The 57,671-nt window shown below is 41.8% G+C and carries 51 protein-coding genes and 3 tRNA genes (2 of these 54 cut by a window edge); 23 read left to right on the top strand and 31 right to left on the bottom strand.

Features of this window, described 5'->3' with window-relative positions; genetic code table 11:
- On the top strand, positions 1 to 336 hold the 3' portion of the coding sequence (locus tag G327_RS25920) for a hypothetical protein (protein ID WP_019613638.1). It extends 3,654 nt beyond the left edge of the window; the window shows 336 of its 3,990 coding nt (coding positions 3,655-3,990); its start codon lies beyond the left edge, outside the window; its stop codon occupies positions 334 to 336.
- 72 nt (positions 337 to 408) lie between these two features.
- Here G327_RS25920 and G327_RS0104840 read toward each other — a convergent pair whose 3' ends face one another.
- The gene (locus G327_RS0104840) at positions 409 to 1,734 is read right to left on the bottom strand and encodes a MipA/OmpV family protein (protein WP_019613637.1); all 1,326 of its coding nucleotides are present in this window, start codon (positions 1,732 to 1,734) and stop codon (positions 409 to 411) included.
- Positions 1,735 to 1,929: 195 nt separating this feature from the next.
- On the opposite strand from G327_RS0104840, the gene G327_RS0104835 reads away from it, so the two are divergent.
- From G327_RS0104835 to G327_RS0104810, 5 genes are all read left to right on the top strand, one after another.
- Positions 1,930 to 3,717, top strand: coding sequence for an assimilatory sulfite reductase (NADPH) flavoprotein subunit (locus tag G327_RS0104835; RefSeq protein ID WP_019613636.1), 1,788 nt, complete (start codon positions 1,930 to 1,932; stop codon positions 3,715 to 3,717).
- Positions 3,717 to 5,405: an assimilatory sulfite reductase (NADPH) hemoprotein subunit gene (gene cysI / locus G327_RS0104830; RefSeq protein ID WP_019613635.1), complete on the top strand. Its 1,689-nt coding sequence runs from the start codon at positions 3,717 to 3,719 to the stop codon at positions 5,403 to 5,405. The genes G327_RS0104835 and cysI overlap by 1 nt, the downstream gene beginning before the upstream one ends.
- Complete coding sequence (locus tag G327_RS0104825) at positions 5,398 to 6,162, top strand: phosphoadenylyl-sulfate reductase (RefSeq protein WP_019613634.1); 765 nt, start codon at positions 5,398 to 5,400, stop codon at positions 6,160 to 6,162. Before cysI ends, G327_RS0104825 begins: the two co-directional genes overlap by 8 nt.
- Positions 6,163 to 6,312: 150 nt before the next feature.
- Positions 6,313 to 6,930: a tetratricopeptide repeat protein gene (locus tag G327_RS0104820; protein ID WP_019613633.1), complete on the top strand. Its 618-nt coding sequence runs from the start codon at positions 6,313 to 6,315 to the stop codon at positions 6,928 to 6,930.
- Positions 6,931 to 7,701: 771 nt separating this feature from the next.
- The gene (locus G327_RS0104810) at positions 7,702 to 8,373 is read left to right on the top strand and encodes an oligogalacturonate-specific porin KdgM family protein (RefSeq protein ID WP_019613631.1); all 672 of its coding nucleotides are present in this window, start codon (positions 7,702 to 7,704) and stop codon (positions 8,371 to 8,373) included.
- Positions 8,374 to 8,875: 502 nt separating this feature from the next.
- Here the strand turns inward: G327_RS0104810 and tuf are convergent.
- The 21 genes from tuf to murB all read right to left on the bottom strand — a co-directional run bounded on the left by tuf (position 8,876) and on the right by murB (position 30,464).
- Positions 8,876 to 10,060 (bottom strand): elongation factor Tu, encoded by a 1,185-nt coding sequence (gene tuf, locus G327_RS0104805; protein ID WP_019613630.1) that lies wholly within the window; start codon positions 10,058 to 10,060, stop codon positions 8,876 to 8,878.
- 73 nt (positions 10,061 to 10,133) lie between these two features.
- Entirely contained in the window at positions 10,134 to 12,227 is a 2,094-nt protein-coding gene (fusA, locus tag G327_RS0104800; RefSeq protein WP_019613629.1) for an elongation factor G, read from the bottom strand.
- A gap of 74 nt (positions 12,228 to 12,301) precedes the next feature.
- On the bottom strand, positions 12,302 to 12,772 hold the full coding sequence (rpsG, locus tag G327_RS0104795; RefSeq protein ID WP_019613628.1) for a 30S ribosomal protein S7: 471 nt from the start codon (positions 12,770 to 12,772) through the stop codon (positions 12,302 to 12,304).
- An 84-nt stretch (positions 12,773 to 12,856) separates the two neighbouring features.
- Positions 12,857 to 13,231, bottom strand: coding sequence for a 30S ribosomal protein S12 (gene rpsL / locus G327_RS0104790; protein WP_019613627.1), 375 nt, complete (start codon positions 13,229 to 13,231; stop codon positions 12,857 to 12,859).
- Between the two features lie 177 nt (positions 13,232 to 13,408).
- On the bottom strand, positions 13,409 to 13,699 hold the full coding sequence (gene tusB, locus G327_RS0104785; RefSeq protein ID WP_019613626.1) for a sulfurtransferase complex subunit TusB: 291 nt from the start codon (positions 13,697 to 13,699) through the stop codon (positions 13,409 to 13,411).
- A 3-nt stretch (positions 13,700 to 13,702) separates the two neighbouring features.
- Positions 13,703 to 14,065, bottom strand: a complete 363-nt coding sequence (gene tusC, locus G327_RS0104780; RefSeq protein ID WP_019613625.1) for a sulfurtransferase complex subunit TusC — start codon at positions 14,063 to 14,065, stop codon at positions 13,703 to 13,705.
- Positions 14,066 to 14,074: 9 nt separating this feature from the next.
- A complete protein-coding gene (gene tusD / locus G327_RS0104775) occupies positions 14,075 to 14,476 on the bottom strand; it encodes a sulfurtransferase complex subunit TusD (protein ID WP_019613624.1) in 402 nt (133 codons plus the stop codon).
- Positions 14,477 to 14,622: 146 nt separating this feature from the next.
- Complete coding sequence (locus G327_RS0104770) at positions 14,623 to 15,012, bottom strand: RidA family protein (protein WP_019613623.1); 390 nt, start codon at positions 15,010 to 15,012, stop codon at positions 14,623 to 14,625.
- Between the two features lie 260 nt (positions 15,013 to 15,272).
- Entirely contained in the window at positions 15,273 to 19,493 is a 4,221-nt protein-coding gene (gene rpoC, locus G327_RS0104765; protein ID WP_019613622.1) for a DNA-directed RNA polymerase subunit beta', read from the bottom strand.
- Between the two features lie 73 nt (positions 19,494 to 19,566).
- Positions 19,567 to 23,604, bottom strand: coding sequence for a DNA-directed RNA polymerase subunit beta (rpoB, locus tag G327_RS0104760; RefSeq protein ID WP_019613621.1), 4,038 nt, complete (start codon positions 23,602 to 23,604; stop codon positions 19,567 to 19,569).
- A gap of 238 nt (positions 23,605 to 23,842) precedes the next feature.
- The gene (gene rplL, locus G327_RS0104755) at positions 23,843 to 24,208 is read right to left on the bottom strand and encodes a 50S ribosomal protein L7/L12 (protein WP_019613620.1); all 366 of its coding nucleotides are present in this window, start codon (positions 24,206 to 24,208) and stop codon (positions 23,843 to 23,845) included.
- A 41-nt stretch (positions 24,209 to 24,249) separates the two neighbouring features.
- Positions 24,250 to 24,753 carry a 50S ribosomal protein L10 gene (rplJ, locus tag G327_RS0104750; protein ID WP_019613619.1) on the bottom strand — a complete coding sequence of 168 codons (504 nt, stop codon included), beginning with the start codon at positions 24,751 to 24,753 and terminating at the stop codon, positions 24,250 to 24,252.
- A gap of 300 nt (positions 24,754 to 25,053) precedes the next feature.
- Positions 25,054 to 25,758, bottom strand: a complete 705-nt coding sequence (rplA, locus tag G327_RS0104745; RefSeq protein WP_019613618.1) for a 50S ribosomal protein L1 — start codon at positions 25,756 to 25,758, stop codon at positions 25,054 to 25,056.
- Between the two features lie 4 nt (positions 25,759 to 25,762).
- On the bottom strand, positions 25,763 to 26,191 hold the full coding sequence (rplK, locus tag G327_RS0104740) for a 50S ribosomal protein L11 (RefSeq protein WP_019613617.1): 429 nt from the start codon (positions 26,189 to 26,191) through the stop codon (positions 25,763 to 25,765).
- A 313-nt stretch (positions 26,192 to 26,504) separates the two neighbouring features.
- Entirely contained in the window at positions 26,505 to 27,053 is a 549-nt protein-coding gene (gene nusG, locus G327_RS0104735) for a transcription termination/antitermination protein NusG (protein ID WP_019613616.1), read from the bottom strand.
- A gap of 9 nt (positions 27,054 to 27,062) precedes the next feature.
- A complete protein-coding gene (gene secE, locus G327_RS0104730) occupies positions 27,063 to 27,443 on the bottom strand; it encodes a preprotein translocase subunit SecE (protein WP_019613615.1) in 381 nt (126 codons plus the stop codon).
- 418 nt (positions 27,444 to 27,861) lie between these two features.
- Positions 27,862 to 27,936 (bottom strand) — tRNA-Gly (locus G327_RS0104725).
- A 105-nt stretch (positions 27,937 to 28,041) separates the two neighbouring features.
- A tRNA-Tyr gene (locus tag G327_RS0104720) sits at positions 28,042 to 28,125 on the bottom strand.
- 10 nt (positions 28,126 to 28,135) lie between these two features.
- Positions 28,136 to 28,211 (bottom strand) — tRNA-Thr (locus G327_RS0104715).
- A 236-nt stretch (positions 28,212 to 28,447) separates the two neighbouring features.
- Positions 28,448 to 29,416, bottom strand: coding sequence for a bifunctional biotin--[acetyl-CoA-carboxylase] ligase/biotin operon repressor BirA (gene birA, locus G327_RS0104710; RefSeq protein ID WP_019613614.1), 969 nt, complete (start codon positions 29,414 to 29,416; stop codon positions 28,448 to 28,450).
- Positions 29,400 to 30,464, bottom strand: a complete 1,065-nt coding sequence (gene murB / locus G327_RS0104705) for a UDP-N-acetylmuramate dehydrogenase (protein WP_019613613.1) — start codon at positions 30,462 to 30,464, stop codon at positions 29,400 to 29,402. Before murB ends, birA begins: the two co-directional genes overlap by 17 nt.
- A gap of 76 nt (positions 30,465 to 30,540) precedes the next feature.
- Here murB and G327_RS0104700 point away from each other — a divergent pair, with 76 nt between their 5' ends.
- Positions 30,541 to 30,981 (top strand): GNAT family N-acetyltransferase, encoded by a 441-nt coding sequence (locus G327_RS0104700; protein WP_019613612.1) that lies wholly within the window; start codon positions 30,541 to 30,543, stop codon positions 30,979 to 30,981.
- Here G327_RS0104700 and msrB read toward each other — a convergent pair.
- Positions 30,951 to 31,397 carry a peptide-methionine (R)-S-oxide reductase MsrB gene (gene msrB / locus G327_RS0104695; RefSeq protein ID WP_019613611.1) on the bottom strand — a complete coding sequence of 149 codons (447 nt, stop codon included), beginning with the start codon at positions 31,395 to 31,397 and terminating at the stop codon, positions 30,951 to 30,953. The genes G327_RS0104700 and msrB overlap by 31 nt on opposite strands.
- A 322-nt stretch (positions 31,398 to 31,719) precedes the next feature.
- Between msrB and leuA the strand changes: the two genes are divergently transcribed.
- Together leuA and G327_RS0104685 are read left to right on the top strand one after the other, a co-directional pair.
- Entirely contained in the window at positions 31,720 to 33,279 is a 1,560-nt protein-coding gene (gene leuA, locus G327_RS0104690) for a 2-isopropylmalate synthase (protein ID WP_019613610.1), read from the top strand.
- Between the two features lie 52 nt (positions 33,280 to 33,331).
- Positions 33,332 to 33,961: an MBL fold metallo-hydrolase gene (locus G327_RS0104685; RefSeq protein ID WP_019613609.1), complete on the top strand. Its 630-nt coding sequence runs from the start codon at positions 33,332 to 33,334 to the stop codon at positions 33,959 to 33,961.
- 49 nt (positions 33,962 to 34,010) lie between these two features.
- Here the strand turns inward: G327_RS0104685 and G327_RS0104680 are convergent, their stop codons facing one another.
- On the bottom strand, positions 34,011 to 35,216 hold the full coding sequence (locus G327_RS0104680; RefSeq protein ID WP_019613608.1) for a DUF945 family protein: 1,206 nt from the start codon (positions 35,214 to 35,216) through the stop codon (positions 34,011 to 34,013).
- 224 nt (positions 35,217 to 35,440) lie between these two features.
- Here G327_RS0104680 and nhaA point away from each other — a divergent pair, with 224 nt between their 5' ends.
- Both nhaA and cobO read left to right on the top strand, forming a co-directional pair.
- Entirely contained in the window at positions 35,441 to 36,739 is a 1,299-nt protein-coding gene (gene nhaA / locus G327_RS0104675) for a Na+/H+ antiporter NhaA (RefSeq protein WP_019613607.1), read from the top strand.
- Positions 36,740 to 36,807: 68 nt separating this feature from the next.
- A complete protein-coding gene (gene cobO / locus G327_RS0104670) occupies positions 36,808 to 37,404 on the top strand; it encodes a cob(I)yrinic acid a,c-diamide adenosyltransferase (RefSeq protein WP_026339189.1) in 597 nt (198 codons plus the stop codon).
- Between the two features lie 62 nt (positions 37,405 to 37,466).
- Here the strand turns inward: cobO and prlC are convergent, their stop codons facing one another.
- The gene (prlC, locus tag G327_RS0104665; RefSeq protein ID WP_019613605.1) at positions 37,467 to 39,518 is read right to left on the bottom strand and encodes an oligopeptidase A; all 2,052 of its coding nucleotides are present in this window, start codon (positions 39,516 to 39,518) and stop codon (positions 37,467 to 37,469) included.
- A 203-nt stretch (positions 39,519 to 39,721) separates the two neighbouring features.
- On the opposite strand from prlC, the gene G327_RS0104660 reads away from it, so the two are divergent.
- Positions 39,722 to 41,704, top strand: a complete 1,983-nt coding sequence (locus G327_RS0104660) for an ATP-binding protein (protein ID WP_019613604.1) — start codon at positions 39,722 to 39,724, stop codon at positions 41,702 to 41,704.
- A gap of 65 nt (positions 41,705 to 41,769) precedes the next feature.
- Here the strand turns inward: G327_RS0104660 and yihA are convergent, their stop codons facing one another.
- Entirely contained in the window at positions 41,770 to 42,441 is a 672-nt protein-coding gene (gene yihA / locus G327_RS0104655; protein WP_019613603.1) for a ribosome biogenesis GTP-binding protein YihA/YsxC, read from the bottom strand.
- A gap of 129 nt (positions 42,442 to 42,570) precedes the next feature.
- Between yihA and G327_RS0104650 the strand changes: the two genes are divergently transcribed.
- From G327_RS0104650 to G327_RS0104630, 5 genes are all read left to right on the top strand, one after another.
- Positions 42,571 to 43,173 (top strand): c-type cytochrome, encoded by a 603-nt coding sequence (locus G327_RS0104650; RefSeq protein WP_019613602.1) that lies wholly within the window; start codon positions 42,571 to 42,573, stop codon positions 43,171 to 43,173.
- A 206-nt stretch (positions 43,174 to 43,379) separates the two neighbouring features.
- Entirely contained in the window at positions 43,380 to 43,937 is a 558-nt protein-coding gene (yihI, locus tag G327_RS0104645; RefSeq protein WP_019613601.1) for a Der GTPase-activating protein YihI, read from the top strand.
- A gap of 10 nt (positions 43,938 to 43,947) precedes the next feature.
- Entirely contained in the window at positions 43,948 to 44,427 is a 480-nt protein-coding gene (locus tag G327_RS0104640) for a DUF2489 domain-containing protein (protein WP_019613600.1), read from the top strand.
- 16 nt (positions 44,428 to 44,443) lie between these two features.
- Positions 44,444 to 45,811, top strand: coding sequence for an oxygen-independent coproporphyrinogen III oxidase (gene hemN / locus G327_RS0104635; RefSeq protein ID WP_019613599.1), 1,368 nt, complete (start codon positions 44,444 to 44,446; stop codon positions 45,809 to 45,811).
- Positions 45,812 to 46,924: an anhydro-N-acetylmuramic acid kinase gene (locus G327_RS0104630; RefSeq protein ID WP_019613598.1), complete on the top strand. Its 1,113-nt coding sequence runs from the start codon at positions 45,812 to 45,814 to the stop codon at positions 46,922 to 46,924.
- On the opposite strand, the gene G327_RS23970 is transcribed toward G327_RS0104630, so the two are convergent.
- A complete protein-coding gene (locus G327_RS23970) occupies positions 46,896 to 47,165 on the bottom strand; it encodes a DUF3624 domain-containing protein (protein ID WP_019613597.1) in 270 nt (89 codons plus the stop codon). The genes G327_RS0104630 and G327_RS23970 overlap by 29 nt on opposite strands.
- A 113-nt stretch (positions 47,166 to 47,278) precedes the next feature.
- Here G327_RS23970 and G327_RS0104620 point away from each other — a divergent pair, with 113 nt between their 5' ends.
- Positions 47,279 to 47,743 carry a DUF4124 domain-containing protein gene (locus G327_RS0104620; protein WP_019613596.1) on the top strand — a complete coding sequence of 155 codons (465 nt, stop codon included), beginning with the start codon at positions 47,279 to 47,281 and terminating at the stop codon, positions 47,741 to 47,743.
- On the opposite strand, the gene G327_RS0104615 is transcribed toward G327_RS0104620, so the two are convergent.
- Positions 47,729 to 48,814 carry a pyridoxal phosphate-dependent aminotransferase gene (locus G327_RS0104615; RefSeq protein ID WP_019613595.1) on the bottom strand — a complete coding sequence of 362 codons (1,086 nt, stop codon included), beginning with the start codon at positions 48,812 to 48,814 and terminating at the stop codon, positions 47,729 to 47,731. The genes G327_RS0104620 and G327_RS0104615 overlap by 15 nt on opposite strands.
- Before the next feature lie 3 nt (positions 48,815 to 48,817).
- The gene (cbiB, locus tag G327_RS0104610) at positions 48,818 to 49,762 is read right to left on the bottom strand and encodes an adenosylcobinamide-phosphate synthase CbiB (RefSeq protein ID WP_019613594.1); all 945 of its coding nucleotides are present in this window, start codon (positions 49,760 to 49,762) and stop codon (positions 48,818 to 48,820) included.
- Positions 49,763 to 50,001: 239 nt separating this feature from the next.
- On the opposite strand from cbiB, the gene nfo reads away from it, so the two are divergent.
- The 3 genes from nfo (at position 50,002) to G327_RS23965 (ending at position 53,591) form a co-directional block, all read left to right on the top strand.
- A complete protein-coding gene (nfo, locus tag G327_RS0104605) occupies positions 50,002 to 50,850 on the top strand; it encodes a deoxyribonuclease IV (protein WP_019613593.1) in 849 nt (282 codons plus the stop codon).
- Positions 50,851 to 51,016: 166 nt separating this feature from the next.
- Positions 51,017 to 53,173 carry a RelA/SpoT family protein gene (locus G327_RS0104600; protein ID WP_019613592.1) on the top strand — a complete coding sequence of 719 codons (2,157 nt, stop codon included), beginning with the start codon at positions 51,017 to 51,019 and terminating at the stop codon, positions 53,171 to 53,173.
- Positions 53,160 to 53,591, top strand: a complete 432-nt coding sequence (locus G327_RS23965) for an META domain-containing protein (RefSeq protein ID WP_019613591.1) — start codon at positions 53,160 to 53,162, stop codon at positions 53,589 to 53,591. Before G327_RS0104600 ends, G327_RS23965 begins: the two co-directional genes overlap by 14 nt.
- Positions 53,592 to 53,617: 26 nt before the next feature.
- On the opposite strand, the gene G327_RS0104590 is transcribed toward G327_RS23965, so the two are convergent.
- Complete coding sequence (locus tag G327_RS0104590) at positions 53,618 to 55,294, bottom strand: DUF2813 domain-containing protein (RefSeq protein WP_019613590.1); 1,677 nt, start codon at positions 55,292 to 55,294, stop codon at positions 53,618 to 53,620.
- Between the two features lie 331 nt (positions 55,295 to 55,625).
- On the opposite strand from G327_RS0104590, the gene G327_RS0104585 reads away from it, so the two are divergent.
- Positions 55,626 to 55,985, top strand: a complete 360-nt coding sequence (locus G327_RS0104585; protein WP_019613589.1) for a hypothetical protein — start codon at positions 55,626 to 55,628, stop codon at positions 55,983 to 55,985.
- A 445-nt stretch (positions 55,986 to 56,430) separates the two neighbouring features.
- On the top strand, positions 56,431 to 56,793 hold the full coding sequence (locus G327_RS0104580; protein ID WP_019613588.1) for a hypothetical protein: 363 nt from the start codon (positions 56,431 to 56,433) through the stop codon (positions 56,791 to 56,793).
- Between the two features lie 75 nt (positions 56,794 to 56,868).
- Here the strand turns inward: G327_RS0104580 and recQ are convergent, their stop codons facing one another.
- Positions 56,869 to 57,671, bottom strand: partial view of a DNA helicase RecQ gene (gene recQ / locus G327_RS0104575; RefSeq protein ID WP_019613587.1) — the 3' portion only. It continues 1,048 nt past the right edge of the window; only the last 803 of its 1,851 coding nucleotides appear in the window; the start codon falls outside the window, past its right edge; its stop codon occupies positions 56,869 to 56,871.

Here is a 57,671-nt window from a genome sequence, read left to right as displayed (position 1 = left end):
GACGTAGCAGTCGTTCAAGAGGTTACCTATAACAGTGACGGAAAATTAAGCGTTAAGGGGCTAAAAAATTCAACAAGTATGCCCGATAGTGTTGCCTATCATTATGTTGTCGATGATGCAGGTATTCTACGTATTCCCGAAGAACAGGATGAGGCAACTGAAGGTAACATCATCTGTGATAACAGCCATCCAGATTATCTTAAAACACATTTTATACTAAGCGATAATAATGGTGTGGAGCAGTTTGATAATGTGGATCTGTTCTTCTTTGATAAACAGACAGCATTAGATTATGCGAATGGATTAAACTCTTCTATTGCGCAGTGCACACAGTAAAACAAAAGATTTAAAATCTGAACTTTAAAGGCTGAACCGCTATGCGGCTCAGCCTTTCTATTTTTTTATAAGCTAAAAATGCCACTGTAGATAAACCGTATTATAATTACTGCCGCCTTTAATACGTCCAAATAATGAGCTTGTTTCGAAAATAGCCGAACGATGATGAATCGCGTAACCTAACCATAATTTATCCATCGCCGGTTCATTAAACAGATCACCAAGATTTACATCCAAAGAAAAGTCTAGATAATTGAGCAGCTGACTGCCGTTATACTCCTTATTTTCCATCTCTGTTTTTTCTATATAAGTCAGATCAGACACATAGGATAAACCTTCCGCAAAACCAAAACGCCAGCGCGTCGGCCAGGTAAAGGTATAATAAGCTTTTATCGCGACGACATATTCACTAATCGGATCCTGGACCTCAGATTCAAGATGAAAAGCGTAGCCGCCGGTCAGATACAGTTCAATGGGTAAAGAGAATAAAGTTTCACTTAATGGAAAACCATAAAAAAGAGAAGTCAGACGATTATTATATTCATCTTTTTCACTGTTAAAGCGAATAATCTCACCTATATTTGAAGGCGTTGCCCAGCCGAATGACCAGCGCAGATAATGATTGTCCGGCAATGTTAACGGCTGAGGATTGCTTTTATCATTAAAAAAACCAAAACCTAGAAACAGATCCGCCTGAGTTGGCGAAGCGATTAACGGATTATGATAAGTATTATGACCTAAGCGGGTCAGATTCGCTTCGCCCATTAAATACAAATTACTGACAACATGATAACGAAGCTGTGTTCCTACTTTTAGATCATAATCACTTCCTATATCTTCAAGGCCCAGGCCGTAATAGGTATTATTAAATTCAGTGCTTTTATAACGAAAAGTAGTGCCTAAATCGATATCCCAGGATCCCGCTTTTAGCGCATAACGTAAATGATTGTTAAGATAAGTTCGTCCGTCATTGTCCGACATCAGTTCAATCTGCAGAGGAAAATTGGGGGCAAATAAATATTCAAACTGCAGCCCGAAATCAATTTTTGTGCCCTGAAATTCATTCTGATACTGTGCCGGAAAATCAAAATAACGATACCGCCCGAGAACACTAAAGTTATAATCATCCTGTTGATAAAAACGTAGGCCGCCGTACTCCCCGCGTAGATAAAGATGCTCACCTTCATAGAAAAGTTTCGGTACAAAGTCAGTAACCACATCATCATCAGTAACAAAAGGGATATGCGCATTACGCAGGCCGACAGCAATTCCCCATTCGTGGACGGGCAGCTGGTCAGCAGAGTTCACCTTCTTTACAAACTCCTGGCCGCCGGTTGTTTGCTCTTGAGCGCTGGATAACGATGAAAAAATGAATAAGAGCAGAAATAAGCTCTTCATAAAAGATCCTTTGTAGTAATAGTTATGAACCAGGGGTCAAAGATAGCACAACACCAGAAATAACGTGTTACGGCTGCCTTCTGCACATCTGCTTAAATTCCATTTGGTTATAAAGAAGCTAATTTTATTATTATCTTGTGATTTTCACAGCGCGTAATATCTAAGCATCTTTATGAAATAATGGAAAATACCTTTATGGCACTAAATAATCTTACGGCTTTAACCTCGCCTTTATCAGAGCTGCAGTTATCGCAGCTGCAGCAGGCGATGGCTGATTTTACTCCGGTGCAAACTGCGTGGGTTAGCGGTTATTTAGCAGGGGTAAGTCAGGCGCCGGCGACCGCACAAACAAGCGCAGGGCAAAGCCTGACAATATTATACGGCACGCAGACGGGTAACTGTAAAGGTGTTGCTGAGCAGCTGAGCACTGCTGCGGATGCTAAAGGCATTGCACACCGTGTTGTTTCTATGGCTGATTACAAAGTTAAAAGCATTAAAGATGAAAGTCATCTTATTATCGTTGCAAGTACCAATGGCGAAGGTGAAGCACCTGATGATGCCATTGATCTACATGAGTTTTTAGCAACGAAAAAAGCACCAAAATTAGAATCGTTACAGTTTGCGGTATTAGGCTTAGGCGATTCAAGCTACGAGTTTTTCTGCCAGACAGGTAAAGACTTTGAGCAGCGGATCAGCGCACTAGGAGCAACGATTGCCTTTGAGCGTTTAGACGCTGATGTCGATTACGATCAAGTCACCGGCCCTTGGATTGAAAGCGCGTTAATTGAAATTGAAAAAACATTAGAGACAGGTGGCGTTACAAACGCACCAGCAGTTTCTGCAGCAGCAACTGTTTCTGCAAACAAATATGATAAGCATAACCCATTCTCTGCAAGCCTGCTGGTTAGCCAAAAAATAACCGGAGACCACTCTGCTAAAGATGTACGTCATATCGAAATCGATTTAGAAGGTTCAGAGCTAACCTACACAGCGGGTGATGCACTGGGCGTCTGGTTTAAAAATGATGATCTTCTGGTTGCTCAAATCATCACTAAATTAAACCTTGATGCAGACGCTGAAGTAACAGTTGATGATAAAAAACTAACGTTAACCGATGCCTTAATTGAATGTTATGAATTAACGGGCACACACCCTGCATTTATTGAAGGTTATGCAAAATTAACTAACAATGCTGAATTATTAAAACTCAGCGAAGATAAAAACGCACTACGTGACTTTGCTAATAACAATCAAATTGTTGATGTGATTAGTGAAGCCGGTAATGATGCTGTAACTGTTGAAAACTTCCTTACGTTACTGCGTCGAATCAGCCCGCGTTTATACTCTATTGCTTCTAGCCAGACAGAAGTTGAGGAAGAGGTTCACCTCACAATTGGCTCTGTTTTGTTCGAAAGTGACCAGGGTGAAAAACGATCGGGTGGTGCATCTGGTTTCTTAAACCACCGACTGGCAGAAGGCGCTGAGGTAAAAGTATTTATCGAAGATAACCACAATTTCCGCTTACCTGCTAACTCAGAAACACCAATCATCATGGTTGGTCCAGGTACAGGTATCGCCCCGTTCCGTTCATTTATGCAGGAGCGTGAAGCGGCTGATGCTGCAGGCAAGAACTGGTTGTTATTTGGCGATCAGACTTTCAATGAAGATTTCTTATACCAGACAGAGTGGCAGTCACACCTAAAATCAGGCCTGTTAACCAAACTCGACCTTGCATTCTCACGTGACCAGGCACAAAAAATCTACGTGCAGGATCGTTTGAAAGAGAATGCAAATGAGGTTTACCAGTGGTTAGAAGATGGTGCACATTTCTATGTCTGTGGTGACGCAAACCGCATGGCAAAAGATGTACACACGGCACTAATTGAAATTATCAGCGAACAGGGTAACAAAAGCCTTGAAGACGCTGAACAAAAATTGAATGAACTGCGTAAAGCAAAACGCTACCAAAGGGATGTTTACTAATGAGCCAGAAATTACACGATAACGAACGCATTAAAATTAAAAGTAATTTTCTTCGCGGTAAATTAGTTGAAGGTATTAACGACACGACGACAGGTTCGTTTCCGCCCGATGAAGTGCAGCTGGTTAAATTCCATGGTTTATACCAGCAGGATGACCGTGACCGCCGTGCAGAACGTAAGAAACAGAAATTAGAGCCGTTATACTCTTTTCTTTTACGAGCACGTTTGCCGGGTGGAGTAGTAACACCACAGCAATGGTTAGAGATTGACCGGGTGGCTGAAGAGTTAACTGACGCAGGCAGCATTCGTATAACCACACGTCAAACGTTCCAATACCACGGTATTTTTAAACGTAACTTAAAATCAGTGTTCCAAGAGCTGAAATTTAAAGCCGACATCGATGCTATCTTCACCGCCGGTGACGTTAACCGTAATACCATTTGTACTTCAAACCCAGAGCAGTCAGAGTTACATACAGAGGTGTATGAGTTATCTAAACAGATCAGTGAGCACTTTTTACCAAAAAGCAATGCTTATGCTGAAATCTGGTTAGACGGTGAAAAAGTATTAGATACCGAAGAAGAGCCGATTTACCAGAATATTTTCTTACCGCGTAAATTTAAAATTGCTGTGGCATTGCCGCCGTACAATGATGTGGACATTCATGCGAACGATCTTAACTTTATTGCCATCATTGAAGATGACAAGATCATCGGTTACAACGTAGTAGTTGGTGCAGGTCTTGGCATGACGCACGGTGATAAAACTACTTTTCCGCGTTTAGGTGACGATTTTGGTTTTATTCCAGCAGACAAAGTAATTGAAGTGGCTGAAGCAGTAGTAACAACGCAACGTGACTTAGGCGGCCGTGTTAGCCGCTCACATGCTCGTACTAAATACACCTTAGAGACTCACGGTATTGAAACCTTTAAAAACGAGGTTGAAAAACGTTCAGGCATCACATTCGCAGCACCAGGTGCTTACGAATTTACTGAACGCGGCGACCGTATCGGCTGGGTTAAAGGTATCGATAACAAATGGCACTTAACTGTATTCATTGAAAATGGTCGTATCTTAGACTTTGAGAACAAACCGTTAAAGTCAGGTTTAAACAAAATTGCTAAAGTACACACAGGTACTTTCCGTATGACCGCTAACCAGAATTTAGTGATTGCAGAAATCGAAGAGTCTCAAAAAGAGACTATCGAAAAAATGGCGCGTGAGTGTGGTTTGATCGATGATGGAACAACTGACCAGCGTAAATACTCAATGGCCTGTGTAGCATTACCAACCTGCCCGTTAGCGATGGCTGAAGCAGAGCGCTACCTGCCGGCTTTAACCGATGATGTTGAAAGCTTATTAACTAAACACGGCATTGCTAAAGATAAGATTATCTTGCGTATTACCGGCTGTCCAAACGGCTGCGGCCGCTCAATGCTGGCTGAAATTGGTTTAATCGGTAAAGCACCAGGTCGATATAATCTGTATTTAGGCGGTAACACTAACGGTACACGTCTGCCTAAGATGTATAAAGAAAATATCGATGAAGTTACGATTGTTGAAACATTAGACGAGTTAATCGGCCGCTGGGCACTCGAGCGTAATCAAGATGAATGTTTTGGTGATTTCGCAATCCGTGCAGGTATTGTCTCTGAAGTGGTTATCGCTTCTAAGGATTTTCATGACTAAACCATTAGATCTGGAGCATCTGCTCACCCTGGATAAAGCGCAGCGTACAGAAGCTTTAGCAGAAGTTAATGCCCTGCTCGAGAAGAAAACAGCTTATGAACGGGTAGTCTGGGCTGTTGATAATCTTGAAAGTGAATTCGTTTTATCTTCAAGTTTTGGTATTCAAGCAGCAGTATGCCTGCATCTGATTACTCAGGTAAAGGCAGATACGCCGATTATCTTAACGGATACCGGTTACCTGTTTCCTGAAACCTATCAGTTTATTGATGATTTAACGGGGCAGTTAAACTTAAATCTTAAGATATACAGCGCACAGCAAAGTGCCTCGTGGCAGGAAGCCCGTTATGGAAAACTATGGGAGCAGGGAGTTGAAGGTTTAACACAATATAACCTGATCAATAAAGTTGAACCAATGAAACGCGCATTAAAAGAACTCAATGCAAAAACCTGGTTCTCCGGACTGCGCCGCTCACAGGCATCCAGCCGCGGTCAACTGCCGGTGCTGAGTATTCAAAACGGCTGTTTTAAATTTTTACCCATTATCGACTGGAGTAATAAAGAAGTTCACTATTACCTGAAAGACAACGGCCTTGAATATCATCCGTTGTGGGAGCAGGGTTATGTTTCCGTCGGAGATGTACAGACATCACGCCCGCTCGAAGTCGGTATGAGCGAAGAAGATACGCGTTTCTTTGGATTGAAACGTGAATGCGGGCTGCATGAAGATGAAACAGAAGATCAGGGCAGCGGTATTTAAAACAGCTTAAGGTTGAACAATCACTTTCCCGGCAAAGCCTTCATTTTATGAAGGCTTTTTTATTTGTAGTGAAACTAAACAATAAACATTAAGAATTTAACGCAGCTGCCGATAAGGGTTAAAGGACTTAATTTAACAGGTAATAAGACCATGAATAAGAGTATTATTATTCTACTGTTTTCACTGCTGCTCAGCACCAGCGCCGCGGCTGCTAATTTTGAAGTAATTCAGCTGTATTCTCAAGATGAGCTAAACAAGCTGATCAATATTAACCAGCATCTGCAGCGGGTCAAAGCAGATGAATGTCAGTTAGTCGAAGATATTGAAGCGCATGCAGTAAAAATTAAAGAGCCGTCATACACCTATTTATGGGGAGACATGCTTGCCTGGGGAGTTTGTGTAGACCGTAATGCATCACTGGGTATGCATTACATCAGGCTGGCCGCAAAACAAGGCCTGCTGGCGGCTATCGAACAGCTTGGCCGTTATTATGACAAGGGTATTCTAGTCGAAGAAGATAAATATCGTGCCGTCATTTATTACCGCGAGGCGGCGCTGCAGGGTTTTTTAAAAGCACAGCTTAACTACGTACGTCTGTTAATTAACGGCTACGGAAGCCCGATTGATTATGAAGATGCCTACCGAGTACTGTTTGTTAACATCATTCCCGACCCGAAAGTTCATCAACAGGCCAAAGACCTTCTTGCTCGCCTGGCTGAGAAGATGCCTGAGCATGTGGTCAAACGAGCTAGAAAAGAAGTTATTTAACGGCTTTAGTCCGCGTAAAATCGCGGACTGCAGCATCACACCTACTGTCAAAAATTACGCATGCTGTTTACCATATTCGACTAGCCTCTATGGGAATGACGCTTCATATTAATCTCAATCGTTTTTGGGTTTTGCCCGCTAAAAATGAGACGCACCTCTTATTTTAGAGGATAACTCTAGCAGCCCATCCCTGTAGATATGAAACTGAAATCTAATCATTTATAAATATTTTCTATACAGTTCGGCAACCAGAACAGACATAAGATCAGCAAGTACTGCGCAGCATAATAATACATTCCCGCTTATTTCTTCATATCAAAAAATAATGTGAGTTGATCAACTGTTTTAGCCGTTATCGTCTTTTAAACGGGTATTTTAAGGCTTATCCTGCGTTCTTTCGGCCAGACGAGACAGAATTATCCAGATGTTTATTAAAAAAGCAGCCAGTATTAGTGCCCTTCCGCGGTGTGTTCAGCACATTATATCCAATATTTTCCGCACAAAACAAAACGCTTTGTATTTTACAAAAAGATGACTAAAGACATCGTATTTGCCTGAACCAGCAGATCATAATGATATTGATAACTTCACACAAAACTTTATACTCAGTGAAAATAAAGCGGTATGGAAAAAACCGCAGGATGCTTAATTAATACCTTTTTAAAAAGGCTTCATGGAATTGAAACATCAATTAACAGCACCTCGCTAACATGGAGTAAGTGAAATTTATTGACAGGAATTTCTAAACTTTATTAAACAAGGTATAAAACTATGAAAAAACTTCCACTAGCTATCGCATGCGCAACTCTTCTAGCAGCTCCTTTAACAGCTTTTGCAGCAGGCTCATCTTATGTAACTGGTAACGTACAGTTCCACAGCACAGAAATGCACGGCTCTAGCGCGACTTCAACTTTAGAAGCGGGCCATACTTTCTCAACGGGAACAACTATTCTTACCGAGTTTGACGGCATTCAGGTTGGTGATTTAAAAACTGACGCCAACGCACCGACTTACATCACCTTAGGCCTTGAACAGTCTTACAGTGTTAATGACAACCTATGGGTTGCAGCAGGTTACCACCACCTGATTGCTAACGGCGAAAATGTACAATACCGTCCATTAGTTAAAATTGGCTACAACTTCGATAACGGTCTTTCTATCTCTAACCGTACACGCTGGCACTTAGATGCAACTGACGCTGTAGGTGCATCAGACGATACACGTATGGATAACGCCATTGCTTACGCATTCTCAGACTCGCCAGTTACCGTAAAATACAACAATGTCTACATGCTTGATGCAGAGTCTATGGATCACGAGTTCCGTGCAACTTGGACTCGCTCAGGTGTTCAACCATACATTGAGTACCGCAGCCAGGGTAACAATGTAGATAATCAAGATGCAAATAATGCACTAGTACTAGGTGCTTCTTACGGCTTCTAAGCTCGTTTAACAGCATTTAATTAAAAACCCTGAATGAGAGTTCATTTAGGGTTTTTTTTCGCCTGCAGAAAGCTGCAGAGCACTTACATCCAGTATTGCTTCGTTCTCAACACATATACCTTTTTGAACGACTTACAGTTATATACTTTCCTACAGGCATAAAAAAGAGAGCCTAAGCGATCGATTTTAATATTGTTTAACTATAAAGAGTAATTATTACTCGATGATAGTAGAAACAACACCAGCACCTACCCTGTTTACAGGTATAGCGCCACCTTCACGAATAGTGAAACATAAACCTTCACTTTCCTGCAGGCATAAAAAAAGAGAGCCTAAGCGCTCTTTTTTAATATTGTTTAACTATAAAGAGTAATTATTACTCGATGATAGTAAAAACTAGCACCTACGTCTTTACAGGTGTAACGCCACCTTCACTTTTTGCAAAGCAAAAAAAAGAGCGCCTAAGCGCTCTTTCTTGCATTGTTCTTATCTACGAATAATCTTATTCGATGATAGTAGAAACAACACCAGCACCTACAGTACGGCCACCTTCACGGATAGCGAAACGTAGACCTTCATCCATTGCGATTGGAGCGATTAGCTCAACAACGAATTTAAGGTTATCACCAGGCATTACCATTTCAACACCTTCTGGAAGCTCTACAGCACCAGTGATGTCAGTTGTACGGAAGTAGAACTGTGGACGGTAACCTTTGAAGAAAGGAGTGTGACGACCGCCTTCATCTTTGCTTAGTACGTATACTTCAGACTCAAATTTAGTATGAGGAGTAATTGAACCAGGCTTAGCTAGAACTTGACCACGTTCAACGTCTTCACGCTTAGTACCACGTAGAAGAACACCAACGTTCTCACCAGCACGACCTTCGTCAAGAAGTTTACGGAACATTTCTACACCAGTACATGTAGTTTTAACAGTTTCTTTAAGACCGATGATTTCGATTTCTTCACCAACTTTAATGATACCGCGCTCAACACGACCAGTTACAACAGTACCACGACCTGAAATTGAGAATACATCTTCAATTGGAAGGATGAATGGCTTGTCGATATCACGCTCTGGAAGCGGGATGTATGAATCTAGTGCATCAGCAAGTTCAACGATTTTCTCTTCCCACTCAGCTTCACCTTCAAGCGCTTTAAGAGCAGAACCCTGGATAACTGGTAGGTCATCACCTGGGAAATCATATTCAGAAAGAAGTTCACGAACTTCCATTTCTACTAGCTCAAGAAGCTCTTCATCATCAACCATGTCACATTTGTTCATGAACACAACTAAGTGTGGAACACCAACTTGGCGAGAAAGCAGGATGTGCTCACGAGTTTGAGGCATAGGGCCGTCTGTTGCAGCAACAACTAGGATACCACCATCCATTTGTGCAGCACCAGTGATCATGTTTTTAACGTAATCGGCGTGTCCTGGGCAATCTACGTGTGCGTAGTGACGAGTTTCTGTATCGTACTCAATGTGTGAAGTATTGATTGTGATACCACGATCACGTTCTTCAGGAGCGTTATCGATTTGTGCGAAATCTTTAACTTCACCACCGTGTACTTTAGTAAGTACAGCAGAGATTGCAGCTGTTAGAGTAGTTTTACCATGATCGACGTGGCCGATAGTACCAACGTTTACATGTGGTTTATTACGTTCAAATTTTTCTTTAGACACAGTGTGTACCTTCTTTATCAGTTAATACCTCTCCACATGCCATCACATGGAAAGGTGTAGTTTAATTTATTTTTTATTTAGCTTCAATAATTGCATTAGCAATTTTTTTCGGAGCATCAGCATATTCAGAGAATTCCATTGAATATGACGCGCGACCCTGTGTTGCAGAACGTAATGCGGTTGCATAACCGAACATTTCTGCAAGCGGTACTTTAGCATGCACGATTTTAACGCCGCCTGGGCCGTCGTCCATACCTTCAATCATACCGCGGCGACGGTTAAGGTCGCCGACAACATCACCCATCCAGTCTTCTGGAGTTGTCACTTCAACTTTCATCATCGGTTCAAGAATTGTCGCATCAGCTTTTAATGCGCCGTCTCTAAAACCTAACATCGCTGCAATTTTAAACGCCATTTCATTTGAGTCAACTTCATGGAATGAACCATCGAATAAAGTTGCTCTCACATCAAGCATCGGGTATCCGGCAAGCACACCCTGGTTCATTTGTTCCTCACAGCCTTTGCTAATCGCCGGGAAATATTCTTTGGGAATACGTCCGTCGCTAATTTGATTAACAAATTCAAAACCAGCACCTGCTTCAAGCGGCTCTAGTTTCAAGTGGACATGGCCGTACTGGCTTGGTCCTTCGCCTTGACGAATAAACTTACCTTCAATCTCAACCGTTTTACGGATGGTCTCGCGGTATGCTACCTGTGGGTTACCCACGTTACAGTTCACACTAAACTCACGACGCATGCGATCAACGATAATATCCAGGTGAAGTTCACCCATACCGGAAAGCAGTATCTGCCCGGACTCTTCATTCGTTTCAACACGGAATGAAGGATCTTCAGCAGCAAGTTTATCTAACGCGATAACCAGTTTATCTTGGTCGGCCTTAGTTCTAGGCTCAACCGCGATCTGGATCACCGGTTCAGGAAACTCCATGCGTTCAAGAATCACTTTATGATCAGGAGAACAAAGCGTATCACCCGTAGTAACATCTTTAAGGCCAATTGCAGCAGCGATATCGCCGGCGCGCACCTCTTTGATCTCTTTACGGTCATTGGCGTGCATCTGAACGATGCGGCCAAAACGTTCTTTCTTCATTTTCACTGAGTTATATACATGATCCCCTGAATTGACCACTCCTGAGTACACCCGCATAAATGTCAACGTACCAACAAACGGGTCCGTTGCAATTTTAAATGCAAGCGCTGCAAAGGGGGCGTCATCAGTAGCCGGACATTCAATCTCTTCTTCTTTTTCATTGATGCCTTTAATAGCAGCAACTTCAGTAGGAGAAGGAAGGAAGTCAATTACCGCATCCAGCACTGCCTGAACACCTTTATTTTTAAAGGCGCTGCCGCAGGTCGCTAATACGATTTCATTGTTTAACGTACGAATACGCAAACCAGCTTTGATTTCTTCTTCTGAAAGCTCACCTTCTTCAAGGTATTTTTCCATCAGTTCATCGTTTGCTTCAGCTGCTGTATCTACAAGTTCTTCGTGAAGTTCTTCAGCACGTTCCTGTAGGTCAGCCGGAATGTCGTAATATTCAAACGTCATCCCTTGATCTGTATCGTTCCAGTTGATCGCCTTCATTTTTATCAGGTCGATCACCCCTTTAAACTCTTCTTCTGCACCAATATTCAAATGAATCGGAACACAAGTCGCGCCTAAACGAGTATGGATCTGGTCAATCACAGCTTCAAAATCAGCACCTGTACGATCCATCTTATTAACAAAGACCAAACGCGGAACGTGGTACTTGTTAGCTTGACGCCATACAGTTTCTGATTGCGGTTCAACACCAGATGCGCCACAAAATACAACAACCGCACCATCTAATACACGCAGTGAACGTTCAACTTCAATAGTGAAGTCTACGTGTCCCGGTGTATCAATAATGTTAATGCGGTGCTGATCGTACTGACCCTGCATGCCTGACCAGAAAGTGGTAGTCGCAGCAGATGTGATAGTAATACCACGCTCCTGCTCCTGCTCCATCCAGTCCATTGTTGCTGCACCGTCATGCACCTCACCTATTTTGTGAGATAGACCTGTGTAGAACAATACACGCTCTGTCGTTGTTGTTTTACCCGCATCGACATGAGCAACAATACCGATATTACGGTAACGCTCAATGAGAGTTGTACGTGACAATTTGATGTCCTTTTAAATAAAGCCGAGCTTTATATCGAAACAAAAAAGCACAAGCACAAGCTTGTGCCAGAATTCTACCAGCGGTAGTGAGCAAACGCTTTGTTTGCGTCAGCCATACGGTGAACGTCTTCACGTTTCTTAACCGCAGAACCTTTATTATCTGCTGCATCAACTAGCTCACCAGCTAGACGTAATGCCATTGATTTTTCACCACGCTTACGTGATGCTTCAACTAACCAACGCATTGCTAAAGCATTACGACGAGAAGGACGAACTTCTACAGGAACCTGGTATGTTGAACCACCAACACGACGAGATTTAACTTCGACGCTTGGGCGTATGTTTTCAAGAGCTACTTCAAAAATGTCTAGTGCTTCTTTGTCGCTTTTTGCAGCGGCAACTTCAAGTGCACCATATACGATTTTTTCTGAAATAGATTTCTTACCGTCAACCATTACAACGTTAACGAATTTAGCTAGAATTTCCGATCCGAACTTAGGATCTGGAAGGATTTTACGAGTACCTACGACGCGTCTTCTTGGCATCTTATTTTCTCCGTGCGCTTCAGGAATTTACCCAAAACATATTAAATTAAAATAGTGTTTGTTTGGCCTTACTTACGGAAAAGCTTATGACTTAGGCTTTTTGGCACCGTATTTAGAACGACCTTTACGACGTTCTGTAACACCAGAAGTATCTAGTGCACCACGTACAGTATGGTAACGAACACCCGGTAAATCTTTTACACGACCGCCACGGATCAAGATTACACTGTGCTCTTGCAGGTTATGGCCTTCACCACCGATGTACGAAGTAACTTCGAAACCGTTAGTTAGACGAACACGAGCAACTTTACGCATTGCTGAGTTAGGTTTTTTTGGAGTAGTAGTATATACACGAGTACATACGCCACGTTTTTGAGGACACGCTTCTAACGCAGGAACATTAGTTTTTTGAACTTTGTCCTTACGCGGTTTGCGTACCAGTTGTGAAATTGTTGCCATTATTAAATAGCTCCTAAAATGTGTATGAAAAATCAACCCTTAAAATAAGGGTGGCGAGAGTTTACGCTGCTTGGAAAATGGAGTCAATAATTAAGCAATTGTGTTTTTGCTCACAAAAATAGATAAGGGGTTTAAGGCAGGCAGAATTAAACGCTAAACACGGGCCGTAAGCTGAATTTACCAGCTGAGCTGGCTTTTATGTTTAATGACCAGGTTGACAAAATCAGGGTAACTACATGTTTTTCCAATATTATTATTTACTGCGCGCGCTTCAAGATCTGCGCTTAACACCATTAGCCTGCCCTGCTGCGAAAGTTTCTGCAGTCGCTGGTAATTATTATGTTCGACACAACAGGCAATAACTGCATCTTCAATTAATAATAAAGTATCTGCTTCGGCCAGCAGATTCAGGCAGTTGTGCAGTGCAAGTGTTTGGAAAGGTGAAGATTTAACAGTATGTAATATCATATATCAGAAACTCAGTAGTTGATCTTGCAGTGCAAATTTCTGCTGCAGACCTTGTTTGTCCAATAAAGTCACATCAATCAGTAACATTTTACTGCTCAGACTTCGCTGCTTCAAAGAAGCCTCGCAGACATAAATATTTTCCACATCATACATTTCCAGCATTTTAAACAACGGCTGATAATGTTTCTGCAGTGTTTCTTCTGGAGAATGCCCGTCAAGCAGCTGATAAACACCGTCATTGATAAAAAACAATGATAATGATTCGTTAAAAGCTGACATCGCCAGAGTCAGATCTAACGACTCCCGCCCCTGAGCACTGCCATGCGGCAAACACCGGTTTATGATACCGACTTTTTTTTCTGTCATACTGCTCACCTAAAACTGTACCAAACGGTCACAACGAGCACTAAGCTCTGCCAGTTGTCCAAGTCCGCTTAAAACGAAGGGGGCTTTTAAATTAAACTGCTCAAGAGACAGCTGCTGTGCTTCCTGCGGATCAACAACGCCGCGGCGAAGTGATGCCGATACACACACCTCTAATGGAAAATTATATTGTACGGCCAGCGCGGCCCAGAAATCCGGGAGATTAATTTCATCAGTTGCAGGACTGACCAGTTGACTGGCATTGAGCACTCCTTCCTGATAAAAAAATACGCCGCTAATTTCATGTCCGGCCAGCAGTGCAGATGCGCAGAACTGATAAGCTGTGCTGGCGCTCTGTGAACCATAGGGTGCACCAGAAACGACAATGGAAAATTTAACTTTCTGCTCATCCATTAGACAACACTCCATCATTAATTTGCTAATAAGCCTGCATAATTTGTGGTTTATAGGTAACAGCTAACCATGAACTGCAAAGTTCACTACTAGAAACTAGCGACTAAAAGCTTTAAGTTAGCAGCTTACACTGTAAATTTCAATTATTAACCTTCGCTGACAGCAATCGCTTCAACTTCAACTAACACGTCTTTTGGTAAACGTGCTACTTCAACACAAGATCTTGCCGGTGCTGATTCAGGGAAATACTTAGCGTAAACCTCATTAAAGGCGCTAAAGTCATTCATATCTTTAATAAAACAGGTTGTTTTAATTACCGATGCTGCTGACGCTTTTGCTTCATGTAATACCGCAAATAAATTCTGCATCACCTGTTCAGTCTGCTCTGTAATACCACCTGCCACAATTTCCATGGTTTCAGGTACTAATGGGATCTGACCAGATGTAAAAACTAAGTTACCTAACTGATTAGCTTGTGAATATGGACCAATTGCAGCTGGTGCATGCGCGGTTGCGATTATTTTTTTCGTGCTCATAAAATACCTTTAATATATATTCATTTAATACAGACCTGCAGTCTGCAATAAATGTTATAAAAATCAATGAGAAACAATGTAAATTCATATTTAAATTAGTTTTACAAACAAAAAAAAAGGTGCCGAGGCACCTTTTTAGTTAAACGTCTGTTTGATTACTTAGGAATCGTTACAAAATAACTTTCTCTAAATTGTTTTCAAAAAACCTTAAAGACTGGTTATTTTGAAAACAAAAGTTCAAGTAGTTTTGAAGCCGAGCCTTACTCACCAAAATCAACTGCATTAAGTAAATCAGCTAAGTTTTGTTCAGCTGCATCTACATCTACAACCGGCTGTTCAACTTTAGGCTCAAGTGCTTTCGCTTTCTCAGCCGCGCGAGCTTTATGATGAGCAAAACCAGTACCTGCAGGAATCAGACGACCAACAATTACATTCTCTTTCAAGCCGTGTAACTGATCACATTTACCTGCAACAGCAGCTTCCGTAAGAACACGCGTAGTTTCCTGGAATGATGCAGCCGAGATAAATGATTCTGTAGCAAGTGATGCTTTAGTAATACCCAACAGCTGGTAATCAAACGTAGCAATTGCTTTACCTTCCGCTTCTAAGCGGCGGTTTTCAATGATAACGCGAGCTACTTCAGCCTGCTCACCTACTAGGAATGCAGAGTCACCAGCATCGGTGATAGTACCTTTACGCAGCATTTGGTTAACGATAACTTCGATATGCTTATCATTAATTTTTACGCCTTGTAAACGGTAAACTTCCTGTACTTCATTAGTAATGTAGTTAGCAACCGGGCTGATACCACGTAAACGAAGAATATCATGCGGAGATTCTGGTCCGTCTGAAATAACCTCACCTTTTTCAATCTTCTCACCTTCGAAGATGTTCAGGTGACGCCATTTAGGGATCATCTCTTCATAAGCTTCACCGTTCGCCTGAGTAATAACTAGACGACGTTTACCTTTAGTCTCTTTACCGAACGCTAACGTACCAGAAACTTCTGCAAGAATTGCAGCGTCTTTTGGAGTACGTGCTTCGAATAAGTCAGCAACTCGCGGCAGACCACCCGTGATATCACGAGTTTTCGAGCTTTCTTGTGGAATACGCGCAACCGCGTCACCAACTCGTACTTGTGCACCATCTTCCAGGCTCACAATTGCGTTTGCAGGCAGTGCATATTGCGCCGCAACTTCAGTACCAGGGATAAACAGGTCATTGCCTTTAGCATCAACCAGTTTCGCCATCGGACGCATCTCTTTACCTGCATTCGGACGTTGAGCCGGGTCGATAACAACAATACTAGATAAACCAGTCAGATCATCGGTTTGTTTAGTAATCGTTACGCCTTCAATAAAGTCTAAGAATTCAATCTTACCTTCCACTTCCGTGATGATTGGATGTGTATGCGGGTCCCAGTTAGCGATAATTTCACCAGCAGTGATATCAGCACCATCTTGTTTCTCAAGTACCGCACCATATGGCAGTTTGTGGTTCTCTTTAGTACGACCCAATTCATCGATAACTGTTAACTCAGTAGAACGAGAAGTCACAACAACTTTATCGTCAGAGTTAATAACAAACTTAGAATTGTGCAGTTTAACTTTACCAGTATTTTTTACTTGTACACTGTTCTCAGAAGCGGCACGCGATGCGGCACCACCGATGTGGAACGTACGCATTGTCAGCTGTGTTCCAGGCTCACCGATTGACTGTGCAGCCATAACACCGATTGCTTCACCCTGACCAACCATATGACCACGAGCAAGATCACGACCGTAACACTGTGCACAAGCACCGAAGTCAGTTTTACAAGTAATAACAGAACGAACCCATACCTGATCAACTGATGCTTCTTCAATAAGATCACATAGTTTTTCATCAAGCAGTGTATTACGTGCAAACAATACTTCGTTTTTAGTACCAGGTTTAATCACATCTTGTGCAACAACACGACCAAGAACACGTTCACGAAGCGGTTCAACAATATCACCACCTTGGATAAGCGGTGTTACTAACAGACCTTCTTCACTACCACAATCTTCTTCTGTGATAACTAAATCCTGCGCAATATCAACAAGACGACGAGTCAGGTAACCCGAGTTTGCTGTTTTAAGTGCTGTATCGGCAAGACCTTTACGCGCACCGTGCGTTGAGATGAAGTACTGAAGTACGTTCAGACCTTCACGGAAGTTAGCTACGATTGGTGTTTCGATGATTGAGCCGTCCGGCTTAGCCATCAGACCACGCATACCAGCCAGCTGACGAATCTGAGCGGCACTACCACGTGCGCCCGAATCGGCCATCATATATACGCTGTTAAACGAGTCCTGCTGAACTTCTTCACCTTTACTTGTAAGAACAGTGTCTTTAGAAAGGTTTTCCATCATCGCTTTAGCAACCTGCTCATTGGCACTTGCCCAGATATCGATTACTTTGTTGTAGCGCTCACCAGCGGTTACCAGACCAGCCTGGAACTGTTCAGAAATTTCAGAAACTTCAGCTTCAGCAGCTTCAACTAAGGTTTTCTTAGCATCCGGAATAACCATATCGTCGATGCCTACAGAAGCACCTGACAATGTTGCATATTCAAAACCTGTGTACATTAACTGGTCAGCGAAAACTACGGTATCTTTAATACCCAGTAGACGGTAACAAGCATTCAATGCATTTGAGATTGCCTTTTTGCCCATGTTTAAATCAACATGTTCAAACGGTAAACCTTCAGGCATGATCAGTGACAAGATTGCACGACCAACTGTTGTTTCAACAAGTTCAGTTGTAGAAGTACGGCTCTTATCATCAGCAATATGAACTTGAGTCATACGTACTTTAACAATTGCCTGCAGATCAACCGCACCGGCACGGTACGCTTTTTCTGCTTCTTTAGCATTCTGGAAATACATGCCTTCGCCTTTAGCATTGATCTTAGAGCGAGTCATGTAATAAAGGCCAAGTACAACATCTTGAGAAGGAACGATAATCGGCTCACCATTTGCAGGTGATAAGATATTGTTCGTAGACATCATCAGTGTACGGGCTTCAAGCTGTGCTTCGATTGTTAACGGTACGTGTACCGCCATTTGGTCACCATCGAAATCGGCGTTGTATGCCGCACATACCAGCGGGTGAAGCTGAATCGCTTTACCTTCGATTAGTACTGGTTCGAATGCCTGGATACCCAGTCTGTGCAGTGTTGGTGCACGGTTAAGCAGTACCGGATGTTCACGGATAACACCTTCAAGGATATCCCAAACTTCACCGCCTTCGCGGTCAACCAGTTTCTTAGCTGCTTTAATCGTAGTCGCAAGACCTAATGCTTCTAATTTTCCGTAAACAAACGGCTTGAATAGTTCAAGTGCCATTTTCTTAGGAAGACCACACTGGTGTAAACGCAGCGTTGGTCCAACTGTAATTACAGAACGACCAGAATAATCTACACGTTTACCTAGTAGATTCTGACGGAAACGCCCCTGCTTACCTTTGATCATATCTGCAAGAGATTTCAGAGGGCGCTTATTAGAACCGGTAATTGCGCGTCCACGACGGCCGTTATCTAATAATGCATCCACAGACTCTTGTAACATACGTTTTTCATTACGTACGATGATATCCGGTGCAGCTAAGTCTAATAGACGTTTTAGACGGTTATTACGGTTAATAACACGACGGTATAAATCATTTAGATCAGATGTCGCAAAACGTCCGCCGTCTAGTGGTACTAGAGGACGTAAATCCGGCGGCAGAACTGGTAATACAGTTAAGATCATCCACTCAGGTTTGTTTGATGACTGGTGGAAAGATTCAACCAGTTTCAGACGTTTAGTCAGTTTTTTACGTTTAGTTTCAGAATTAGTTGTACCTAACTCTTCACGCATAGCTGAAATTTCGTGATCAAGATCAAGCTGTTTTAATAGAGCAAATACCGCTTCAGCACCCATTAGTGCTTCAAACTCATCGCCCCACTGCTCAAGCATGTCTAAGTATTCTTCTTCAAGAAGAATCTGGCGGCGCTCAAGATCAGTCATTCCTGGTTCAACAACCACGAAAGATTCAAAATATAGGATACGTTCAATATCACGTAACGTCATATCCAGCATTAAGCCGATACGAGACGGAAGTGATTTAAGGAACCAGATGTGAGCAACAGGTGATGCTAATTCGATATGACCCATACGATCACGACGAACTTTAGATTGAGTTACCTCAACACCACATTTTTCACAAATAACACCACGATGTTTAAGGCGTTTGTATTTACCACATAAACATTCGTAATCTTTGATCGGGCCAAAGATACGCGCACAGAAAAGACCTTCACGTTCTGGTTTAAATGTACGGTAGTTAATTGTTTCAGGTTTTTTCACCTCACCAAATGACCATGAACGGATCATTTCAGGTGATGCTAAACCAATTTTGATACCATCAAATTCTTTGGTTTTATTTTGCTGCTTTAAAAACTTTAATAAGTCTTTCACGCTACTCTCCCATAGGAGTTAAAACTAGGCGTCCTGATATTCAGAACGCCACATATTCACTTCAGCTTAACGCTTAGTTATTTTCTTCATCTAGCTCGATGTTGATGCTTAATGAACGGATCTCTTTCAACAATACGTTGAATGATTCCGGCATGCCCGGCTCCATTCTATGGTCGCCGTCTACGATGTTTTTATACATCTTAGTACGACCGTTAACATCATCTGACTTAACAGTAAGCATTTCTTGAAGCGTGTAAGCAGCACCGTAAGCTTCTAGTGCCCATACTTCCATCTCACCGAAACGCTGTCCACCGAACTGAGCTTTACCACCAAGCGGCTGCTGTGTAACTAGACTGTAAGAACCCGTTGAACGAGCATGCATTTTGTCATCAACTAAGTGATTCAGTTTCAGCATGTACATGTAACCAACAGTTACTGGACGTTCAAACTGCAGACCTGTACGGCCGTCAGTTAACTGTAATTGACCAGATTCAGGCAGATCAGCTAAACGTAATAGTTCACGGATTTCAGACTCGTAAGCACCATCGAACGCAGGCGTTGCGATTGGTAAACCTTTGTAAAGGTTTTTAGCCAGACGTAATACAGCTTCATCATCAAAGTCATTTAAGTCAACATGACAAGGTGCATCACCGAATGAATACATTTTCTGTACAAATTCACGTACTTTTGGCAGTTCCACTTCACGCTGATCTTTGATCATACGTTCAAGTTTCTCACCAACACCTTTACAAGCAAGGCCTAGATGTGTTTCAAGAATCTGACCGATGTTCATACGTGACGGTACACCCAGCGGGTTAAGTACGATATCAACAGGAACACCAAATTCATCGTGAGGCATATCTTCAACAGGAACGATGTTAGAGATAACACCTTTGTTACCGTGACGACCGGCCATTTTATCACCAGGCTGCAGGCGACGACGAACAGCTAAATAAACTTTAACAATCTTCTGAACACCAGGAGCCAGATCATCACCTTGAGTGATTTTACGACGCTTAAGATCGAACTCTTTGTCGTAATCTGCTTTGATTTCATCATATTGCGCAACGATTTGGTCTAAATGAGACTGTTTAGTTTCATCATCGATGATCACTTCTAACCACTGTGCACGAGGCATCTGCAGTAGACGAGCTTCATCTTGACCAGCACCGATAAGAATATTCAACGCTTTTTCGTAAATTGCGTTTTCTAGGATCTGGAACTTCTCTGTCAGATCTTTCTTAGCGGCTTTAAGCTGCATCTCTTCGATTTCAAGTGCACGTTTATCTTTTTCTACGCCGTCACGAGTAAAGACTTGAACGTCAATTACCGTTGCGTAAGTAGAGTTAGATACACGTAGAGAGCTGTCTTTCACATCAGACGCTTTCTCACCGAAGATTGCACGTAATAGTTTTTCTTCTGGAGTCAGTTGTGTTTCACCTTTAGGTGTCACTTTACCAACTAGGATATCGCCAGGCTTAACTTCAGCACCAACGTAAACAATACCAGATTCATCTAGTTTGCTTAGCGCTGCTTCACCAACGTTAGGGATATCAGCAGAAATTTCTTCACTGCCCAGTTTAGTTTCTCGTGCTACACACGAGAACTCCTGGATATGGATCGTAGTGAAACGATCTTCCTGCGAAACACGCTCAGAAATAAGGATTGAATCCTCGAAGTTGTAACCATTCCAAGGCATGAAGGCAATCTTCATGTTTTGGCCTAGTGCCAGATCACCCATATCAGTTGACGGGCCGTCTGCCAGTACATCGCCTTTAACAATCGGCTCGCCTGGTTTACACGTAGGTTTCTGGTTAATACAAGTATTCTGATTTGAACGAGTGTATTTAGTTAAGTTGTAGATATCGATACCAGCTTCACCAGGAAGCAGCTCTGCATCATCAACTTTTACAACGATACGAGACGCATCTACGTAATCAATTACACCACCGCGCTTAGCGATAATTGTTACACCAGAATCGATTGCAAGACGACGTTCGATACCAGTACCAACAAGCGGTTTGTCAGCACGTAAAGTAGGAACTGCTTGACGCTGCATGTTCGCACCCATTAAGGCACGGTTAGCATCATCGTGTTCTAGGAACGGGATAAGTGACGCTGCAACAGAGATAATCTGCTGTGGAGACACATCCATGTAATCGATATCAGCCGGACTCATAAAGGTTGTTTCACCTTTATGACGACAAGGAATCATCTCTTCGTTTAGGAAACCATTTTCATCAACACTTGCAGATGCCTGTGCGATAACGAATGTACCTTCTTCGATTGCAGACAGATATTCAACTTGTTCAGTTGGTTTGCCATCTTCTACTTTACGGTAAGGTGTTTCTAAGAAACCGTAATCATTTGTACGAGAGAAAGTAGCCAGTGAGTTGATCAGACCGATGTTTGGTCCCTCTGGCGTTTCGATTGGACATAAACGACCATAGTGAGTTGCGTGAACATCTCGCACTTCAAAGCCTGCACGTTCACGTGTTAAACCACCCGGGCCTAACGCTGAGATACGACGTTTATGAGTAACTTCTGAAAGCGGGTTATTCTGATCCATAAACTGAGACAGTTGTGAAGAACCAAAGAACTCTTTAACAGCAGCTGAAATAGGTTTTGCATTGATCAGATCCTGAGGCATAGTTGCATCAAGATCACCAAGAGATAAACGCTCTTTAACAGCACGTTCTACACGTACTAAACCAACACGGAATTGGTTTTCAGCCATTTCACCAACACAACGGATACGACGGTTACCAAGATGATCGATATCATCAACGATACCGTTACCGTTACGAATATCGATCAGTGTTTTCATTACACTTAGGATATCATCGTTAGATAAGATACCAGGACCTTCGTCACCTTCGATATCTACACGACGGTTGAACTTCATACGACCTACTTTAGACAGGTCATAACGTTCTTCTGCGAAGAACAGGTTCTGGAATAAACCTTCTGCAGCATCTTTTGTCGGCGGCTCGCCCGGGCGCATCATGCGGTAGATTTCAACTAGTGCTTCAAGGCGGTTAGTTGATGAATCAACACGTAATGTATCAGAAATGAATGAACCACAATCAAGTTCATTGGTGTAAATAACTTCAAATTCTTTAATACCAGACTGTGAAAGTTCAGCTAAAAGCTCAAGCGTTAACTGATCATTTGCGTTAACGATGATTTCACCAGTTTCTTCACTGATGTAATCTTTCGCAATAACTTTACCTTCAAGGTATTCAAGCGGCACTTCAAGCGAAGTAACACCGTCTTTTTCAAGCTGGCGAATATGGCGGGCTGTCACACGACGTCCCTGCTCAACATACACTTTACCATTGCCGGCGATATCGAATGACGCAGTTTCACCACGTAAACGATCGGCAATCAGCGCCATTGAAATAGTACCGTCTTTGATTTCAAACTTAGTTGTATCAAAGAAGATCTCTAGAATTTCTTGTGTCGTGTATTCTAGCGCGCGCAGCATGATAGTTGCCGGCAGTTTACGACGACGGTCAATACGAACAAACAGGTTATCTTTAGGATCAAACTCAAAGTCTAACCAAGAACCACGGTACGGAATTACACGTGCGTTATAAAGAACTTTACCTGAACTATGCGTTTTACCTTTATCGTGATCGAAGAAAACACCAGGTGAACGGTGTAATTGAGAAACGATAACACGCTCAGTACCATTGATTACAAAAGTACCGTTTTCAGTCATGAGCGGCATTTCACCCATGTATACTTCTTGTTCGCGAATATCTTTCACCGTGCCTGCTGGTGCATCACGATCATAAATAACAAGACGTAATTTAACGCGTAATGAAGCAGAGTATGTTACTCCACGGATTTGGCATTCTTTTACATCAAACACCGGCTCACCTAGGCGGTAGCTGACATATTGTAATTCTGATGTGCCTGAATAACTGGCGATAGGGAAGATACTACGGAACGCAGCTTCTAGACCAACTTCTCCAGTTAAATCGATTTCAATGAATCGTTTGAATGAATCTAGCTGAATCGACAGCAAGTATGGTTTTTCCATTACTTGCGGACGTTTCCCAAAATCCTTACGAATACGTTTTTTCTCAGTATAAGAGTAACCCATGTGGTTCCTTTGCTCGCTGATAAGTGATCATAGCTGTCTGACCTATTATTAGGTCTTCATTGTTCGACAACGGCGAACATTATTTTGGTGTTAATGATGCGTTATATAACATCACCTTTAGTGTCCGATACCGTAAAAAATAATGAAAAATTACGGAATCCTATAGCGCAAAAAGGCCGGTGATTAAATAATCACCAGCCGATGCCATTTACATGGCTAATAAGTTATAGATTATAACTTATTTAAGTTCAACAGTAGCGCCGATTTCTTCTAGTTCAGCTTTAAGAGCTTCTGCTTCTTCTTTAGAAGCAGCTTCTTTGATTACTGTTGGGCAAGCTTCAACTGCAGCTTTAGCTTCTTTAAGGCCTAGACCTGTAGCGCCACGAACAGCTTTGATAGCTTTAACTTTGTTGTCACCGAATGCAGTCATTACAACGTCAAATTCAGTTTGCTCTTCAGCAGCTTCGCCAGCAGCTGGGCCAGCAGCTACAGCAGCAGCTGCAGATACGCCGAATTTTTCTTCCATTGCTTCGATTAGTTCAACAACTTCCATTACTGATAATTCAGCAACTGCTTCAATGATTTGGTCTTTAGTAAGAGACATGAGTCAATTCCTATTAATAAAATTAAATAGTATTACAGCGATTATGCTGCAGATTCTTCTTTCTGGTCGCGAATTGCAGCCAGAGTACGTACAAGTTTGCCAGCTGCAGCTTCTTTCATAGTAGCCATCAGTTTCGCAATTGCTTCGTCGTATGTCGGTAGTGTCGCTAGACGGTCAACTTGAGCGGCTTCAATGAATTCACCCTCAAATGCTAGTCCTTTGATTTCAAACGTTTCATTTGCTTTAGCGAAGTCTTTTAAAAGACGCGCAGCAGCACCTGGATGTTCGTTTGAAAATGCAAGGATAGTAGGACCGGTAAACGTCTCTGTTAGACATGCAAAGTCAGTACCTTCAAGTGCACGACGCGCTAATGTATTACGTACAACACGTAGGTAAACATTGTTAGCACGTGCTTGCGCACGAAGTTCAGTCATTGCACCAACTGTTACGCCGCGTGAATCGGCTACAACAGCAGACAGAGCAGCTGTAGCAGCTACATTGACTTCAGCGACAATTGCTTGCTTGTCTTCGAGTCTTAATGCCATTTGGTTTTACTCCTGGATTACACTAGGTTTTACCCTAGATAAACACCCTCATCTATAATGATGAGGCACTATTTCGGTAATCGGATCCAGGTAGAATAATTCTGTCTGGGGTCCGGCACCATCTACGTAGGAAATTAAGCAAATACAAATGTACCGCACCTACGGTCTCGGAAGGGACCTAAGGCCCTCCAAAGTAAGGCCGCAAATTATACAGAAAATTTACGACCTTGTATACTCAAACTGTTCGATATATATTCAATCAGTCTGGGTATCGCTAAGCGTTTAACGCTTAACTAAAAATTACGCTACTACAGTGTTTAAAGATGCCTGGTCGATTTTAACACCAGCACCCATAGTTGTAGATAGAGAAACTTTTTTCAAAAATACGCCTTTAGCGCCTGATGGTTTTGCTTTTTTAAGCGCAACTAAAAGTGCTTCTAGGTTTTCTTGGATTTGCTCAGCAGAGAATGATGCTTTGCCGATTGTAGAATGGATAATACCATTCTTGTCGTTACGGTAACGTACTTGACCTGCTTTAGCATTTTTAACTGCTGTTGCTACGTCAGGTGTTACAGTTCCAACTTTCGGGTTAGGCATTAGGCCGCGTGGACCTAAGATTTGACCTAATTGACCAACAACACGCATAGCGTCTGGTGATGCAATTACAACGTCAAAGTTCATTTCGCCCGCTTTAACTTGTGCAGCAAGATCGTCCATACCTACGATATCCGCACCAGCTTCTTTCGCTTTTTCAGCGTTAGCGCCTTGTGTGAATACAGCAACACGAACTTCACGACCAGTACCGTGTGGTAATACAGTCGCACCACGTACGTTTTGATCACTACGACGAGAATCAACACCTAGGTTAACTGAAACATCAACACTTTCGTTGAATTTAGCAGTTGCTAGTTTTTGAAGAAGAGCAACAGCTTCGTTGATTTCGTATTCTTTAGTAGCGTCTACAGTGTCACGTACCGCTTTCATGCGTTTAGATAATTTAGCCATTGTATTAACCCTCTACTTCCAGACCCATAGAACGAGCAGAACCCGCAATACAACGTACCATCGCATCAAGATCGGCACCTGTTAAATCAACTTCTTTCGTTTTAGCGATTTCTTCAAGTTGAGCAACAGTAACTTTACCAACTTTATCTTTATTAGGAACGCCAGAACCAGACTTGATACCAGCAGCTTTCTTAAGTAAGTAAGATGCAGGTGGAGTCTTAGTTTCGAAAGTGAAAGAACGATCAGAATAAACTGTAATTACTACAGGTACTGGAGCGCCTTTTTCAACTGAATCTGTTTTTGCATTGAATGCTTTACAGAATTCCATGATGTTAACACCGTGTTGACCAAGAGCTGGACCAACTGGTGGTGACGGGTTTGCCATACCAGCTGAAACTTGCAGCTTGATATATGCTTGTACTTTTTTAGCCATGATATTACTACCTATGTTTGGGTGTAGCGCTAATTCAAAATGAATTTAGCTTCCCGATTAAAATATTTGTCTCTCATTTACACGGTATCCCGTGAACAAGATCACAATTAATAACCCTATTAAACCTAACTACAGATTTAATGAATTAATTCTGTAAATAAAAGGGCGGCAAATTATAACTATAATTCACCGCCCTTCACAAGATCTTTTGCTGTTTTTTTAACCTTTTCATATTTCACAGCTCATTAATAATGATTGCGACTATAAATCAGGTTGTTAGTAAATCGTTTACACGCTTAAAGCGGTAAAAAAATTACCCTTTCTCCACTTGAGAGAACTCTAAATCAACAGGCGTTGCACGACCGAAGATAGAAACCGATACTTTCAGGCGGCTTTTATCGTAGTCAACTTCTTCAACTGTACCGCTGAAGTCGGCAAACGGACCGTCACTAACACGTACCACTTCACCCGCTTCGAACAGTGTTCTTGGACGAGGAGAATCGTGAGATTCCTGCAGACGGTTTAGAATGTTATCCACTTCTTTTTGTGAAATAGGTGCAGGACGCTCGGCAGTTCCGCCGATAAAGCCCATTACACGGTCAATGCTTTTCACTAAATGCCAGCTGTCGTCATTCATTGCCATTTCAACTAACACGTAACCTGGAAAGAATTTACGTTCACTTTTACGTTTCTGCCCGGCACGCATCTCTACAACTTCTTCAGTCGGGACTAAAATCTGGCCGAAATGCTCTTCCATTTCATTTAATCTAATATGTTCGGTCAATGTTTTTTGAACACGACCTTCATAACCTGAGAAGGCCTGAACAACATACCATCTCTTTTTTTGTACTTCTTCTGACATATTAAACCCTTAAATTGCCGTTGTAATAAATGCAACAACACGAACAAAAATACCATCAAGACCCCAAAGAACCAGACCAACAATAGTTGATACAGCTAGGATAATTAATGTCGTCTGAACTGTTTCCTGACGTGTCGGCCAAACTACTTTACGTACTTCTAAACGAGAATCTTTAGCAAAACCAACGAAAGTTTTACCTTTTTCAGTCATTGCGGCCGAGAAAACAGCAAGTGCGGCCATAACTAGAAGCACCATTACACGTGCTACTACATGTACACTTTCACCATAGATGTAATTACCAACAATAATGGCTGCTAGTAATAAAATTGTTACACCCCATTTAAGCCCGTCTAGTGAGCTCTTGGTGTTTTCAGTATTTGTTGTGCTCATAACTCATTGTATCCACTGTTGAATATTAGATAGTACCGGCCACACTTTTTTGTTGTGGATAGTAAAACGATCTCGCTCGTATTAAGGAGAAAGTAAAAATTGAAGGTGGAATTGTCTTTTCAACAACAACACCTAAAAATAAAGCACGTCAGTATAAGGATTTTTAAGCGCTTTGTAACGTGATAAAAACGAATTTTTCATAAAAAGTACAATGAACAGCCCACGCTTTGCACTTTATTTAACTCGAAGCCTGCTGAAAAATTCTATTACTGATGAGATAAAGTGATACGGAAAATTAACGGCAGGCAGATAATCCACATATCAATAGTGTTAGTGCTGGTGTTAACGCAGGACAAAAAAATGGAAGAAGTAAATTACAGGCATAAAAAAACCGTTACTAAGTAACGGTTTCTCTAATTGGAGCGGGCAGCGGGAATCGAACCCGCATTATCAGCTTGGAAGGCTGGAGTAATAGCCATTATACGATGCCCGCATAACTCTTGTTTAAATAGCAGAAAACAATGTACCAGGACATTGCAAACTGCTTTGCCAAAGCTTAACACTTTGACTATCACAGTGTGACACTGCAACAAAAATATGGTGGAGGGAGGTGGATTCGAACCACCGAAGCTTACGCGGCAGATTTACAATCTGCTCCCTTTGGCCACTCGGGAACCCCTCCAGGACTTAAATGGTGCCGACTACCGGAATCGAACTGGTGACCTACTGATTACAAGTCAGTTGCTCTACCGACTGAGCTAAGTCGGCGCCGTCTAAGTGGTGCGAATAATAGAGAACTTAATGAAACCTTGCAAGCCTTTCTAGCAATTAATCTACATTTTTTAACTGTTTGCTTAAAAACAAAACAACTAAGCTTTATTTCGTTTATTAATTGGACACAATCATTGCAGTTACGCAAAACTCTCTGATTACATTTCTCGATAAAAGAGCATTTCTACATTACCATTTAACGCGAATTTATATAATTACTACAGATTAAAGCGTTATTTAACCAGGCGTAGAGAAATTTCACCGCCGATATAGGCTTCGACCAGCCCGTCACTCTCTAGTAATAAAGCACCCGCTTCATTAATTCCACGGCAGATACCTGTTTTGACCTGATCAGCAATTAACAAGTTAACCTGTTTATTCAAAAAACAATCCAGCTCAAACCAGCGCTGTAAATGCGGGCCTAACCCAGTCTGTTCATATTCGCCTAATAATATATTCAATTCTTTAATTAAAGCAGCAGTTAATACATTACGGTCAATCGTTTCACTGCTTAAAGCCGTTAAATCAGTCCAGGGCTGATCGATAAGCTTCGCCTGTTCCGGCGGCATTCTCACATTAATACCGATACCGATAACCGCATGACAAGCTTCGGTTGCCTGGGCATTTAGTTCTATCAGAATGCCAGCAAGTTTTTTACCCTGATAATAAATATCATTGGGCCATTTTAGTGAAACACCTTCAATGCCGGTTTTTTGTAATGCGTTTACAGCGGCAATGCCCACTAATAAGCTCAGCCCGGATATTTTGTCGATGCCGGAGTCAAAGCGCCAGTAAAGAGAGAAGTAAAGATGTGAAGCAAACGGTGATACCCAGCTTCGTCCACGGCGCCCTCTTCCAGCTAACTGATATTCAGCAATACAACTCTGCCCGTTATTTAAATCGGGAATACGATCTAATAACCACTGATTTGTTGAATCGACGATCTGTTCAACATGAACAAAATTATTAGCTGCAAGCAGCGCTATTTTTTGCTCATCGAGCAGTTCAAGCGCAGCCGCACTCTGATAACCACGTCCCGGCACTTTATAGATATCTAACCCGATCTCCTGCAGCGCTTTGATATAGTTATTTACAGAAGTGCGCGACACACCTAATAAAGCCCCGATTTTTTCACCGGAATGAAACTCACCATCCGCAAGTAATCGTAACAACTTATTGCCCTGTTCATTTAGCTCTGACATTTTTAATCACCTCGCTCAGATTTGTTTCCCCTTGGCCGCCCATAAAGCGCACCTCATGCTCCAGAGCAACGCTAAACTTTTCTTTCACTGTTGTTCTCACTAACTCAGCTAACTGCACAATATCTAATGCACTGGCATGGTTTTCATTGATAAGGACTAATGCCTGATCCTGATGCACAGCAGCACCGCCAAGTTTTGTGCCTTTAAGACCAGCCTGGTCAATTAACCAGCCGGCGGCTAGTTTTACAGACTTGTCAGCCTGCGGATAACTGGGCATCTGCGGGTAGACAGCTGATAATTCAGCAGCCTGTTCAGCAGAAACCACAGGATTTTTAAAAAAACTTCCTGCATTTCCTAATACAGCTGGGTCAGGCAGCTTCTCACTGCGGATTTTGCAGACTGACTGATAAACCTGCTTAGCCGTAATCTTAGCGGATGAATCTAACTCTTTTAACAAACCATAACGACTATGCGCCTGCCATTGTTTACTCAGCTTCATTGTTACTTTGGTAATTAATGCTGACTGCAGTGCTGCTGTTTTAAAGATACTGTCACGGTAAGCAAATAAACACTGCTTCGCATTTAACTCAAAAAAACCACCGCTGTTTAAATCAAGATACTCAACCGATTCACAGTAATCTTTAAACTCCGTACCGTAAGCGCCAATATTCTGCACGGGAGCCGCACCGACTACACCGGGTATCAGGGCTAAATTCTCCAGACCGTCGATGCCTTTTTCGATACAGTTTGTAACTAACTGGTGCCAGTCTTCACCGGCGGCGGCCTGCACAATATACTCACTGTCAGTCTCTTCAATTTCAACACCAGATAATTCAACTTTTATCACCAGACCGCAGAAATCTTCGCAGAATAAAATATTACTGCCGCCGCCTAAAATAAGTACCGGTTTGCCGGCTGCCGACATCTCTTTTACCAGTGCAGTTAATTCAGCCGCCTGCTTAATATGAGTAAAATGAAATAAAGTCTGAGTTTTAGCTTCAATGGAAAAAGTATTAAAAGCCTTGAGCGAACTATTGGTTTCGATCATCATGGTGCCCTGTATAAATTGAATAAATAGTTTACCTGATCAGTAAGGTGAAACAAAAATTAATAAAGGTAAGGTTTTGCAGGAAACTCAATTACAGTTTATTGAACTTGAAAAAATTAAATACCCATTAGTAAACCAGTTTTACAAACGAGTTTACAAAAAAGGGCTGGCCGGTAAAAATGAAGCGGTATTCGCTCTTAAAGATAAACAGATAATCTGCTCAGCTAAGTTAAAAACTCTCGGTGAGCATCAGCTTCTAACAGGAGTCGCCTGCGACCCAGAGCACAGAGGCAAAGGTTATGCCTCACAGTTGATCACAAAAATACTGCTTTCACATAAACGAGTAATTTACTGTTTTCCCTATGCTCACCTGAAGTCCTTCTATTCTCAACTAGGTTTTGTGCCTGCTGAACAACACACGGTTCCTGAAGTTATCAGCAGCAGATATTCATCGTACAGTAATAACAGAGATCTACTGTTAATGATTTATTCACCGAATATCTGCAGCAGCTCTTGATAACCTTGTTCAGCCATATTTTCAACGGCAATAAAACGCACTGAAGCAGAGTTAATACAGTAGCGCAGTCCTTCTGGCGCAGGACCATCGCTAAACAGATGACCTAAATGTGAATCAGCAAGTTGACTGCGTACTTCGGTGCGGGCAGCAAATAACTTATTATCTGTTTTTTCAGTTAATTGTGTATTCTGCAGCGGCTGAGTAAAACTTGGCCAGCCGCAGTGGGAGTCGAATTTATCTAATGAGCTGAACAGTGCCTCACCGGAGACTATATCGACGTATATTCCAGCTTGTTTATTATCCCAGTATTCATTATCAAAGGGAGGCTCGGTCCCCTCTTCCTGAGTGACGCTAAACTGCAGCTCAGTAAGTGCTGCACGCAGCTCTTGTGAGCTTGGTTTTTTATAATCAGCCATATAACTCTCTTTTTATGATTCGCATTGTTTATTGATATTACGATTTTCTTCTCACAAGGCAAACTGTTTGCTCTAAGCCGCCTTTATTAATAAGAACAACTTGACGCAAATATCAAAACGCGGTATTTATTTATATACATACTAAATCTTTGAGATTAACTGATGAAAACTATTTCTACACTCCTGCTGACCTTACTGCTTACGCTTAATGCGTACGGGTCACGAGTGTCTGAATAAGATCAGTTAAAACTCCAGAAACCCGTGCCATGCGCGGGTTTTTTTATACCCGCGTATAAACCAAATACAATAAAAGGGATTCCATATGTCCGATCAAGTTATTATTTTCGATACGACCTTACGCGACGGCGAACAGGCATTAAGTGCAAGCCTTACAGTAAAAGAAAAACTACAGATCGCATTTGCTCTCGAGCGTTTAGGCGTAGATGTAATGGAAGTTGGTTTCCCGATTTCTTCTCCGGGGGACTTCGAGTCCGTACAGACAATTGCTCAAGAAATTAAAAACAGTCGAGTCTGTGCTTTGTCCCGTGCTTTGCCTAAAGATATTGATGCAGCGGCGCAGGCTTTAAAGGTCGCCGAGGCATTTCGTATCCACACCTTTATTTCAACTTCAACCATTCACGTTGAAAACAAATTAAAGCGCGGCTTTGAAGATGTTTTACAGATGGGTGTTAACGCAGTTAAATATGCGCGTAATTTTACTGATGATGTGGAATTTTCCTGTGAAGACGCCGGCCGTACGCCGATTGATAATTTATGCCGTATGGTTGAAGAGGCAATCAAAGCAGGTGCATCCACCATCAATATCCCCGATACCGTTGGTTATACTATTCCAAGCGAGTTCGGCGGCATTATTAAAACTTTATTTAATCGTGTACCTAATATCGATAAAGCGGTTATCTCAGTGCACTGCCACGATGATTTAGGCATGTCCGTCGCTAACTCCATTACCGCAGTTGAAAACGGTGCACGCCAAATCGAATGTACCATGAACGGGATTGGTGAGCGCGCCGGCAACTGTTCACTTGAAGAAGTCGCCATGATTTTACACACGCGTAAAAACAAAATGGGCTTCTCAACCAGTATTAATCCGGTTGAAATATCACGTACCAGCCAGTTAGTCAGTCAGCTTTGTAATATGCCGATTCAGGCTAACAAAGCAATTGTTGGCGCTAATGCATTTTCTCACTCATCGGGTATTCATCAGGATGGTGTTTTGAAATCACAGAATACCTATGAAATCATCACGCCGGAAAGTGTCGGTATTTCAACGAATAAGCTTAACCTTACCTCTCGTTCCGGGCGTCACGTTATTCAGCACCGTATGCAGGAATTAGGCTACCGTGACAGTGATTACGATCTTGAAGCACTGTACGCGAGCTTCTTAGAATTAGCGGATAAAAAAGGCCAGGTTTTTGATTACGACTTGGAAGCATTAATGTTTTTTAATCAGATCAACAGTGAGCCGGAATACTACAAACTAGAAAATATTAATGTGCAGTCCGGATCCGGTCTGGTCGCCACCGCAACTATCACCATGAGTATCGGTGATGAAAAGAAAGTTGTGGAAGCGGCTACAGGTAACGGCCCGATTGATGCGGCTTACCAGTGTTTAATGCGTATTTCCGGCTTAGATATCAGCATGGATGACTACCAGATCAGCGCTAAAGGTGAAGGTAAAGATGCACTAGGGCAAGTAGATATTGTTGCTACCTATAAAGATCAGAAATTCCACGGTTTGGGGCTGTCGACGGATATTATTGAATCTTCAGCAAAAGCGATGGTGCACGTTATGAATCATATTCATCTAGCCAAAGCGGTTGAGGTTCAAAAAAAGCAGCGTCTGCATACAGAACAAGTTTAATTAATAACAAGGCAGCTGTTAGCTGTCTTTGCTTTAACAAGAAGAAGTGATTATGAAAATTATCGTTATCCCAGTTACCCCGTTTGAACAAAACTGCAGTTTAATCATCTGTGAAGAAACTAATACAGCCGCGCTGGTTGATCCCGGCGGCGATCAGCTGCGTATATTAAGCATAGTTAAAGAGCAGGGTGTTAAGGTTGATAAAATTATCTTAACCCACGGCCATCTTGACCATGTAGGCGGCACAGAAGCCGTCGCTCAGGCTTTAAATATCCCTATTATCGGTCCGGAAAAGGAAGATCTGTTCTGGCTGGAACAGTTAGAAGTACAAAGCCAGCGTTTTGGATTTCCAACCACAGCCAGCTTTACACCGACAAAATGGTTAGAAGAGAATGAGATAGTGACTGTAGGTAATATCAAATTGAAAGTCTTACATATTCCGGGACACACACCGGGACATGTAGCACTGCTTGATCAGGCCAGCGGTCAGGTTATTGTAGGTGATATTCTGTTTAACGGCGGTATCGGACGTTTTGACTTCCCTCGTGGTAACCAGGCCCTGCTGATTAGAGGAATTAAAGAGAAGTTATTAACTTTACCGGCAGAAACCGTTGTTTACCCGGGTCACGGGCCGACAACAACCATCGGCAGAGAAAAAGCCGGCAACCCTTTCCTGCGTTAATCGGCTTGTGAAACAAACAACAAAAAAGGGCTTCATGCCCTTTTTTATCTTACAGCGGGATCACCCTGCCGTTGACGCTGAACTCACCCCGCTCTAAATAGGTTTCTAAACTCAATTGATTATTTTCGTGTTTTAAAAATCCCGTTCTCAGCCCCATCTGTAAAGACTCTGCAACAGCAGCCTCTTCAAGCAGAGATTCAGGTAATGCTAGTTTTGCTTTGCCGTTAACATAATCAAAAAGCATAAACGGATTGCTGAGCACCTGCATCAACGGAGCCCCCTGCTGCAGTGTCAGCTGTATATATCCATCTACTTCCCCCCAGGGAGTCTGCGAAGTTAATTTAGAAAGGTTTAATTCAGCCCCTTCCGCCAGCAGGTCGGTTAAAGCGTTTTCTACCAGCAGTTTGTTCTCACTGCTGTTCGCTAGAATGTCTAATGCAGGAGAATATAAACCTTTTATCTCAAGTCTGACCTGATTATCTGTGAATACTTTTTGCTGCCCGTCATTGACTGTGTAGCTGGCTATTTTCCATTCATTACTGGTATCAACCGTATCGGCTTTTTGCCCGGCCTGACTGCTGCCTTTTAATTCCAGCCCCTGTAATATCGACTGATAATTTTTCTGCTTAACAATGATTTTCCCTATTTGAGAAAAATATGTATAACTTCCGCTTAACGATGAAAAATCAGAGAACAACTGCACCGACTCAATAGAAAAATCAGTACCGCTGCTGATAACATCCGCACCAGCCCAGTTAATCTGTGCTGAGCCAGAGTAATCCTGAAGATCCACCTGATAATCCAGCTGCAGAGGCCTGCTGCTTATTTTGTCCTGAGCATTTTCATAACTGCCAGCTGTTAAGTTCAAGCTGCCGCTGAGGTTACCAAAAATGCTGACCTCTTCCTGTGATTTTAGCCATTTTTCACTGCCGAAGTACTTTTCGACTTTAGCGGCAAGCGCATTGTCTGACAGACTGATTTCATTATCGATCACCGCTTTGTACGGGTAGTGTTTTATCCTGCTGTGAATGGAAAATGTAACCGATTTTTCATCTTCTAAAGTAACAGTCACTTCACTGAGGACATCGGCAGTGAAGAAGTTTTTTTCATAACTTATCAGCCTGCTGGAAAATTCCTGAGACTGCTGTTTTAAAAAAAGCTTGTCCGTTTCACGGGCAGCCATTTCCCCGATAAAATAGGTACTGGCCAATAAAACAGCACCCAAAAAGGATAGTATACTCGAGGTTTTTTTCATTTTTTACCCAATCTGATGAAAATTAACTGAAAATACAATACAGTCTGAAAGCCTATTGCAACTGAGTTCGTGACCTAAAATGTCACGTTCTTGACCTAAAATGTCACAAACTTGCTTCATTATTGAATCAAAACATTGTAGATTACGATTATTAGAGCACAAAATGAGGTGCTCTAAAAATAAAGTATATACCATATTTTTCACGATTATTTTTAGGAGCATTAATGAGTTCACATAAATGGCACTGGCTACATAGCCCTATAACGGGTGGGGTTTTATTAGTTATTGCTGCAACAATTGCACTACTATGGGCTAATATTGCACCCGAACATTACTATGCTGTTTGGCACAACACCCTGTGGGAAGTTTCTTCAGGCTTCAGCGACAAAGTAAATCAAATCAATCTGCATAAAATTGCCAATGAATTTTTAATGGCGATCTTCTTCTTTTTCATTGGTTTGGAAATAAAAAGAGAATTATTAGACGGCGAGCTATCAAGTCCGCAAAAAGCAGCATTACCGCTGTTTGCCGCACTAGGTGGTGTTATCTTACCCGCAGGTATCTATTATGTATTGAATGCTGGATTACCGACCGCAAATGGTTGGGGCATTCCAATGGCAACGGACATCGCTTTCGCTCTTGGCGTACTTGCGATCGTCGGCAGTCGAGTTCCCGTTACACTGAAAGTATTCTTATCCGCTTTAGCGATTGGTGATGATTTAATGGCGGTTATTGTTATTGCCATTTTCTATACCGAACAGATTTTCGTTAATGAATTGATGGTTGGTTTAGCTGGTTTAGTTATTTTAGGTATTGCTAACCGCAGCGGTGTCCGCAGTCCGCTCTTTTATTACTCAATCGGTCTAGTCATTGTCTGGATTAGTTTCTTAGCATCGGGCGTACACGCAACAGTTGCTGGTGTAGCCGTCGCCTTCACAATCCCTTCACGCCGTGAAATATCCATGGACAGTTATCTTGATCAAACCAAGGCATTGTTAAATGACCTAGAGATTGACCGTCACTGTGAGAAGGATGTATTAACTAAGCATGCCATTAAAACATTGAAAAAAATCAAAGCAGTAAGCTTTCAGGCAGCCAATCCTCTACAACTAAAAGAAGAGGCTCTGCACCCAATCGCAACTCTATTTATTGTACCGGTTTTCGCGCTAGGTAATGCAGGTGTAATTATCGACAGCAGCATGCTTAATGAGTTAACTAACCCAATAGTGCTAGGTATCGCAGCAGGTTTAGTTATTGGTAAGCCACTTGGTATATTCCTGTTTACAAAACTACTAATAGCGCTTAAATGGGGCTCTTTACCGACAGGAGTCACTTGGTCACATGTTATTGGCGCAGGTTTCTTAGCAGGTATTGGTTTTACCATGTCGCTATTTATTACCGACCTTGCCTTTGCTGACCCACAACACCAAGTTATTGCAAAAGTGGCTGTATTTGTAGCGTCCCTCATCTCCGGTATTATCGGCTACATTATTTTAGTACGCACTAAGCCCATTGATGCATAATCATAAAGTAAGCTAATATGATATTTCAAAGCCTGCATTACGCAGGCTTTTTTATAGGGGCAGAAACAATGACAACAGATGAAAAGCATCTTAAAAAAATGAAAGCAGTCAAAGAGAAACAAGACCAGAAAATAGCAGCTGCAGATCAGGAACGCGGTGTCTCCATTTTACTAGCCGGACCGGGTAAAGGTAAAAGCAGTTCAGCATTTGGTATGTTAGCCCGCTCACTTGGTCATGGTCATAAAGTTGCCGTAGTACAATTTTTAAAGGGCTCTATGTCAACCGGTGAAGAACTGTTCTTCAGCAGCCATGAAAATGTTGACTGGTTTGCCATGGGGGATGGTTTCACCTGGGAAACACAAGATAAAGAACAGGATATTAAGAGCGCAGAAAAGGCATGGGCAAAAGCTCAAGCTCTATTAGCGGATGAACAGTACCAGTTAGTGATTCTTGACGAGATCACTTATATGTTCAAATATCAGTATTTAGATATTCAGCCGACTTTAGATGCTTTAAAAAATCGTCCGGAAAAAATGAATGTGGTGTTAACGGGACGCGGGCCTAAACAGGAGCTGATCGATGCAGTAGATACCTACAGCATGATTCTAAATGAAAAACATGCCTTTAAAGCCGGCGTAAAAGCGCAGGCCGGTATTGAATGGTAGCAAAAAAGTCAGATTAATCAGGAAGCGCTATAAGGCACTTCCTGACTATTAATAATAATTATTTATTGGATGCCGCAATGACGTAACAGGGCATCAATCTTTGGTTCACGCCCCATAAAGTCTTTAAACAAAACCATCGGCTCTTCACTGCCGCCTTTTTCAAGGATCGCCTGTAAAAATTCCTGCCCGGTTTCTGCATTAAAAATACCCAGCTCTTCAAAACGAGAAAAAGCATCCGCAGATAAAACTTCAGCCCATTTGTAACTATAATATCCGGCCGCATAACCGCCGGCAAAAATATGACTGAAGCTATGCTGAAAGCGGTTAAATTCCGGCGGTGTGATCACCGCGACTTTCGCACGAATATCACTTAATACAGACTGTACCTGTGAGCCCAGTTCCGGTTTGTATTGATGATGTAATACAAAATCAAACAATGAAAACTCTAACTGACGCACCATCATTAATGCGCTGTTATAATTTTTGGCAGCCAGCATTTTTTCAAGTAATTCCGCGGGCAGTGTTTCACCGCTGTCCACGTGTCCGGAAATCAGTGCTAATGCCTGCGGCTCCCAGCACCAGTTTTCTAAAAACTGACTCGGCAGCTCCACTGCATCCCACGGCACACCGTTAATACCCGATACCGCCGAAGACTCAATTTTACTGAGCATATGGTGAAGACCATGACCAAATTCATGGAATAGAGTGATCACTTCATCATGACTGAATAATGCGGGTTTATCACCAACCGGTTTAGTGAAATTACAGGTTAAGTAAGCAACCGGCAGCTGTAGTTCTCCATTAACTAAACGACGACGTACCCGGCAGTCATTCATCCACGCCCCGCCGCGTTTGTGAGCACGGGCATAGAGATCCAGATAAAAACTACCAAGGTGAGTCTGCTTCTGATCATAAATATGGAAAAAACGTACATCTTCATGCCAGCGGTCAAAATCAAAAGACTCTTTAATAGTCAGACCAAACAGACGTTTAACCACAGCAAACAAGCCGCTGACAGCTTTATTTTCCGGGAAATACGGGCGCAGCGCTTCATCTGAAATTGCATAACGATGTTGTTTCAGCTGCTCCGAATAATAACTCAGATCCCAGGCCTGCAGCTCCTCAATATTATCCATCTGTTTAGCAAAAGCTAAAACCTGATCTCGTTCCTGCAGTGCCTGTGGACGGGATTTTTCAGCCAGCTCGGTTAAAAATGTAATCACCTGATCCGGATTTTCGGCCATCTTCGTCGCTAAGCTGTATTCACTAAAATCAGAAAAATCCAGCAGTAAAGCTAATTCATGACGTAATGCTAAAACCTGGTCAATAATATCGGAGTTATCAAACTCCCCTGCATTCGGCCCCTGATCCGATGCGCGTGTTGAAAACGCAGTATAGACCTCTTCGCGCAGGGAACGGTTTTTAGCGTAAGTAATAACCGGCAGGTAACTAGGAAACTCTAATGTTAACAAGTATCCCTGCAGCTCTTTTTCCTGAGCAGCCTGCTCGGCGGCGGCAACTGCATTCTCTGGTAAACCGGCTAATTCATTAACGTCAGTAATTAATTTACTCCACGCTAAGGTAGCATCCATCACGTTATTACTAAATTGTGACTGCAGCTGAGCAAGCTGCTGCTTAATTTCACCGTAGCGTTTTTTCTTTTCGTCAGATAAAGCAATGCCAGCTAATTTAAAATCACGCAGTGCATCATTAATCACTTTTTTCTGTTCTGTTTTTAAACAGGCAAACTGTTCACTTTCGGCTATGCTAAGGTAAGCTTGATACAAACCTTTATGCTGGCCGACAAAGGTTCCGTACTCAGCAAATAAAGATAGACAAGCATCGTGCGCTTCGCGAAGCGGATCATTACTAACAACTGCATTCATGTGCGAAACCGGAGACCATAATTTACCTAAATGATCATCAGCTTCATCTAAGACATTAATAAAATTATTCCAGGTAAAAGGAATATCCGTTGCGAGTGTTTTTTCAATCAGTGCCTTATTATTTTCAATTGCCTGTGTCACAGCAGGAACTATCTGCTCCGGCAGTATCTGGCTAAATAAAGGTAGACCATCGGTTTGGTTAATACTTAATTTTTCGGTGTTATTCATGGCAGCGGCCTGTTAAAAGAGAAAAATAGAGTTAAATAGAAATTCCACAAAAAATCAAGCTTACGCTAACATAGAATTAAGTGACGCTTTTCTCATGCAATTATTAGCTATTGATAGCATTTTAAGCGCACAGCGGTAGGGAGAGAGCTTTGCTTATGGCAAACTCCATCAATTATGTTTGTATACGACTCGGATTTTTAAGAATGAAAACAAAAAAAATTTTTTCACTTTTTAAACCATTAAAAATAAGGAATAGCCTCTCTAACCGCCTACTTTCTTATATCCTTCTATGTAGCAGCGCGCTGGCAATTATTATCACCCTTATTCAGTTAATGTGGGATTTCCAGCAGGATGTCGGCAAAATTGAGGCAAGCATAGATCAGATTGAATCCAGTTTCCTGCAGCCGATGGCGGCCAGTTTATGGAATCTTGATGAAGAACAGATTCAAATTCAGATTGAAGGTATTATGAATCTGTCCGACATGCAGTATGTATTGATTCATGAAGTTTTAGGTAATACCGAAGTACCGTTAATTGAGCAAGGCACATTAAAAGAAAAATTTGATATCAGTAAAAAGTTTGATCTGACTTATCAGGGCGAGGTTGTCGGCACTCTATTTGTTGCCGCATCATTAGAAAAAGTTTACGACCGCTTAATAGAAAAATCACTGCTTATCCTGGTCAGTCAAACCATCAAAACCATGGTGGTTTCGATCTGTATTCTGTTTATTATCTATTATATGGTGATCCGCCATGTTAATAAAATTGCTCTGTATACACGTAATATAAAACTCAGCACCCATAACAAAGATCTTATTTTAGACGGTCGTAATCATCATATATCTTCTTCCAGTGATGAACTTGATGAACTGGTCTATCTGCTTAATAAAATGCAGAAAAGAATCGTTGCCGAGCTTACCGATAAAGAGATTGCAATTGAAGAGCTGCAGCAGGAGCGTGATTTTTCTGCAACCATTATCAATTCATCAAGTACGGTTATCTGCTGTCTAGACAGCAATTTTAAAATATCAACGATCAACCCGGCGGCTGTTATTTTAACCGGTTACAGTCAGGAAGAACTGAATCAGAAAAACTGGCTGGATATCTTCGTTCTTGAAGACCGCAAGGAAGAACTGCTTAATAAACTCACTCAAAATGAAGCCATCCACGGTATCGAAATTGATATGCACGACCAGATGGGTGAAATTAATACACTTTTATGGACCTTCTCTGCATTTTATGAAGGTATGAATATCAAATACTTAATCGGCTTCGGGCACGATATTACCCCGCAGAAACAGGTTGAATTTGAGATTAAAGAGCTTAATGATCAGCTTGAAGAGAAAGTAAATATACGTACAGCCGCATTAACCCAGAGTAATCAGCAGATCACCCATACATTAGAGCAGTTGAAACGCACCCAGCAGACCCTGGTTGAGTCAGAAAAAATGGCATCATTAGGCGGACTGGTAGCGGGCGTTGCCCATGAAATTAATACACCGATCGGCATCAGTGTCACGGCAGCATCATTCCTGCAGGAAGAGATCGATACGCTGAAAAACAAACTCACCAGCAATAGTCTGTCACGTAGTTATGTTGAAGAGTTAATTGTCCGTTTAACCGAGTCTGGACGTTTATTAAACGGCAATCTGAAACGAGCAGCTGACTTAATCAGCAGTTTCAAACAGGTAGCAGTAGACCAGTCCAGTGAAGCTTGTTATACCTTTAAATTAGCAGAAAATGTTGATCAGGTAGTCACTTCACTTAAACATAAGCTTAAACAGTCCCGCTGCCAGGTATTTATCGAATGCCCGGAAGATCTTTCTATCTACAGCTTCCCGGGAAGTTTTGTACAGATATATTCCAACCTTATTCTCAATTCATTGATCCACGGTTTTGAAGACTGGGAAGGCCTACGTGAAATTTATATCGAACTGAAACTCGAAGAAAATATACTGCATCTGAATTATCGGGATACGGGTAAAGGTATTCCCGATGAAATTGCAGATCGTATTTTTGATCCCTTTGTCACCTCAAAACGCGGCTCAGGAGGCAGTGGTTTAGGTACGCATATTGTATATAATATCGTCAACCAACTCTTTAAAGGCGATATTCAATATATCTTAGGAGAACAGGGCTGCCACTTTGAAATAAGTATCCCTTATAAAGCGAATATGGATTCATAGGCTGTTTTTCTGACCGGCTGAAACAAAAAAACCTCCTTACGGAGGTTTTGTATCGCTTATAACATTTATTCGGTTTCTTCGTCCTGCTCTGCATCTAACAGGTTTTCATCGACCAGGTCATCCAGAGCATACCAGCCGGCTATTTTCCGCTCTAAGATATCAACACCGAAACCTTTTAAAGAAGAAAACAGCTCAACCTGTACATCACCTTCAAAATTTTTCGCCTCTTCACGCATCTTTAATAAAGTTGCTTTACGGGCGCCCTGTTTTAATTTATCCGCCTTGGTTAATAAAGCAAGTACCGGAATATCCGCATCAATCGCCCAGTAAATAAGCTGCTGATCCAGATCTTTAAAAGGGTGACGAATGTCCATCAATACCACCAGGCCTTTTAATGATTCACGCTCTTGTAAATATTCACCTAACGACTTCTGCCACTTTAATTTCATTGCAAGCGGTACTTTAGCAAAGCCATAACCCGGCAAGTCGATTAAACGTTTACCTTCTTCAATTTCAAAAACATTAATCAGCTGCGTACGACCAGGTGTTTTACTGGTTCTCGCTAAACTTTTTTGACGAGTTAAGCGGTTTAATGCACTAGATTTACCTGCATTTGAACGCCCTGCAAAAGCGATTTCGATACCGCTTTCAGGTGGTAAATGTTTATCCAAATGACGAATATCCGGTGCACTAATTAAAAAGTGCGCTTTTTGAAAATGTATTTTTTGAAATTCCAAGATATGCCTCGCTTTACTCATGTAGCAAAATTGTTACTTTTATTAAACTTGTGTAAACTACACCTGTTTTATTTGGCGCTCATTGTAGCATGCTTGAGTTAACATACTTTAAGAAATAAATGGATAGTTATGAATAAATTATTAGTGACATTATTTGCCGTATTTTGTTTTTCTTCTTCCGTACAAGCACAAGGTAATATTGAAGCAGGCAAAGCAAAATCAGTGACTTGTATTGCATGTCACGGCACCGATGGAAACAGCCCATCAGACCTTTATCCTAAAATAGCCGGGCAGCATACAAGCTACCTGGAAAAGCAGTTACAAGAATTCAAAAGCGGCACACGAAATGACCCGATTATGGCGGGTATGGTAATGGCATTTTCAGACCAGGATATCAAAGATCTTGCTGCTTTCTATTCAAGTCAGGCACCGACACCAGAAACAGTAAAACCGGAAATAGTAGAAGCTGGACAAAAACTTTATATGGGCGGTGATATCGAGCGTCAGATTCCAGCTTGCACAGCTTGCCACGGTCCGCGTGGTAACGGCCTGGAACTGGCTAAATTCCCTAAAATTTCTAATCAGCATCCGGCGTACTTAAAAACACAGCTGGAAAAATTCCGCAGTAAAGCACGTGATAATGATGTCAACGGCATGATGGTTGACGTAGCCGCTAAACTGACAGATAAAGATATTGAGCTGCTTTCTCACTACATCTCAGCTCTGCATTAACAGCGATTCTTACAGCAGACTTTAGAAAGGCGCTTTGTTAATTGAAGCGCCTTTTTTATACGCTTTTTAAACACTCTCAGATCTGCTATTGTGCGCACTTTATAAATTCACTAATTAACACTTAATAAAGAGTACAAATGCAGTTTTATTTTGCCTAGCAGCACTCAAAAGCACATTTGAATAAACAACAATGAAAGGTAATTGTTATGTCCCGTACCAAAAAGAGCCGCACCGCAGGTAATTCAGAAGAAAAATACACAGGCCCGCGTAAAGAATCATCTTCACAGGCGCAGGAAGCCCGCAACAAAAAGCGTAAAAGTAAATTAAAAGGCAATAAAGCGGGAGCCCGCAATGCCAATGAATCAAAACAGACACAGCAGAAGAACGCTAAACAGGCTGTTAATGAAAAACGTATAGGCAGCCAGAAAGCGGTACCGTTAGTTATTGCAGAAAAAGCACCTGCCGAAACACCAAAAGTACAGCATCAACCGAAAGTGAAGGTAGTTAAAAGCCAGGTAGAAGCAAAAATTTCTCCGGAAAAAGAACTGGCTTTAATTGAAAATGATGATCGCCTGAATGAGTTACTTGAGCAGCTTGATAATGATGAAATTATTTCTCAAATCGATCAGTCATGGGTTAATAAACAGATGCAGCGTCATCAGGAAATCATGAAAGAACTTGGCTGGTTAGATGAAGACGGCGAAGAAGATCTGCTGCAGCAGTTTGAAGATGCTGGTTCAGCATTAAATGAATTCAAAAAATAACGAGTAAAGCATGGATCTAAATATCGTATTAGCTGCAGTTTCTGTTGTTATCATTATTGCCCTGTCCTTTTATGCCGGCACCTTGATTAATAAAATCAAAGTGCACAAAGCCCGTAATCTGCAGCTTGAAGCTCAGAAAAAAGAACAACAGGCACTGAAGAAGCAGCAGCGTAACGATAATATCTGTGAAAGTATCCGCTTTATTGCCCGTGCGACTGCACAAAAACAGTGTAATGTATCTGAAGCGGCAATCCGTTTAACGGTTTTACTTGAAACTTTACTGATCAAGCAGCCGATTGATATACAAGAGCAGTACCCGGCACTGTCTGCTATGTTTGATAAAGTGAAAGATATGCCGACTCATGATGAGCGTAAAAAGTTTCCGGTCAAAGAGATAAAAATGCTGGATATGCGCCGTCAGATTGCTGAAGCGGAACTTGAAGATGCTGTAATCAAAGAAGCACTACAGTTAGAAACATTTTCAATATAAAACAAGAGAGAGATAAATGGAAAAGCTCGTGTGGGATCAAGCCTTAATTGAAAAATACAACTACAGCGGCCCGAGATACACTTCCTATCCCACGGCATTAGAATTTGATGAAAGCTTTAATTACCTGCAGCTGATTGATGCGAGCACTATCTATCCAGGACGCCCGCTTTCACTATATATCCATATTCCTTTCTGTCACAAACTTTGTTACTTCTGCGGCTGTAACAAAGTGATCACCCGCCATCAGAGTAAAGCAGACAAATATCTGGATTACCTTGAACGGGAAATTAAGATTCAAGCACCGCATTTCACCAATCGTCAAGTCAGCCAGTTACATTGGGGCGGTGGTACACCTACCTTTTTATTACCGGAGCAGATCACCCGTTTAATGAATGTACTTCGTGATAACTTCAATTTTAAAGAATCTGCAGAATTAAGTATCGAAGTTGATCCGCGCGAAATTGAACTGAGCACAATTGATCACCTAGCTGCTGAAGGTTTTAACCGCCTTAGTCTGGGGGTGCAGGATTTTAATAAAGAGGTTCAGAAAGCAGTCAACCGCGAGCAGGATGAAGAGTTTATTATCAAACTGCTCAACCGTGCTAAAGAGCAGGGCTTCAAGTCAACCAATTTAGATATGATTTACGGCCTTCCTCTGCAGACTAAAGACAGCTTTGCACACACCTTAGAAAAAATATTGGAATTAGATCCTGCTCGTTTATCGATCTTTAATTATGCGCATATGCCGTCTATATTTGCAGCGCAGCGGAAAATTAATGAAGATGACATGCCCAAACCTGCAGAGAAGCTGGAGATGCTCCAGTATACAATTGAATTTCTGACTCAGTCAGGCTATCAGTTTATCGGCATGGACCATTTTGCCAAACCGGATGATGAACTTGCTCGCGCACAGCAGCAGGGCATATTACATCGTAACTTCCAGGGGTATACCACACAGGAAGACGCAGATCTCCTTGGGATGGGGGTTTCCGCAATCAGTCAGATCGGCCATTGTTATTCACAGAACCAGAAAAAGCTGGCGGACTATTATAGTCAGATTGAGAACTCTGGTCATGCGCAATGGCGTGGTGTCGGGCTGAATCAGGATGACCTGATCCGCCGCGAAGTGATCAAAAAACTTATCTGTAACTTCAAACTAGATACTAAAGAGATTGAGCAGCATTTTGATTTAAACTTTGCGCAGTATTTTGCTGAAGATATTAAATTATTACAGTGCTTTATTGATGACCAGCTGGTCACGGTCAGCGCAGACGAAATTTGTGTAAAACCGAAGGGACGTTTATTAATTCGTAATATCTGCATGTGTTTTGATGTTTATTTACGCAATAAAGCACGTCAGCAGCAGTTCTCGCGGGTAATCTAAGTGACCCCCGGCAGTTACTACATAGGCATTATGTCTGGAACCAGTCTGGATGCAATAGATGTAGTCATCGCCCGGCGGACAAGCTCAGGTTTTGAACAGGTCGCAGGTTATGCCCAGGATCTTCCCGAAAACCTGCGCAGCCGCCTTTTACAGATATGCCGGGATAAACATGTTGATCTGCAGACACTAGGGGAAACGGATCAGCAGTTCGCTTTAGCCTGTGCCGATGCCGTTAATCAGCTGCTTACAGAAAGCGGCTTATCTGCCCCGCAAATCTTTGCGATAGGCAGTCACGGACAAACTATTTTTCATTCCCCCTGCGGTTTGTATCCCTTTACTCAGCAGATTGGTGATGCAGCTTTAATTGCCGCCAGAACAGGCATCCCCTGCGTTGCCGATTTCAGACGTATGGATATGGCCTACGGCGGACAGGGAGCACCATTAGTCCCGGCTTTTCATCAGGCACTATTTTCCGAAAAAGGGCAAAACCGCATTATTGTGAATATCGGCGGCATAGCCAATATCAGTGTATTAACGTCGGATAAAAATGTGCTCGGTTATGATACCGGCCCGGGCAATATGTTAATGGATGCCTGGATCAATGAAACTCAACAGAAAAGCTTTGATAAAAATGCGGCTTTTGCCGCACAGGGACAGGTCATTCAAGCCTTATTAACACAGCTGCTGACTGAACCATATTTTAAACAAGCGCCGCCTAAAAGTACCGGCCGGGAAAAATTCAATCTGCTCTGGCTTAAACAGCAGCTAAGCTTAGTCGATACAGAACAATATTCAGATGCAGATATTCAGCGGACATTATTGGAATTCAGCGCTGTCACCATCTCTGAGCAGATTCAAATACACAGCCGGGGCTGTGATGCTTTTGTCTGCGGAGGAGGTGCCCTAAATCCCCTGCTGATGGAACGCTTACAGATTTTATTACCAAAGCATGCTATTAATGATACTCACAGCTTACATATTGATCCTATGTATGTAGAAGCAGTTGCTTTTGCCTGGCTGGCAGAGCAGCGCTGCTTAGAAAAGCCGGTTCCTCTCAAGGCGGTAACCGGAGCAAAGCAAGATGCTATTCTGGGTTGTGTATATCTTCCGTAGGGTGAGCAACTCTCCGCAGACGATAATAAATATACGCACCAATATGTAAAAGCATTAACAGTGAACTGGCTAAAAATGTCAGCAGTAAAGCAATAGTCTCAACCTGCCTTGGTCCTGACTGCTGCAGGAAATACCAGCCGGCCGCCGAGCATATAAGTAGAGTCAGATTAAGCCACATGCAGCGTTTACAGCGCCCTAATTTTTCTTTAAATAAACTTTCCGTACAGAACTTACAGGTCACCTTGTTTTCCTCACATTTTTACATTTAACTTTAACGACTCCGCAAGGTTCAGCTTGCTGTTCGAAATTAGAGTTATTACCCTATGGATTAATTATTATCGAAGAGCAACGGACATGCCCTATTTTTTTACCTTATTAATGATTTTATCTTCTTTTTCCGTGACAGCAGAAATTTACACCTGGCAGGATGAAAAGGGAGTGACTCACTTTTCACAAACAGAAGCTGAAGAGCAGATAGAAGCGATGCAGGCCGATTCATCAGCAGCGGATAAATTTTCACAGCCCTTTTTAATCGGAAAATGGACTGGAAAAAGCGGGCAGACGAAACATGAGTGGGTATTTAAAAATCCTGGCTTCTTCTCCATTAAACAAACTTCAGACAGCAGCAGTGAAATCATATATACCGGCCAGTGGGAACTTGATGATCCGAAAGTTATGCTGTCAGTCATCTTTAAATCGATCAGTAATAAATCTTCGGGTTTTGTTACCTCTCAAAACAGCGCTGATATTATCGAACATGAAAAGCACCGGATTTTAATAAGCTATAATGAAGAAAAATTCTGGTTAGAACGTAATTAACAGATAATTTTTTAACAACTGATACAGCCTTTTATTAGATGTCGCATCCTTTACTGCAACACGAATAAAACGGCTGTCTAAACCGATGAAGTTACCCGCATCACGTACGATAACCCCCTCTGTTAATAAATATTCCCGACACTCGTGTGCAGTAAACGGCATACATAGACGCAGCAGAATAAAATTACAGTTTGTTTCAAAAACCTCTATACCATTTAAGCTTTTTAATAAGTCTCTGAAAACTCTCTTTTCATTCGTTATCCACGTTATGGAATCATTAATATAGCTCTGATCTTTTACCACGGTGATCCCGGCAAGCTCTGCAAAACAATTTACTGACCAGGGTTCACGGATCTGCCCTATCTTGGTATTCAGCACTTCATTAAATGAAATCGCCCAGCCTAAACGAATTCCCGGCACAGCAAAAAACTTAGTTAATGCCCTTACAATAAATACCGACGGTGACTGAAATATCACTGCACTTTTGTGAAAACCACTGTCAGCAAATTCAATAAAGGCTTCATCTAACAGCAGCTGCACCTGATTATCTTCACACAGGCTTATAATCTTCTTTAACGTCTGTAAATCTATCAGATTACCCGTCGGATTATTCGGATTACATAAAGTCAGTACTTGATATCCCCTCTTTATCTGCATTTCTAATAACTGCATATCGAGCTTAAAACCGTTGGACCAGTCTAAAATAAAATAATCTACCTGTGTCCCGGCAGATTCTGCAGCCCGGGCATATTCAGCAAAAGTCGGCCCGATAATCAGCGCCTTTGATGCGTTAAACGCCTTAAAAAAGAGAAAAATCATCTCAGTCGCACCGTTACCTACTAAAATATTCTCTATTTCAACATTGGAAAATTCAGCTAACGACTGACGTAAATCGACATAATCAGGATCAGGATAAACATCCAGCGTATACAGGTGCTCATTTAATGCATTTGTAAACGACTGCGGCACGCCCAGTGGATTGATATTCGCGCTATAATCTAACCACTGCTTTTTATCCTGCCGAGTACAGTCCCGCTGCAGACGGTGCACATTACCACCATGTAAATCCATGAATTATCCTGTGAAAATTAAAATTAAAATTATAACGCCCAGCATCAGCAGGGAACTCGACCATAACAGCTTGACCGCTTTGCCGATTAAACTTTCTGTAAACGGCTTATTTTTATCACCGATTGTCGGTTTATCCTGCCACTCACCAAAATACTGAGTGCGCCCGCCAAACTGAATATCTAAGGCCCCGGCAACAGCAGATTCAGGATGCCCGGAATTTGGGCTGGCATGATTACTGCGGTCCCGTTTAAAAATAAACCAGGCATTTTTCCAGTTTAAATTGAGCAGATATGCTGAAACAGGCAGTAAAACAGCCCCGGTCAGACGAGCGGGTAGATAATTTGCCCAGTCATCCAGGCGGGCACTAAACCAGCCTAAATCTTTATACTGCGCGGTTTTGTAACCCCACATGGAATCAAACGTATTAACCGCTTTATAAACCATAGCGCACGCGAGCATTGAACCTGCTATATAGGGTTCAAGCAGTGCACCAAGCAGCATATAAAACAACGGCGAAACAACTGCATCGACGGTATTTTCTGCAACAGTTTCCAGAGTGCTGCGGATAATCTGTTTTTTATCCATCTTTCCGGTATCACGGCTGACCAGATAACCTATTTCCTGACGCGCCAGACTAATATCATCCTGCTCAATAATACGTTTAACTTTAAGCGCCTCATCTGCTAAAGAGCGCGTCGCCAGACAAGTGTAAAGTAAATACACTTCAATTATCCAATGCAGCCTCGCCAGCCATAAACAAACAAAAAAAGTTGTACTTAAAACGACTAAATTAGCGGCAGTACCCCACTGTTTTTTAAAACCTGCCGGTGCCATTTTTTCCAGACGGCTGATAAACCAGCCGATAACCTGTACTGGATGTGGAATACGATAGGGATCGGCAAACAATATATCTAAACAATAAGCACTTAATAATTTGATAATTAACAAGAAAAATCCTTTTAAAAGACAACTGACGGTGCAGATCATAGCAGGCTGACAGGCTGCTAACGAGGCTATTATGCAGTTTCAGTTTAATTTCAGGAGACTAATAAACCTGCTTTTTACTGCTTAACTTAACTTCCCGGTAAAATTTTCCTCATTCTTTATAAGCCATACCGATAATTGATTTATTGCCCTGCAAAATTTACTTATACTTCACGGCTTATATAACTTTCGGATATTCAACTATGAAATACATCGGCGCACATGTAAGTGCTTCAGGCGGCGTATTCAACGCCCCAAAAAATGCGCATGAAATAGGTGCAACCGCCTTTGCATTATTTACCAAAAATCAACGCCGCTGGGAAGCTAAAGCGCTTGATAATGATACCATCCGTAAATTTAAAGCGGCCTGTATTCGTTATAATTACAGTCCGGAGCAGATATTACCCCACGACTCCTATTTAATTAACCTCGGGCACCCTGAGCAGGAAGCATTACAAAAATCTAGAAATGCTTTTTTAGATGAAATGCAGCGCTGCGAACAGCTGGGCTTAACCTTATTAAATTTCCATCCAGGCAGTCACCTAAAAAAAATCAGCGAACAGGACTGCCTGCTGCGTGTTGCCGAGTCAATAAACTGGGCTCTGCAGCAGACAACCACAGTCAAAGCCGTGATCGAAAACACCGCAGGACAAGGAACCAATTTAGGTTATTCTTTTGAACAGCTGGCTGTCATTATCGAGCATGTCGAAGATAAACAGCGTGTTGGAGTTTGCCTAGACACCTGCCATACTTTTGTTTCCGGTTACGATCTGCGCAGTGAAGAAGCCTGCCGCGAAACCTTTCAAGCATTCTCAGACATCGTCGGCTTTGAATATCTGGCGGCTATGCATATTAATGACAGCAAAGTGCCACTGGCAAGCAGAGTGGATCGTCACGCTTCATTAGGCGCAGGCGAGATCGGCTGGTCCTGCTTTAAATATATCATGCAGGACTCAAGATTTGATAATATCCCCATGGTATTAGAAACAACCAACCCGGAGATCTGGGCGCAGGAAATCCAGCAGTTAAAAGACTGGGCAGTAGAAAGCTGATTTAACAAAAATGACTTCTGCAGGCATAAGTTCGGATATTCCCGTAAAAGAAATCCGATAATTACAACAATCAACACAATAAAAATAGAAAAGTTAGTTTTTATACTTTGCAAGTATGCAAACTGGCTTTACTATTATTGACAGGTTATTAAAAATAAGGTCGCAAATGTTAATATTTCAAGCACTTAAAGATTTGACTCAATCTTACCTTGCCGCTGAGCAATGTCAGTTTATTGAGCGAGCTTATGAGTTTGCTTACGCTGCACATGACGGCGTTCAACGGGCAAGCGGCGAACCTTATATCACTCACCCCGTAGCAGTTGCTGAAATACTGGCGGAGATGAAACTAGATCATGAAGCAATTGCTGCGGCTCTACTGCATGATGTCCTTGAAGATACAGAGGTAACCTACCAGGAACTTTCAGATACATTCAATCCAAGTGTTGCCGAGTTAGTGGAAGGTGTTACTAAATTAGATAAAGTTAACTTTAAAGACCGCGAGCAGGCGCAGGCAGAAAATATCCGCAAAATGCTGATAGCAATGTCTAAAGACTTCCGGGTTATGCTGATTAAACTTGCCGATCGTGTCCACAACATGCGCACCTTAGACTCATTACGTCTTGATAAACGCAGGCGCATTGCTCGTGAAACCTTCGAGATATTCACTCCTATTGCGGACCGGCTTGGTCTTCACCACCTTAAAAATGAACTAGAACAGCTTGCCTTCAAAGCACAAAATTCCGCCCGATATTATGTATTAAAAGATGCCATCACCAAAGCACGCGGCAATCGAAAAGATTTTATTCAAAGCATCTGTGATGAGATTTCAGCAAAACTAAACGGCATGTCAATTGAAGCTGAAGTTATCGGGCGTGAAAAACACCTGTACAGTTTATACCGAAAAATGCGTAAAAAAGGCTGCCAGTTCCATGATGTAATGGATGTTTACGCTTTCCGTATCATAGTTAAAGATCTTGATACCTGTTACCGAGTATTAGGCCAGATGCATCACCTCTATCAGCCTAAACTCGAGCATTTTGAAGATTATATTGCGATTCCAAAATCAAACAGCTATCAATCGCTGCATACAACTTTAATCACCCATCATGGTGTGAATATTGAAATTCAGATCCGTACCGAAGATATGGATGCAGTAGCTAAACAAGGCATAGCCGCGCACTGGAGCTACAAAGAAGGCAGCGGCAACTCGAATATGACAGCACAGCTGCAGACGCGTAACTGGTTCCAGGGACTCTCTGATCAGGAAGACAATACAACCAACTCACTGGTCATGCTGGAAAATATTAAACAGGAACTGGGTAATAACGAAATTCACGTATTAACACCACAGGGTAAAATAATTGTATTACCTGCTCATGCAACACCTGTTGATTTTGCCTATGCACTGCATACCAAAATCGGCCACCGCTGCACGGGCGCCAAAATTGATAAAGAGTTTGCACTGCTCAGTGATAAACTTGAAAGCGGCCAGACAATTCAGATTATCACTGCAAGTAAACCACAGCCCTGCGCAGACTGGTTAAACTTTGTTGCAACTCATAAAGCACGCAACAATATTCGCCAGTACCTGAAGCTGCTGCCAAAAGAGCTCACCATTCCTGAAGGTCGACGTTTATTAAAACAGGCACTTAACCGTACCAATCTATCTGATATTCCGCAGGAAAATATCGATAGAGTTATTGCAGATCACCATCTTGATGATTTTAACAGCCTGCTGCACGAAATCGGCAGCGGTAAGCTTATGAGTATTATTATTGCCCGTCGCCTGCGTGGTAACACAGCAGAGTTAACCGAGTCGGAATTAAAACAGCAGACCCGTCAAAGTGCAATCAAAGGTACTGAAGATATGATGATATCTTACGCGAACTGCTGTAAACCACTGCCCGGCGATACTATTGTTGCTCATGCCAGCCCGGGTAAAGGTTTGGTGGTGCATCTGCAGAACTGCCATAATGTTACCGGTTATGAAAATGAATTAGATAAATATATTCCCGTTGAATGGGATATGGACTTCATGAATCAGTATGAATATTCCAGCGATCTCAATATCATGATGATTAATCACAAAGCAGGTCTGGCTCAACTGTTTAATATCATTGCTAAAAGCAATGCTAATGTGGTGGATCTTCAAACCACTGAATTACCGGAACATATCTATTCAATCAATTTAACCTTAACTGTTATCAATCGAATTCATTTATCACGAGTAATGCGCCAGATTAAGAAACTTTCCAGCGTAACCAGTGTCAAACGAAGCAATAAAAAAAATAAAACCGAAGGAAAGCCAAATGGACCTGTTTAAAACAGCGGCAGTTTTATCAACATCATTATTTTTATTCTCCTGCAGCACAGCGGCGGTCAACAATACGGATGTTTCACCAGCGACTATTGAACTAACGCAGCTTCAAAATGAATGGCAGTTAATTAATATTGATCAGCAGACTATAAATACTGAAATCAGCAGTACAATCACTATTGACACTAAATCTAAAGCAACCGGTAATCTAGCCTGCAATAACTTTTTCGGCGCGCTTGAGCTCCATAATAACCAGCTGCGCATTGAAAAAATGGGCAGTACGCGCAAAATATGCCGCGAACCAGCTAATGAAGTAGAAATGGTTGTAGCTTCTGTATTAGCAGACTGGTCCGATATTCAATTAGACGGACAGACATTAATACTAACGGGTAAAGAGCATAAGCTAACTTACCAGGCTAAATGATCGAATGCAGCAAGAACGCAGTCAATTTAACCGGACTGCGTTCTTGCTAAACCAACCAGACGGGCAAACAAGCGTTTTAACAGCGGTGGAATAGAATCTGCTCCGCGTTCCTCAACAGCCGTTGCAATTGCCAGACCTAACCCTGGTTTAGAGTATTTATGCACCGCTTTATCAATAATTTTACTCACAGCAAGCCGCGCTAAATCCTTCTCGGTATAATTAGCAGCTTCAAGGTAAATATCCGAAAAACCACCGTTAAAAAACAAATGTTCGATATCCTGTGCCGGTAATATAGAAAGACGATTCGCTAAAAAGTCTTTTGCTGACAACATATCCTCAACCCGGCCGGCGTATTTTTGTCCCGCAGCGTCCCCGTCTGTTAACACATGCCATTCGATATGCAGATCCTGAGCAAGTTTAATTAAAGGGGCAACACCGCACTGAGCAAACTCAATAATCTGTACTCCTTCAACCACCAGATGGTAACCGCATAAACGGGCCAGTTCAGTTAACAGCCAGGTTTCAGTTTCCCCTTCAACTAATAACCAGGAACGTGCAAAAAGACTTTGCGGGCGGGTCATACGCAGATGAAAAGCAATTCTGCGTAAATCATTTTCGGAAAAATGGGCTGGATTTAAAGAATAACTTTTAATTAGATCCGCCTGCCTGACTAAACGTTGAATACGGCTTAAAGGGAAAAATGATAAAAGCTGACTAGAGTTAGTACTGACCAGTTTCTGCATGGGCAGCAAAGAGAAAAACCGCCAGGTAATCGCTAAGTTAACTGGATGTAAATTATTTTCCGGCTCTTCCAGTAATAAAATAGGAGTCGCTCCCCTACGCAGCAGGTGCTCTCCTCTAGCTTGTAGAAATTCTCCAAGGATCAGCAGCAGCATCGCCCGGTCTCTTTTATGCCCGGTTTTAAACAGATCGTTGAAGTGGGTTAAAGCCAGAAATGAAAACGGCCTCTGACTATGAATATCATGTTCAAAATCAACCTTGTGGTAATCAAATCCGCCGTAACGCTTAAACAGATAGTGGTCAAACAGATAAGCAAGCGCTTCATATCCGCGCCCCATTTCGTGTTCAGATAACTGCTGCGAAGAACCTACTAGACGTCTAAATACACGTTTAATGCGCTCTTCACAAAGCTCTCTTTTACTGGATAACTCTTTAGCCTCCTGTTCTTCCGAATCCATAATCAACGGAGCTTCACTACCCATACGTAAAACCGGCACAAAAGAAACAAACTCGTTAACCAGTTCGGCTAATTTTTCCCTGCTGTATATCTTTTCAATACCGTCATTATCTAAAAAGTAACGACGGGTTTTAATATTTCCAGCATCTGTCACCTCGCCGTCGATTTGGAAATAGATATGTCTTAATTCATTCTGAGGAACATTCCAGGCTTCCAATATACTGGCATACTGACGCAGACCAGCCTCCCCGATTAACTGCTCTTTGAAAGTGAAAACAAGATGAATAAGTTTAGTCGTACTGATTTCAGGATTAGGGGGCTGATGAAAATCATCGCCCACAAACTTGTAGTTTTTGTGTGTGCCGGATAAAAATAACGATAGTGCATCAAATAAACTCGACTTTCCCCAACTGTTTTCACCAAGAAAAGCATTCAATTCCTTCACATTAATCGATAAACGATTAATGCCCCTAAATCCTACGATCTCAATCTGATCTAGAAGCATAGGCTCTCCTTAAAAAAGAATGTCCTACTATTAAAAGTATCAGAAGTAAGTTAGAAGACAAGTTATGTAAAACGTTTACACAAAATATGATCCAGTGCAAACTCTGCAGATCTTTACCTTTTTATTAAAATAATGTCATCGACAAACAGCATTCCTTTACTACAATTCATTTTACCAAAGCAAATCCACAATAAAAAAGTGGACTAATGATTAACACAGAAGCAACAGCGCAGAAAAACTATTGAACACACAATGGGCTAACTGATAATTAATTTATGCACCTCTTTTCAAAGAGCTGCATGGTCATTCATTTATTCGAAGGAACCTGTAAATGTCTAATATTCATGCACTAAATATTTTACCAAGCCAAGAAGTTATTAATTCAATTGCAAATTATCATGCTGAATTTGATAATATTTCATTCGATTATACCCAGCTGTTAATCAAGTTGAAAAATGAGATTTCTAAACTTAACTTTATGGCCAAGCATGATAATGCCGACTGGATGCAGAGACGAGGTTCCGATTATTTAACTAACCCGAAGCTATTTGCACATGCACCACTGACTTATATTTGCGCTTTTATCGGCGAGCTGTTTAAAAAATACAGCCTGGAAGAATTACAAGACACACTAACTCCACAAATATTAAAGAGTGTATTAGCCCGACTTAATGAATTTAAGCTGCATTAAGACTAAATAACACCGCCTTTCAGGCTAATTCCCATTAGCCTTTTTTATACCTGTTTTTTCAAACTGTTTTATCTACCTATTATCAACAGCAGCAAATTTTAACAAAAATCTACCCGCTAAATTTTATTTAGCCTCTGAAAGTTCCGAGGGGCACTGCTTTTGTGCTTGTAAAATAAGCAAATAATAGTGACAGACAAAATCATTATTTATAAATTGTTAAGCAACTCAAATTTTACAATAAATAGAGATTAATTATATTGATGCACTTATGCCTTAAGCTGTACCCTTCACCATGACTTTTTTATCATAGTTCATGACTTTTATTGCAATGAAATAAAACAAGTCATCTTTAAACCACACTAACAGCAAACTAATCTAATAAGGCGATCAGAACAAGGATGTAAACGTTTCACTGTTTAGAGTTTTTCATCACAGGGCACTTCAAATGACCAATATCCACAAGCTGGCAATTTTACCAAATCAACAGTCTATTAATTTACTAGCGGCATTCAGTAATGAGTTCAATTCTCAGCATTTTGATTTCACAACAGTATTAAGCAAATTGAAAAAAACTATTTTAGACTCAGAGTTTATGAATAAGCACAATAACGCGACTTGGATGGCAACTCGTGGACAGGATTTTCTAGCAAATCCGAAACTGTTTGCCAGTGCACCGTTAACTTATATTTGTGTTTTTTTAGGGGAGTTATTTAATAATGCGGAAGTGGCCGAGATTCAGGAAAAAATCTCTCCCAATGTTATTGAGCATGCTTTAAAGCGTTTAAATGACTTTAAATTAAACGCTTAGTTTTTCGGGCGCTGGAAAGTCATATATGATTAACCTTCCCGCCCTTTAAAAGTCAACTTTACATAAGCGCAGTTTCTAGAGCGACTGTGAATATTCATTAATTATCTGCATAAATTCAGCACCATATTTATCCAGTTTAATGTGACCGACACCACTGATATTCAAAAACTCAGCATCCGTCAGCGGCATTAATTCACTCATTTCAGAAAGAGACACATCACTGAAAATAATATACGGCGGCAGATCTTCACGATCAGCAATCTGTTTACGCAGCTGACGCAGTCGGGCAAACAATTTATTGTCCGCCAGATCAGCCAGTACACCGCGTTTCTTTTTCGCCTTAACCATTTTCACACGCGGCACAGCTAAGTGCAGCACCTGCTGTGCTTTTAAAACAGGACGAGCAGCCTGAGTCAGCTGCAGTGCAGATCCTCGGGTTAAGTTCTGCATCAGTAAACCACAGTGAATTAACTGTCTTAAAATACTTAACCAGTGTTCTGTCGACTGCTCTTTACCTAAACCATAGGTTGACAGTTTATCGTGTCCCAAGCTTTTAATGCGTGCAGTTTGTGCTCCTTTTAATACCTCAACAACATGCCCCATGCCGAAATGCTGTCCGGTACGGTAAACACAGGAAAGTATTTTCTGCGCATCTTCAGTTGCATCATAACTTTTAGGCGGATCCAGACAGACATCACAGTTGCCGCAAGCCTGATGGCTGTATTCACCAAAGTAATTTAATAAAACCTGACGCCGGCAGATTTGCGCTTCCGCGAATGCAACCATAGTATTTAATTTATGCAGTTCAATACGAAGCTGTTCCTCATTATCATTTTTTTCCAGCATGCCTCGGATCCGCGCCGGATCAGCAGGATCAT

Source organism: Psychromonas ossibalaenae ATCC BAA-1528, assembly GCF_000381745.1.
GTDB classification, from domain to species: domain Bacteria; phylum Pseudomonadota; class Gammaproteobacteria; order Enterobacterales; family Psychromonadaceae; genus Psychromonas; species Psychromonas ossibalaenae.
Note: the sequence above shows the minus strand (reverse complement) of the source record. Positions and strands in the feature narration are given on the sequence as shown.

What these genes read in the sequence shown, in the direction of transcription:
- G327_RS0104840 (WP_019613637.1), bottom strand. Translation starts at nt 1,734, where the DNA reads ATGAAGAGCTTATTTCTGCTCTTATTCATTTTTTCATCGTTATCCAGC.
- G327_RS0104835 (WP_019613636.1), top strand. Translation starts at nt 1,930, where the DNA reads ATGGCACTAAATAATCTTACGGCTTTAACCTCGCCTTTATCAGAGCTG.
- cysI (WP_019613635.1), top strand. Translation starts at nt 3,717, where the DNA reads ATGAGCCAGAAATTACACGATAACGAACGCATTAAAATTAAAAGTAAT.
- G327_RS0104825 (WP_019613634.1), top strand. Translation starts at nt 5,398, where the DNA reads ATGACTAAACCATTAGATCTGGAGCATCTGCTCACCCTGGATAAAGCG.
- G327_RS0104820 (WP_019613633.1), top strand. Translation starts at nt 6,313, where the DNA reads ATGAATAAGAGTATTATTATTCTACTGTTTTCACTGCTGCTCAGCACC.
- G327_RS0104810 (WP_019613631.1), top strand. Translation starts at nt 7,702, where the DNA reads ATGAAAAAACTTCCACTAGCTATCGCATGCGCAACTCTTCTAGCAGCT.
- rpsG (WP_019613628.1), bottom strand. Translation starts at nt 12,772, where the DNA reads ATGCCAAGAAGACGCGTCGTAGGTACTCGTAAAATCCTTCCAGATCCT.
- rpsL (WP_019613627.1), bottom strand. Translation starts at nt 13,231, where the DNA reads ATGGCAACAATTTCACAACTGGTACGCAAACCGCGTAAGGACAAAGTT.
- tusB (WP_019613626.1), bottom strand. Translation starts at nt 13,699, where the DNA reads ATGATATTACATACTGTTAAATCTTCACCTTTCCAAACACTTGCACTG.
- tusC (WP_019613625.1), bottom strand. Translation starts at nt 14,065, where the DNA reads ATGACAGAAAAAAAAGTCGGTATCATAAACCGGTGTTTGCCGCATGGC.
- tusD (WP_019613624.1), bottom strand. Translation starts at nt 14,476, where the DNA reads ATGGATGAGCAGAAAGTTAAATTTTCCATTGTCGTTTCTGGTGCACCC.
- G327_RS0104770 (WP_019613623.1), bottom strand. Translation starts at nt 15,012, where the DNA reads ATGAGCACGAAAAAAATAATCGCAACCGCGCATGCACCAGCTGCAATT.
- rpoB (WP_019613621.1), bottom strand. Translation starts at nt 23,604, where the DNA reads ATGGGTTACTCTTATACTGAGAAAAAACGTATTCGTAAGGATTTTGGG.
- rplL (WP_019613620.1), bottom strand. Translation starts at nt 24,208, where the DNA reads ATGTCTCTTACTAAAGACCAAATCATTGAAGCAGTTGCTGAATTATCA.
- rplJ (WP_019613619.1), bottom strand. Translation starts at nt 24,753, where the DNA reads ATGGCATTAAGACTCGAAGACAAGCAAGCAATTGTCGCTGAAGTCAAT.
- rplA (WP_019613618.1), bottom strand. Translation starts at nt 25,758, where the DNA reads ATGGCTAAATTATCTAAACGCATGAAAGCGGTACGTGACACTGTAGAC.
- rplK (WP_019613617.1), bottom strand. Translation starts at nt 26,191, where the DNA reads ATGGCTAAAAAAGTACAAGCATATATCAAGCTGCAAGTTTCAGCTGGT.
- nusG (WP_019613616.1), bottom strand. Translation starts at nt 27,053, where the DNA reads ATGTCAGAAGAAGTACAAAAAAAGAGATGGTATGTTGTTCAGGCCTTC.
- secE (WP_019613615.1), bottom strand. Translation starts at nt 27,443, where the DNA reads ATGAGCACAACAAATACTGAAAACACCAAGAGCTCACTAGACGGGCTT.
- birA (WP_019613614.1), bottom strand. Translation starts at nt 29,416, where the DNA reads ATGTCAGAGCTAAATGAACAGGGCAATAAGTTGTTACGATTACTTGCG.
- murB (WP_019613613.1), bottom strand. Translation starts at nt 30,464, where the DNA reads ATGATCGAAACCAATAGTTCGCTCAAGGCTTTTAATACTTTTTCCATT.
- msrB (WP_019613611.1), bottom strand. Translation starts at nt 31,397, where the DNA reads ATGGCTGATTATAAAAAACCAAGCTCACAAGAGCTGCGTGCAGCACTT.
- leuA (WP_019613610.1), top strand. Translation starts at nt 31,720, where the DNA reads ATGTCCGATCAAGTTATTATTTTCGATACGACCTTACGCGACGGCGAA.
- G327_RS0104685 (WP_019613609.1), top strand. Translation starts at nt 33,332, where the DNA reads ATGAAAATTATCGTTATCCCAGTTACCCCGTTTGAACAAAACTGCAGT.
- G327_RS0104680 (WP_019613608.1), bottom strand. Translation starts at nt 35,216, where the DNA reads ATGAAAAAAACCTCGAGTATACTATCCTTTTTGGGTGCTGTTTTATTG.
- nhaA (WP_019613607.1), top strand. Translation starts at nt 35,441, where the DNA reads ATGAGTTCACATAAATGGCACTGGCTACATAGCCCTATAACGGGTGGG.
- cobO (WP_026339189.1), top strand. Translation starts at nt 36,808, where the DNA reads ATGACAACAGATGAAAAGCATCTTAAAAAAATGAAAGCAGTCAAAGAG.
- prlC (WP_019613605.1), bottom strand. Translation starts at nt 39,518, where the DNA reads ATGAATAACACCGAAAAATTAAGTATTAACCAAACCGATGGTCTACCT.
- G327_RS0104660 (WP_019613604.1), top strand. Translation starts at nt 39,722, where the DNA reads ATGAAAACAAAAAAAATTTTTTCACTTTTTAAACCATTAAAAATAAGG.
- G327_RS0104650 (WP_019613602.1), top strand. Translation starts at nt 42,571, where the DNA reads ATGAATAAATTATTAGTGACATTATTTGCCGTATTTTGTTTTTCTTCT.
- yihI (WP_019613601.1), top strand. Translation starts at nt 43,380, where the DNA reads ATGTCCCGTACCAAAAAGAGCCGCACCGCAGGTAATTCAGAAGAAAAA.
- G327_RS0104640 (WP_019613600.1), top strand. Translation starts at nt 43,948, where the DNA reads ATGGATCTAAATATCGTATTAGCTGCAGTTTCTGTTGTTATCATTATT.
- hemN (WP_019613599.1), top strand. Translation starts at nt 44,444, where the DNA reads ATGGAAAAGCTCGTGTGGGATCAAGCCTTAATTGAAAAATACAACTAC.
- G327_RS0104620 (WP_019613596.1), top strand. Translation starts at nt 47,279, where the DNA reads ATGCCCTATTTTTTTACCTTATTAATGATTTTATCTTCTTTTTCCGTG.
- G327_RS0104615 (WP_019613595.1), bottom strand. Translation starts at nt 48,814, where the DNA reads ATGGATTTACATGGTGGTAATGTGCACCGTCTGCAGCGGGACTGTACT.
- nfo (WP_019613593.1), top strand. Translation starts at nt 50,002, where the DNA reads ATGAAATACATCGGCGCACATGTAAGTGCTTCAGGCGGCGTATTCAAC.
- G327_RS0104600 (WP_019613592.1), top strand. Translation starts at nt 51,017, where the DNA reads ATGTTAATATTTCAAGCACTTAAAGATTTGACTCAATCTTACCTTGCC.
- G327_RS23965 (WP_019613591.1), top strand. Translation starts at nt 53,160, where the DNA reads ATGGACCTGTTTAAAACAGCGGCAGTTTTATCAACATCATTATTTTTA.
- G327_RS0104590 (WP_019613590.1), bottom strand. Translation starts at nt 55,294, where the DNA reads ATGCTTCTAGATCAGATTGAGATCGTAGGATTTAGGGGCATTAATCGT.
- G327_RS0104585 (WP_019613589.1), top strand. Translation starts at nt 55,626, where the DNA reads ATGTCTAATATTCATGCACTAAATATTTTACCAAGCCAAGAAGTTATT.
- G327_RS0104580 (WP_019613588.1), top strand. Translation starts at nt 56,431, where the DNA reads ATGACCAATATCCACAAGCTGGCAATTTTACCAAATCAACAGTCTATT.